The 56,813-nt window shown below is 69.9% G+C and carries 54 protein-coding genes (1 of these 54 running past the window's edge); 23 read left to right on the top strand and 31 right to left on the bottom strand.

Features of this window, described 5'->3' with window-relative positions:
* Positions 1-637 carry the 3' portion of a hypothetical protein gene (locus Ate02nite_RS34050; RefSeq protein WP_203811997.1) on the top strand. The gene continues 80 nt to the left of window position 1, outside the view, so 637 of the gene's 717 nt are visible here — the last part of the coding sequence; its start codon lies off the left edge, out of view; it ends in the stop codon at positions 635-637.
* Positions 638-716: 79 nt separating this feature from the next.
* Here the strand turns inward: Ate02nite_RS34050 and Ate02nite_RS34045 are convergent, their stop codons facing one another.
* Positions 717-1,016, bottom strand: coding sequence for a hypothetical protein (locus tag Ate02nite_RS34045; protein WP_203811996.1), 300 nt, complete (start codon positions 1,014-1,016; stop codon positions 717-719).
* An 807-nt stretch (positions 1,017-1,823) separates the two neighbouring features.
* On the opposite strand from Ate02nite_RS34045, the gene Ate02nite_RS34040 reads away from it, so the two are divergent.
* On the top strand, positions 1,824-2,405 hold the full coding sequence (locus Ate02nite_RS34040; protein WP_203811995.1) for a hypothetical protein: 582 nt from the start codon (positions 1,824-1,826) through the stop codon (positions 2,403-2,405).
* A gap of 154 nt (positions 2,406-2,559) precedes the next feature.
* Here the strand turns inward: Ate02nite_RS34040 and rlmB are convergent, their stop codons facing one another.
* From rlmB to Ate02nite_RS34020, 4 genes are read right to left on the bottom strand one after another with little or no spacing between them, the layout of a single operon-like run.
* Positions 2,560-3,684, bottom strand: coding sequence for a 23S rRNA (guanosine(2251)-2'-O)-methyltransferase RlmB (gene rlmB / locus Ate02nite_RS34035; protein WP_203811994.1), 1,125 nt, complete (start codon positions 3,682-3,684; stop codon positions 2,560-2,562).
* Complete coding sequence (gene cysS / locus Ate02nite_RS34030) at positions 3,684-5,096, bottom strand: cysteine--tRNA ligase (protein WP_203811993.1); 1,413 nt, start codon at positions 5,094-5,096, stop codon at positions 3,684-3,686. Before cysS ends, rlmB begins: the two co-directional genes overlap by 1 nt.
* Before the next feature lie 22 nt (positions 5,097-5,118).
* Complete coding sequence (locus Ate02nite_RS34025; RefSeq protein ID WP_203812047.1) at positions 5,119-6,474, bottom strand: class II fumarate hydratase; 1,356 nt, start codon at positions 6,472-6,474, stop codon at positions 5,119-5,121.
* Between the two features lie 53 nt (positions 6,475-6,527).
* Positions 6,528-9,452 (bottom strand): AfsR/SARP family transcriptional regulator, encoded by a 2,925-nt coding sequence (locus Ate02nite_RS34020; RefSeq protein WP_203811992.1) that lies wholly within the window; start codon positions 9,450-9,452, stop codon positions 6,528-6,530.
* 293 nt (positions 9,453-9,745) lie between these two features.
* On the opposite strand from Ate02nite_RS34020, the gene Ate02nite_RS34015 reads away from it, so the two are divergent.
* A complete protein-coding gene (locus Ate02nite_RS34015) occupies positions 9,746-10,258 on the top strand; it encodes a hypothetical protein (RefSeq protein WP_203811991.1) in 513 nt (170 codons plus the stop codon).
* Positions 10,259-10,265: 7 nt separating this feature from the next.
* On the opposite strand, the gene Ate02nite_RS34010 is transcribed toward Ate02nite_RS34015, so the two are convergent.
* On the bottom strand, positions 10,266-11,363 hold the full coding sequence (locus Ate02nite_RS34010; RefSeq protein ID WP_203811990.1) for an ROK family protein: 1,098 nt from the start codon (positions 11,361-11,363) through the stop codon (positions 10,266-10,268).
* Positions 11,364-11,410: 47 nt separating this feature from the next.
* Here Ate02nite_RS34010 and Ate02nite_RS34005 point away from each other — a divergent pair, with 47 nt between their 5' ends.
* Entirely contained in the window at positions 11,411-12,670 is a 1,260-nt protein-coding gene (locus Ate02nite_RS34005) for an MFS transporter (protein WP_239147921.1), read from the top strand.
* A gap of 1 nt (position 12,671) precedes the next feature.
* Here the strand turns inward: Ate02nite_RS34005 and hisC are convergent, their stop codons facing one another.
* The 4 genes from hisC to hppD are packed head-to-tail and all read right to left on the bottom strand — an operon-like array spanning position 12,672 to position 16,384.
* Entirely contained in the window at positions 12,672-13,760 is a 1,089-nt protein-coding gene (hisC, locus tag Ate02nite_RS34000; protein ID WP_203811989.1) for a histidinol-phosphate transaminase, read from the bottom strand.
* The gene (locus Ate02nite_RS33995; protein ID WP_203811988.1) at positions 13,738-14,676 is read right to left on the bottom strand and encodes an RDD family protein; all 939 of its coding nucleotides are present in this window, start codon (positions 14,674-14,676) and stop codon (positions 13,738-13,740) included. The genes hisC and Ate02nite_RS33995 overlap by 23 nt, the downstream gene beginning before the upstream one ends.
* Entirely contained in the window at positions 14,673-15,242 is a 570-nt protein-coding gene (locus Ate02nite_RS33990; protein WP_239147920.1) for an RDD family protein, read from the bottom strand. The genes Ate02nite_RS33995 and Ate02nite_RS33990 overlap by 4 nt, the downstream gene beginning before the upstream one ends.
* An 11-nt stretch (positions 15,243-15,253) precedes the next feature.
* Positions 15,254-16,384 (bottom strand): 4-hydroxyphenylpyruvate dioxygenase, encoded by a 1,131-nt coding sequence (gene hppD / locus Ate02nite_RS33985; protein WP_203811987.1) that lies wholly within the window; start codon positions 16,382-16,384, stop codon positions 15,254-15,256.
* Positions 16,385-16,472: 88 nt separating this feature from the next.
* On the opposite strand from hppD, the gene Ate02nite_RS33980 reads away from it, so the two are divergent.
* The 5 genes from Ate02nite_RS33980 to Ate02nite_RS33960 all read left to right on the top strand — a co-directional run bounded on the left by Ate02nite_RS33980 (position 16,473) and on the right by Ate02nite_RS33960 (position 21,106).
* Positions 16,473-16,958: an Lrp/AsnC family transcriptional regulator gene (locus Ate02nite_RS33980; protein WP_203811986.1), complete on the top strand. Its 486-nt coding sequence runs from the start codon at positions 16,473-16,475 to the stop codon at positions 16,956-16,958.
* A gap of 96 nt (positions 16,959-17,054) precedes the next feature.
* Positions 17,055-18,314, top strand: a complete 1,260-nt coding sequence (locus Ate02nite_RS33975; protein WP_239147919.1) for a PQQ-binding-like beta-propeller repeat protein — start codon at positions 17,055-17,057, stop codon at positions 18,312-18,314.
* A 70-nt stretch (positions 18,315-18,384) separates the two neighbouring features.
* Entirely contained in the window at positions 18,385-20,052 is a 1,668-nt protein-coding gene (locus Ate02nite_RS33970; RefSeq protein ID WP_203811984.1) for a fumarate hydratase, read from the top strand.
* 75 nt (positions 20,053-20,127) lie between these two features.
* Entirely contained in the window at positions 20,128-20,397 is a 270-nt protein-coding gene (locus tag Ate02nite_RS33965; RefSeq protein ID WP_203811983.1) for a type II toxin-antitoxin system TacA family antitoxin, read from the top strand.
* Position 20,398: 1 nt separating this feature from the next.
* Entirely contained in the window at positions 20,399-21,106 is a 708-nt protein-coding gene (locus Ate02nite_RS33960; RefSeq protein WP_203811982.1) for a GNAT family N-acetyltransferase, read from the top strand.
* Between the two features lie 12 nt (positions 21,107-21,118).
* Here the strand turns inward: Ate02nite_RS33960 and Ate02nite_RS33955 are convergent, their stop codons facing one another.
* Genes Ate02nite_RS33955 through Ate02nite_RS49575 form a run of 8 tightly spaced genes read right to left on the bottom strand, consistent with a single transcriptional unit; the run spans position 21,119 to position 28,911 of the window.
* Entirely contained in the window at positions 21,119-22,480 is a 1,362-nt protein-coding gene (locus Ate02nite_RS33955; RefSeq protein ID WP_203811981.1) for an FAD-binding oxidoreductase, read from the bottom strand.
* 57 nt (positions 22,481-22,537) lie between these two features.
* Complete coding sequence (locus Ate02nite_RS33950; protein ID WP_203811980.1) at positions 22,538-23,332, bottom strand: SMP-30/gluconolactonase/LRE family protein; 795 nt, start codon at positions 23,330-23,332, stop codon at positions 22,538-22,540.
* Positions 23,332-24,480 (bottom strand): outer membrane protein assembly factor BamB family protein, encoded by a 1,149-nt coding sequence (locus Ate02nite_RS33945; RefSeq protein WP_239147918.1) that lies wholly within the window; start codon positions 24,478-24,480, stop codon positions 23,332-23,334. The genes Ate02nite_RS33950 and Ate02nite_RS33945 overlap by 1 nt, the downstream gene beginning before the upstream one ends.
* A 14-nt stretch (positions 24,481-24,494) precedes the next feature.
* Positions 24,495-24,953 carry an SRPBCC family protein gene (locus Ate02nite_RS33940; RefSeq protein WP_203811979.1) on the bottom strand — a complete coding sequence of 153 codons (459 nt, stop codon included), beginning with the start codon at positions 24,951-24,953 and terminating at the stop codon, positions 24,495-24,497.
* Positions 24,954-24,999: 46 nt separating this feature from the next.
* Complete coding sequence (locus tag Ate02nite_RS33935; RefSeq protein ID WP_203811978.1) at positions 25,000-26,097, bottom strand: fumarylacetoacetate hydrolase family protein; 1,098 nt, start codon at positions 26,095-26,097, stop codon at positions 25,000-25,002.
* Complete coding sequence (locus Ate02nite_RS33930; RefSeq protein ID WP_203811977.1) at positions 26,094-26,939, bottom strand: hypothetical protein; 846 nt, start codon at positions 26,937-26,939, stop codon at positions 26,094-26,096. The genes Ate02nite_RS33935 and Ate02nite_RS33930 overlap by 4 nt, the downstream gene beginning before the upstream one ends.
* Positions 26,940-26,996: 57 nt before the next feature.
* A complete protein-coding gene (locus tag Ate02nite_RS33925; RefSeq protein ID WP_203811976.1) occupies positions 26,997-27,641 on the bottom strand; it encodes a hypothetical protein in 645 nt (214 codons plus the stop codon).
* A 46-nt stretch (positions 27,642-27,687) separates the two neighbouring features.
* On the bottom strand, positions 27,688-28,911 hold the full coding sequence (locus tag Ate02nite_RS49575) for a chitosanase (protein ID WP_203811975.1): 1,224 nt from the start codon (positions 28,909-28,911) through the stop codon (positions 27,688-27,690).
* A 192-nt stretch (positions 28,912-29,103) separates the two neighbouring features.
* On the opposite strand from Ate02nite_RS49575, the gene Ate02nite_RS33915 reads away from it, so the two are divergent.
* The 6 genes from Ate02nite_RS33915 to Ate02nite_RS33890 are packed head-to-tail and all read left to right on the top strand — an operon-like array spanning position 29,104 to position 35,900.
* A complete protein-coding gene (locus Ate02nite_RS33915; protein WP_203811974.1) occupies positions 29,104-30,276 on the top strand; it encodes an ROK family transcriptional regulator in 1,173 nt (390 codons plus the stop codon).
* A 60-nt stretch (positions 30,277-30,336) separates the two neighbouring features.
* On the top strand, positions 30,337-31,608 hold the full coding sequence (locus Ate02nite_RS33910; RefSeq protein ID WP_239147917.1) for an ABC transporter substrate-binding protein: 1,272 nt from the start codon (positions 30,337-30,339) through the stop codon (positions 31,606-31,608).
* Between the two features lie 2 nt (positions 31,609-31,610).
* Positions 31,611-32,537, top strand: coding sequence for a carbohydrate ABC transporter permease (locus tag Ate02nite_RS33905; protein ID WP_203811972.1), 927 nt, complete (start codon positions 31,611-31,613; stop codon positions 32,535-32,537).
* Positions 32,534-33,415: a carbohydrate ABC transporter permease gene (locus Ate02nite_RS33900; RefSeq protein WP_239147916.1), complete on the top strand. Its 882-nt coding sequence runs from the start codon at positions 32,534-32,536 to the stop codon at positions 33,413-33,415. Before Ate02nite_RS33905 ends, Ate02nite_RS33900 begins: the two co-directional genes overlap by 4 nt.
* Positions 33,412-34,668, top strand: coding sequence for a 6-phospho-beta-glucosidase (locus tag Ate02nite_RS33895; protein ID WP_203811971.1), 1,257 nt, complete (start codon positions 33,412-33,414; stop codon positions 34,666-34,668). The genes Ate02nite_RS33900 and Ate02nite_RS33895 overlap by 4 nt, the downstream gene beginning before the upstream one ends.
* Positions 34,665-35,900, top strand: coding sequence for an N-acetylglucosamine kinase (locus Ate02nite_RS33890; protein WP_239147915.1), 1,236 nt, complete (start codon positions 34,665-34,667; stop codon positions 35,898-35,900). Before Ate02nite_RS33895 ends, Ate02nite_RS33890 begins: the two co-directional genes overlap by 4 nt.
* Before the next feature lie 278 nt (positions 35,901-36,178).
* On the opposite strand, the gene Ate02nite_RS33885 is transcribed toward Ate02nite_RS33890, so the two are convergent.
* Genes Ate02nite_RS33885 through Ate02nite_RS33865 form a run of 5 tightly spaced genes read right to left on the bottom strand, consistent with a single transcriptional unit; the run spans position 36,179 to position 39,514 of the window.
* On the bottom strand, positions 36,179-37,357 hold the full coding sequence (locus tag Ate02nite_RS33885; protein WP_203811970.1) for a tetratricopeptide repeat protein: 1,179 nt from the start codon (positions 37,355-37,357) through the stop codon (positions 36,179-36,181).
* A 43-nt stretch (positions 37,358-37,400) separates the two neighbouring features.
* A complete protein-coding gene (locus Ate02nite_RS33880; protein ID WP_239147914.1) occupies positions 37,401-37,784 on the bottom strand; it encodes a PPOX class F420-dependent oxidoreductase in 384 nt (127 codons plus the stop codon).
* Positions 37,785-37,809: 25 nt separating this feature from the next.
* Positions 37,810-38,283: a 2-C-methyl-D-erythritol 2,4-cyclodiphosphate synthase gene (gene ispF, locus Ate02nite_RS33875; protein ID WP_203811969.1), complete on the bottom strand. Its 474-nt coding sequence runs from the start codon at positions 38,281-38,283 to the stop codon at positions 37,810-37,812.
* A gap of 4 nt (positions 38,284-38,287) precedes the next feature.
* A complete protein-coding gene (ispD, locus tag Ate02nite_RS33870) occupies positions 38,288-38,989 on the bottom strand; it encodes a 2-C-methyl-D-erythritol 4-phosphate cytidylyltransferase (protein ID WP_203811968.1) in 702 nt (233 codons plus the stop codon).
* Between the two features lie 39 nt (positions 38,990-39,028).
* Entirely contained in the window at positions 39,029-39,514 is a 486-nt protein-coding gene (locus Ate02nite_RS33865) for a CarD family transcriptional regulator (RefSeq protein WP_030443670.1), read from the bottom strand.
* A 410-nt stretch (positions 39,515-39,924) separates the two neighbouring features.
* Between Ate02nite_RS33865 and Ate02nite_RS33860 the strand changes: the two genes are divergently transcribed.
* Positions 39,925-40,608: a hypothetical protein gene (locus tag Ate02nite_RS33860; protein WP_239147913.1), complete on the top strand. Its 684-nt coding sequence runs from the start codon at positions 39,925-39,927 to the stop codon at positions 40,606-40,608.
* Here Ate02nite_RS33860 and Ate02nite_RS33855 read toward each other — a convergent pair.
* From Ate02nite_RS33855 to Ate02nite_RS33840, 4 genes are read right to left on the bottom strand one after another with little or no spacing between them, the layout of a single operon-like run.
* On the bottom strand, positions 40,605-41,063 hold the full coding sequence (locus Ate02nite_RS33855; protein ID WP_239147927.1) for a DUF6023 family protein: 459 nt from the start codon (positions 41,061-41,063) through the stop codon (positions 40,605-40,607). The genes Ate02nite_RS33860 and Ate02nite_RS33855 overlap by 4 nt on opposite strands.
* Positions 41,063-42,127 (bottom strand): type III polyketide synthase, encoded by a 1,065-nt coding sequence (locus Ate02nite_RS33850; protein ID WP_203811965.1) that lies wholly within the window; start codon positions 42,125-42,127, stop codon positions 41,063-41,065. Before Ate02nite_RS33850 ends, Ate02nite_RS33855 begins: the two co-directional genes overlap by 1 nt.
* Positions 42,128-42,148: 21 nt before the next feature.
* Positions 42,149-43,303, bottom strand: coding sequence for an acyl-CoA dehydrogenase family protein (locus tag Ate02nite_RS33845; RefSeq protein WP_203811964.1), 1,155 nt, complete (start codon positions 43,301-43,303; stop codon positions 42,149-42,151).
* The gene (locus tag Ate02nite_RS33840) at positions 43,300-44,013 is read right to left on the bottom strand and encodes a methyltransferase domain-containing protein (protein ID WP_203811963.1); all 714 of its coding nucleotides are present in this window, start codon (positions 44,011-44,013) and stop codon (positions 43,300-43,302) included. Before Ate02nite_RS33840 ends, Ate02nite_RS33845 begins: the two co-directional genes overlap by 4 nt.
* Before the next feature lie 46 nt (positions 44,014-44,059).
* Here Ate02nite_RS33840 and Ate02nite_RS33835 point away from each other — a divergent pair, with 46 nt between their 5' ends.
* The 4 genes from Ate02nite_RS33835 to disA all read left to right on the top strand — a co-directional run bounded on the left by Ate02nite_RS33835 (position 44,060) and on the right by disA (position 48,330).
* A complete protein-coding gene (locus Ate02nite_RS33835) occupies positions 44,060-44,887 on the top strand; it encodes a UbiA family prenyltransferase (RefSeq protein ID WP_203811962.1) in 828 nt (275 codons plus the stop codon).
* Between the two features lie 82 nt (positions 44,888-44,969).
* Complete coding sequence (locus Ate02nite_RS33830) at positions 44,970-45,620, top strand: hypothetical protein (protein WP_203811961.1); 651 nt, start codon at positions 44,970-44,972, stop codon at positions 45,618-45,620.
* A gap of 29 nt (positions 45,621-45,649) precedes the next feature.
* Positions 45,650-47,056: a DNA repair protein RadA gene (gene radA, locus Ate02nite_RS33825; protein WP_203811960.1), complete on the top strand. Its 1,407-nt coding sequence runs from the start codon at positions 45,650-45,652 to the stop codon at positions 47,054-47,056.
* An 83-nt stretch (positions 47,057-47,139) separates the two neighbouring features.
* Complete coding sequence (gene disA, locus Ate02nite_RS33820) at positions 47,140-48,330, top strand: DNA integrity scanning diadenylate cyclase DisA (RefSeq protein WP_203811959.1); 1,191 nt, start codon at positions 47,140-47,142, stop codon at positions 48,328-48,330.
* A 329-nt stretch (positions 48,331-48,659) separates the two neighbouring features.
* Here disA and Ate02nite_RS33815 read toward each other — a convergent pair whose 3' ends face one another.
* From Ate02nite_RS33815 to Ate02nite_RS33805, 3 genes are all read right to left on the bottom strand, one after another.
* Positions 48,660-49,409 (bottom strand): adhesin, encoded by a 750-nt coding sequence (locus tag Ate02nite_RS33815; RefSeq protein WP_203811958.1) that lies wholly within the window; start codon positions 49,407-49,409, stop codon positions 48,660-48,662.
* A gap of 81 nt (positions 49,410-49,490) precedes the next feature.
* Positions 49,491-50,018 (bottom strand): peptide deformylase, encoded by a 528-nt coding sequence (gene def / locus Ate02nite_RS33810; RefSeq protein ID WP_203811957.1) that lies wholly within the window; start codon positions 50,016-50,018, stop codon positions 49,491-49,493.
* Positions 50,015-50,518 carry a glycine cleavage system transcriptional repressor gene (locus Ate02nite_RS33805; RefSeq protein WP_203811956.1) on the bottom strand — a complete coding sequence of 168 codons (504 nt, stop codon included), beginning with the start codon at positions 50,516-50,518 and terminating at the stop codon, positions 50,015-50,017. Before Ate02nite_RS33805 ends, def begins: the two co-directional genes overlap by 4 nt.
* A gap of 158 nt (positions 50,519-50,676) precedes the next feature.
* Between Ate02nite_RS33805 and Ate02nite_RS33800 the strand changes: the two genes are divergently transcribed.
* Positions 50,677-51,573, top strand: coding sequence for an HhH-GPD family protein (locus Ate02nite_RS33800; RefSeq protein WP_203811955.1), 897 nt, complete (start codon positions 50,677-50,679; stop codon positions 51,571-51,573).
* Here the strand turns inward: Ate02nite_RS33800 and Ate02nite_RS33795 are convergent.
* On the bottom strand, positions 51,570-52,541 hold the full coding sequence (locus Ate02nite_RS33795) for an arabinan endo-1,5-alpha-L-arabinosidase (RefSeq protein WP_203811954.1): 972 nt from the start codon (positions 52,539-52,541) through the stop codon (positions 51,570-51,572). The genes Ate02nite_RS33800 and Ate02nite_RS33795 overlap by 4 nt on opposite strands.
* Before the next feature lie 173 nt (positions 52,542-52,714).
* On the opposite strand from Ate02nite_RS33795, the gene Ate02nite_RS33790 reads away from it, so the two are divergent.
* Positions 52,715-55,189: an alpha-L-arabinofuranosidase family protein gene (locus Ate02nite_RS33790; protein ID WP_203811953.1), complete on the top strand. Its 2,475-nt coding sequence runs from the start codon at positions 52,715-52,717 to the stop codon at positions 55,187-55,189.
* Positions 55,186-56,592 (top strand): family 43 glycosylhydrolase, encoded by a 1,407-nt coding sequence (locus tag Ate02nite_RS33785; RefSeq protein ID WP_203811952.1) that lies wholly within the window; start codon positions 55,186-55,188, stop codon positions 56,590-56,592. Before Ate02nite_RS33790 ends, Ate02nite_RS33785 begins: the two co-directional genes overlap by 4 nt.
* Positions 56,593-56,813: the final 221 nt, after the last annotated feature.

The raw sequence follows: 56,813 nt of genomic DNA, 5'->3' as shown, positions 1-56,813 counted from the left end.
GGTCGTGCTCCCGGTGTTCTCGGCGCCGGCGACATCGGCGCCACCGACCACTGCGGACGCCGGGTTGCCGCCCGATGAAGCCCTGCAGGTCCTGTCGCTGGCGCAGCGCACGGCCGAGAACCACATCACCGCCGCGAACCGGCACGCACAGACGGTTCGGGCCGAGGCCCAGGCCTCCGCCGAACAGATCAAGACCGAGGCTCGTTCGTACGCCGATCAGGTTCGCGCCGAGGCCGACCGGCTCCTGGACGACGCTCGGGCCACTTTCGAACAGCGCAGACGCGACGCCGACACGGAGGCCGAGGAAGTCCGGCAGCAGGCCGCGGCGGCACTCGCCGACGCGCGCGCGGCGGCCGCACAGATCGTCGCGGACGGACGGGAACGGGCTGAGCAGTCCGATCTCCGGGCGCGGCACCGTTACGAAGACGCGGTCGGCAGCCTGGAGATCAAGCGCGAGGCGCTGCAGAAACAGATCGAGACGCTTGTCGTCTTCGATGCCGACTACCGGCACCAACTTGCCTCGTTCATGCACACCCAACTGCGCGTGCTGTGGGGCGAGCGGTCCGAGGCGGCCGGGGAGCAACTGGCTCGCGCGCAGCTGCCCGGCGGGCCGGTCGGTGCCGCCGACCGGATCTGACCGACATCCCCATTTTTTAGCGTCTGAGCCGCGAGACCTCGCGGTTCAGACGCTTTCGCCGTTGACTAGCTCGTCGAGATCACATCCGCCGGCGGTGTCGCCGGCGTAGGTCGATCTCGCGCCAGTTGTCCGGGATCTGGGCGATGAAGAAGTTCTGGACCGGATCGAGAACGCCGACGGATGCGAGCGTCTTCTGGTCCCGAATCCATCTACGAGTGTCCGTACGCAGACGTTGCGCTCGAGCGCGGGCTACCGGGTCGGACGGATCGCTGTACGGCTGATCGCTCTCGAGCATCTCCACCGCTGCCCGGTAGGCCGCTCGCCACCGAGCGGGAAGGGCGGTATTGCTGCGTTCCAGGACGTTGTTGCTGTGTTCCATGGCGTTTGGTTCCTCGTCGCGTTTTTGCTTGCCCGGAGCTTCGGCCTACCCCGCCCGAGGCCAGCCTGTCCGGGATGCGCCTGAATAAGTAGATATCCCCCGATGCCCGTGGCCCCGAGCTTGTCGCCGAGGCCCTGATGCTCGACCGGCTAGACCCGGTTCGCCCCCGCCGGTAATGAGCGCCGGGGCACCACACAGTCCTTTCCGGCGAAGCTACGACTCCGATGGGCGCCGTAGGTGATCACCCGGCCGGCTCGCACCACAATTCGTTGGTCCACAATGTACAGATCCGACAACGCGGCAGCGTGGCCAAATGGCCATTCGTTTTTCGGCATTCCATAAACATGCCAGAACGGCCTGTGAACGTCACGAGGGACCATTCCGGTCCTCCGCGCACTGCTATCAGCGGACCGCGCGTAAAGCAATGGGGATCAAAAGCGGATCTGCCACCATTCGGGTTAGGAACGACGAACAAGACCACCGCCCGGCCAGCCGTTGCCGGGATTTCGGTGCCGCCGGCAGCCCGGACGGATGGCCCGATCGGGTGATCAGTCGACCGTCTCAACCATTCGCACTACATCGAACGAGTAGTCGCACCGTTACAGAGAGCAAGAAATCGTCGATATAGGCGCCTAATGCAAGGCGATCTCGCATCTGACGTGAAACCGACTTAATGTTCGCAATGCCACCAAAACTGTCATCCGAACGGTCATGCGGCAACAGTCATTCCGGCGACAACCGACGTAGTGCTAATTGTGTTTTCCCTTTCGAAATGCACCGCGGAAATACCGCATGAAAGGAAACGCGATGAAAAAGCTTACTCGAATCCTGACTATGGGTGGATTCGGTCTGCTCGCCGCCCTGGCAACCGCAGGGCCGGCTGCCGCGGCAACCCAGAGCGGTAACCACGAGCCCAGGCCGGCAGCGGCCCACCAGTTCTGGGGGTCGGGCGAGCAGGTCGTCGGCTACTACCGGACGCTGCAGGGCTGCGAGCTCGCCGGTAACTTCGGCGAGCGGGTCGGCAACTGGGACGACCACAACTGTGCCCCGGTCCGCGTCGGCCTCCGGAGCGGTGCCTGGGCGCTGCAGGTCGCCAGCAACGACGACTGGGACCGTATCGGCTTCGGTGTGCCGTTCCGGGCCATCGGCGGCTTCCCGTCCCGGTTCCGGCCGGTGTGGCCGGGCCAGTTCCGTCCCGGCCCGCACTGGGGTTTCCCGGGACGTCCCGGTGGTTTCGGCTTCCCGGGCCGGCCCGGCTTCCCGCGTCCGAACTTCCCGCGTGGGCAGCAGGGAAACCAGCAGCCTCCGACCGGCCAGCAGACTCCGACCGGCCAGCCGCCTCGCAACCCGAACCAGCCGCCTCGGAACCCCAACCAGCCGACTCGCTAAGGCTGACGTTCGCTGATTCTCGGGGTTCAGCTCGCAAAGAGTGGCTCGTCTAAATCGGGAGGGATATAGCCGGAAGCTCTGCGACAAAACTTCATGGGGTCAAAGCGGAACCGCCGGGCTGATTCAGCCCGGCGGTTCCGCTTTTGCGTAGTTCTTACTGGCCGTAAAGCCGGCGGCGGCTCACCTCGGCCAGCGTGACGGCGGCCGCGACGCTGGCGTTCAGCGACTCCATGTCGGAGTGCATCGGGATGTTCACCCGCAGGTCGCAGGTCTCGCCGACCAGGCGGGACAGCCCGCGGCCCTCGGAGCCCACCACCACCAGCAGCGGCCCGATCGCGGCCTCCAACTGGTAGAGGTCGGTCTCGCCGTCGGCGTCGAGGCCGATCGCGGTGAAGCCTTCCTTCTGCGCGTGCTTGATCGCCCGGGTCAGGTTGACCACCTGGGAGACCGGAACCCGAGCCGCGGCGCCGGCGCTGGTGCGCCAGGCGGTCGCGGTGATGCCGGCCGCACGACGCTCGGTCATGAACACGCCGTGCCCACCGAAGGCGGCCACCGAACGGATCACCGCACCGACGTTGCGCGGATCGGTCACGCCGTCGAGCGCGACCAGCAGCGGGGCGGTCTGCTCGAGCGAGGCCGTGACCAGGTCCTCGAAGTTCTCGTACGCGAACGGCGGCACCTGCAGGCCGATGCCCTGGTGCAGCACGCCGCCGGTCATCCGGTCGAGCTCGTGCCGGCCGATCTCCAGGATCGGGATGCCCCGGTCGCCGGCCGTCCGGACGATCTCGGTGACCCGCTCGTCGATGTCGATGCCCTGCGCTGTGTAGAGCGCCGTGGCCGGCACCAACGCCCGCAGCGCCTCGACCACCGGGTTGCGGCCGAGCAGCAGCTCCGGCCCTTCCTTGGTGGGGTTGGAGCGGCGGCCCGGAGCGATCCGGGGCCCGTTGCGGAACTGACCGCCCCGGCCACCGCGCTGCGGGGCGGGACGACCGGTGCCCCGGCCACCGCCGCGACCCCAGGTGGTGTCCTTGCTGCCGGGCAGACCGATCTTGGGCGCGCGGCCCTCGGCGGCCGCGGCGCGGCGCTCCTTGTCCTGCTTGCGCGCGGTCTTCTCGGGCAGTTTCTCGCTGCCCGAGTAGCCCTTGTGCCAGGGACGCTCGTCGGCCGGCAGGGTCTTGCCCCGGCCCTTCAGGGTGTCCCGGTTCTTACCGCCGGAACCTTTGACCGCGCCCTTCTTGGACACGACCCGTTTGCTTGCGTTGCGGGAGTTACCCGGCATCAGTGCTCTCCTACCGTCCAGCGCGGCCCGGCCGGAGTGTCCTCCACCTGAATTCCCGCGTTCTTGAGCTGATCACGGACCGAGTCGGCAGCCGACCAGTCCTTACGTGCCCGCGCCTGCGCTCGCTGTTCGAGCGCGAGCTTCACCAGGGAGTCGACCACGGGCTTGAGGTCGCTGGTGGTGATGCCGCCGGTCCACGCCGCATCGAGCGGGTCGAGGCCGAGGACGCCGAGCATCGCGCGGACCGCGGTGAGCGCGCCCCGGATGCCGGCTTCCTCGCCGGCCGCGAGAGCGGTGTTGCCCTCGCGGATCGTGTCGTGCACGACGGCCAAGGCGGCCGACGTGTTGAGATCGTCGTTCATAGCGGCCGCGAACTGCGGCGGAACGTCCTTGGGCCGGCCCGGCCCGACGATCTCGGCGGCCCGCTGCACGAATCCCTCGATCCGGCGATAGGCCACCGCGGCCTCGCGCAGCGCATCGTCGGAGTAGTCGATCCGGGAACGATAGTGCGGTGTGCCCAGGTAGTAACGCAACTCGACCAGGCGGATGCCCATGCCCTGGACCGCAGCCACATCGATCACGTTGCCCAGCGACTTGCTCATCTTGGCCTCGCCGAGGTTGAGCAGCGCATGGTGCACCCAGTAGCGGGCGAACGGCAGACCGGCCGAGCGGGACTGGGCGATCTCGTTCTCGTGGTGCGGGAAGGTCAGGTCGAGACCGCCGCCGTGGATGTCGAACTCGTCGCCGAGGTAGCGCCGGGCCATGGCCGAGCACTCGATGTGCCAGCCGGGCCGGCCCCGGCCCCACGGCGACGGCCAGGAGGCGTCGGTCGGCTCGTCGGCCTTGACACCCTTCCACAGGGCGAAGTCGCGATAGTCCCGTTTGTCGGGCTCGCCGCCATCGGTGGGCGGGCGCATGTCGTCCGGGTTCTGTCCGGACAGCTGACCGTATTCCCGATATGACGGCACATCGAAGTAGACGTCGCCGTTGCCACCGGCCGCCGGGTAGGCGTGCCCGGCCGAGATCAGCGCCGTGATCAGCTCGTGCATCTCCGGGATGTGCCCGGTCGCCAGCGGCTCGTAGGTGGGCGGGATGACGTTGAGGTCGCGGTAGTTGGCGTCGAGGACCAGCTTGTTCGCGTAGGCGATCGCCCAGTAGGGCCGGCCGGACGTCGTAGCCTTGTCGAGGATCTTGTCGTCGACGTCGGTGACGTTCCGGACGAAGGTGACCTCATGGTTGGTGTGCAGCAGCCATCGCCGCAGCACGTCGTAGTTCACCGCGGAGCGCAGATGCCCGATGTGCGGCGTGGACTGCACGGTGAGACCACACAGGTAGATCCCGACCTGACCGGGCGTCTTCGGGACGAAGTCCCGGACGGATCGGGTCGCAGTGTCGTACAAGCGCAGCGTCACCGTACAAGGGTAGCGACAACGGTCACGGACGGGTCATGCGGAGCACGTCGAGTGCCTCGTCGAGCTGCTTCTCGGTGAGCTTGCCGGAGTCGAGGTGGCCGCGTTCGATCACCACCGCGCGGATGCTGCGCCCGGTGGCCAGCGCCGACTTGGCGATGGCGGCGGCCTCGTCGTAACCGAGGTACCGGTTGAGCGGGGTGACGATCGACGGTGATCCCTCCGCGTACCCCAGCGCGACCTCGACGTTCGGCTCGAGGCCGGCCACGCACCGATCGGCCAGCAGCCGGGCCGCGTTGGCCAGCAGCCGGATCGACTCGAGCAGGTTGCGGGCCATCACCGGCAGCATCACGTTGAGCTCGAAGTCGCCCTGGGTGCCGGCGAACGCCACCGTCGCGTCGTTGCCGATCACCTGGGCGCAGACCTGGCGGACCGCCTCCGGCACGACCGGGTTCACCTTGCCCGGCATGATCGACGAGCCGGGCTGCAGGTCGGGCAGGCGCAGCTCGCGCAGGCCGGCCCGCGGCCCGGAGCCCATCCAGCGGATGTCGTTGACGATCTTGTAGAGGCCGACCGCGATCGTCCGGAGCTGCCCGGACGCCTCGACCAGGCCGTCCCGGGCGCCCTGCGCCTCGAAGTGGTTGCGGGACTCGGTCACCGGCAGGCCGGTGGTCTCCCGCAGCTTCTCGATCACCGCGGCCGCGAACCCGGGCGGGGTGTTCACGCCGGTGCCGACCGCGGTGCCGCCCAGCGGCAGCTCGGCCAGGCGGGGCAGCGAGGCGCGGAGCCGTTCGATGCCGTTGGTCACCTGTTGGGCGTACCCGGAGAATTCTTGACCGAGAGTGACCGGCGTGGCGTCCATCAGATGGGTGCGACCGCTCTTGACCACCGTCGCCCACTCCTCCGCCTTGGCGGAGAGGGCGGCGCCGAGATGCTCAAGGGCCGGGATCAGGGTCGAGACGACCGCCTCGGTGGCGGCCAGGTGGATCGACGAGGGGAACACGTCGTTGCTCGACTGCGACGCGTTGACGTGGTCGTTCGGGTGCACCGAACGACCCAGCGCACGCTCGGCGAGGGTGGCGATGACCTCGTTGGCGTTCATGTTCGACGAGGTGCCCGAGCCGGTCTGGAACACGTCGATCGGGAACTCGTCCTCAAAACCCCCGGCGGCGACCTGCGCCGCGGCCTTCGCTATCGCTTCGGCGATTTCCCCATCCAGTACGCCGAGGGCGGCGTTGACCTGGGCGGCCGCACCCTTGATCTGGGCGAGGGCGACGATGTGGGCGGGTTCCAGGCCACGCCCCGAGATCGGGAAGTTCTCCACCGCCCGCTGGGTCTGCGCCCGCCACAGGGCATCGGCCGGCACCAAGACCTCACCCATCGTGTCCCGCTCGACTCGCGTTGTTGCCCTTGATCCGGCACTCTGCTCGGTAGTCACGGAACCATCGTCTCTCGGCGCGGGCCGGACCGCAGATGATCCGCGCCACCCCGGTGCCGTCCGGCCCGTTCCGGCGACTGCATCTCGGCGAACATGCGGTCCGCTCGCTGCCAGTGCTCACCCGCCGCCACCGGGTCGGTGCGGATCAGGCAGTCGCCCAGTCCGGCGTGGGCACGGGCCTCGTCGGGGCGGCTGCCGACGGTACGGGCGATCTCCAGGGCACGGTGGTGTTCGACGAGCGCGGCGGCCGTGTCGCCGGATGCGAGCAGGGCCTGGCCCAGACTGTTGTGGGCGGTCGCCTCGGTGCGGTTCGCCCCGGTCACCTGCATTCCGGCCAGGCTGTCGGTGATCGTGGCGACGGCCTCGGCGTACCGACCCTGCACGCACAGTTGCTCGCCGAGCAGTCGTTGCGTCTCGTGTTTCCGGGTGGGCTCCTCGCTGTTCGCCAACGCCCGCAGCACCACCCGCAGGTTTCGCTCGGCGACGGCGGGCGCGATGTCGCCCCCCTGGATCCGCGCCATGATCAGGTGCTCCAGCACCTGTGCGACGCCGGAGCCCCCGTCCTCCAGAGCGACCATCAGCCGGCGCCGCTGGATGTGGATCGCCTCCGCGTGCCGGCCCAGCCCGGCCAGCGCCGTGGACAGCACGTCCAGACGCGTCGAGGTGTCCATCGTTTCCCGGCGCACCGGGCGCAGCGACTCCGCCATCAGGTCGACGGCCTCGGCGTAGTTGCCATTCAGGTTTTGCAGGGCGCCCAGGTTGGTGACCGCGATAACCACGCCGACCAGGTCGCCCATCTCCCGGCGCAGCCGGATGCACTCGTCCAGCAGCGCCCGGGCCACGTCGTTGGCGCCGCGCAGGTGATGGGCCGAGGCCAGATAGTTGGCGGTCATCGCCTGCGCCTCGACGTTGCCCTCGCGCCGGGCGACGTCCCGGGCCAGGGTGAACAGCAGGAGGATGTCGTCGTTGTACTCGTACTTCCAGAGGTAACGCCAGCTTGCCCGGGCAATCGACCAGACCAGGTCGGGCCGCCCGATCGCGAGCGCCGCGTCGGCGAAGGCCCCGAGAACCGGCCGGGTGCGTTCGAGCCGGGCCTCCGGGTCGGCCAGCTCGGCGACCAGGTCGGGCCGCTGCGGCACCGGATCGCCGAGGTCGTGCAGGGTCACCGTGAGCCGGAACGGGGTGGCCGCCACGGCCGCGTGCACCTCCAGGTCGAGCGCTCGTTCCACAGTGGCGGCCCGGGCGTCGGCGGGCAGCTCGGCGGCGAGCATCCCGGCGTACTCGCGCAGCAGGTCGTGCAGCCGGAACACCCTTGGTTCCGGCTCCTCCACCAGATGCGCGTCGACCAGATCGTCGAGCAGATCCTCGGCATCGTCCAACGGCAGGTCACTCACCGCGGCCGCGGTCAGCACGTCGAACGATCGGCCCGGGAACGTGCCCAGCTGCCGGAACAACCGCTGCGCCGGCTCAGCCAGCTGGCTGAAGGACAGAGCGAAGGCCCCCGCAACCGTACGACTCTCGGCCGCCAGTTCCGGCAGCGCGGCCGACCCGATCCGCCGCACCAGGTCGGCCACCTGCCAGCGCGGCCGGTGCGCCAGCCGAGCCCCGGCCAACCGCAACGCCAGCGGCAGCCCGCCGCACCGCCGGACCAGCTCAGCGGCCTCGGCCGGCTGCGCGGACACCCGGCCACCGGCGATCCGGGCCAGCAGCGCCACCGCCTCATCCTCGGTCAGCACCGGCAACGATTCGGGGTGCACGCCGTCCAGCCCGACCAGCCGCCGCCGGCTCGTCACCACGGCCAGCGCGCCGGGCGAGGTGGGCAGGAGGTCGGCGACCTGGGCACTGGAGGCGGCGTTGTCCAGCAGCACGAGGACCCGTCGTTTGGCGATCTCGGTGCGCCACATGTCGATCCGCCCGGCGGTCCCGGCCGGCATCCGGGAAACCGGGACGCCCAGTTGGCTCAGCAGAAGCAGCAGCGCGGCGGACGGTTCGAGCGGCTCGTGATCGCTGTGCCCGTGCAGGTCGACGAACAGGTGCGCATCCGGATAACGATCACCGACCAGCGCCGCCAGGTGCAGGGCCAGGGTGGTTTTGCCGCTGCCGGCCATCCCGTCCACGGCGAGCACGGCCGGCCCGTACGGTCCGGCCTGGTCGATCGCGCCGACCAGCCGGCGCACCACCGCTTCGCGGCCGGTGAAGTCGCCGACCGTACGCGGCAGGCACCGCGCCCTTCCCTCCGGCGTATCGCCGCCGAGTATCCGGTCATGCAGCTCCCGCAGCTCCCGGCCCGGTTCGATGCCCAGTTCGTCGCGCAGCACCCGGTCGCCCCGGCGGTACTCAGCCAGTGCATCGGCCTGCCGCCCGGACCGGTGAAGTGCGGTCATCAGCTGCCCGCGCAGCCGTTCCCGCAGCGGATACCGCTCGACCAGCCCGGCCAGTTCGCCGAGCAGGGCCCGCTCCCGGCCCGCCGACAGTTCCAGATCGGCCCAGTCCTCGATGGCCACCGCCCGCATCTCGTCCAGCACGGCCACCTGCCGGTGCACCGCCGGGCTGTCGATCTCGCCGAGGGCCGGGCCGCGCCACAGGTCGAGGGCTTCCCGCAGCCGCGCCGGATCCGACACCAGGCGGGTGAACACCGCCGCATCCAGGTCGTCCGGGTCGCAACACAGCCGATAGCCGGCCGGATCACTGACGATCGCGTCCGGTGGCAGTTGGCGCCGCAGCCGGGACACGCACGTCTGGAGCTGATTGCGGGCGGTCGACGGCGGTTCCTCCCAGATCGCGTCGATCAGGTCGCTCACGCCGACCACGCGATTGGCCTGCAACAGCAGCATGGCCAGCACGATCCGGTCCCGGCCGGCGGTGATCGCCGTGCCGGCCACGGTCAAGGGGCCGAGAATGCCGTACCGCACGGAAGCCACTCCCCTCCGTGTAGTGGCTCGTCGAGACTACTCAGCCGGCGACAGCGGATCGACAGTGATTCGAGAGCGCCATCCGTCAGTCTCTATTCGCGTTGCTCCACCGCGGATGTTCCCAAGGCATCGCCCCAGCGCGGTGGGGCCGCGCTCGTTGTTCCGAACGGGGGACCGGATCCCGCCCGGGCAGTCGCCCGGGCGGGCTGTTCGTATCACGATGATCACTCTCGGTTGGACGAGTCGCGAACCGGAACGTACCGTCGAGCGGGTTCGGACGTCCCCGACGAAGAGGATCCTGCATGCGACGCGCCATCCTGGCCGTGATCGCCGGCGCCGCGGTACTGGCCGGCTCCGCCTGCGACAGCGACGCACCCGCCGCTTCCGAGGCGGCCGCTCAGTCGGCCGCGCCGACCGCCGCCGCCAGCACGTCGGCCCCTGACTACTCGGCGAGCACCAAGCTGGTGTGCACCAAGCTGCAGACGCTCTATACCGCCGAACTGCGCAGTTTCGGGACGGCGATGGGCAAGATGGTCACCTACAAGGAGGCCAAGCAGACAGCCGAGGCGGACAAGGCCGAAACGGCGGCCGCGGCCCAGTTGAAGGCGGCGGCCACCAAGATTCGCAAGGAGACCGCGACGGCCGAGGACCCGGACTTCATCACGGCCGGCCGGGTCTCCGCCTCGAAGCTGGAGAGCAGCGCCATCGACCGCCGTTACTTCGACAAGGTCAAGACCCTCGCCGACCTGAACAAGACGGTCGAGGCCCAGTTCACCGAGTGGCTGAACCCGGTCGCCGGCTACTGCACGGCGTAACCCGCGGTCAGGCCAGTTCGGGGAGCAGGCGGGACCACGCCTCCTCGCCGGCGCCGGCGATCGGGCCGTCGTCGCCCAGCGCGGCCGGCCGGATCGGTGGCGGGGAAGCGCGGTGCACCTTCATCAGGCCCGCCTGGTAGGCGGCGTCCAACTCGCCGGGCACCGCCGCCAGCAGGTCCACGCCGATGCCGCCCAGCGTGACCAGGTCGGCGTCCAGGCCGTTGACCAGGCCGGCTATCCCACGACCCAGGGCGGCGGCCACCTCGGCGACGACCGGCGAGCCCGCCGCGATGATCCGCCGGGCGTAGGTGACCGGGTCGGGTGGTGCCGGTTTACCCAGCCGGCGGGCCATCGCGGTGCCGTCGACCGCGGTGCCCCAGCAGCCCCGGGCGCCGCACGGGCAGATGATCGCCGGGTCGCCGAACGGCATATGGCCGAACTCGCCGCCGGCGCCCCGCGCTCCCATCAGCACCCGGCCGTGGTCGACCACGGCGCCGCCCAAGCCGCCCTCGATGCGCAGGTGCAGGGCCATCGCGGCGCCCTGAGCCGCACCCCGGGCCGACTCGGCCGCGGCGGCGAGGGTCGCGTCGTTCCCGGCCACGAACACCGGTCCCGGCCACAGCGTGGTCAGATCGACGTCGTGCCAGCCCAGGCTGCTCGCGTCCAGGCGCAGGTCGGGCGAGACGGTGCCGGGCACCGAGACACCCAGGGCGCGCAGCCGTTCGCCATACGCCGGAAGCAGCGTGGAGATCGCGGCCGTGACGGCCGCGATCACCTCGGCCCAGTCCGAGCCGGCGTGCGAACCGCGCACCGAGGCCACCGCGTTCCCGCCCAGCTCGACCACGTCGATCCGCCAGGCCTCGTGGGTGATCGCGGCCGCCAGCACCAGCGGCCCGGTCGGGTGCGGCACCAGCAGCGTGGTCGGCCGGCCTCGGCTGCCGCTCGGCGCGGCCGGGGCCTCGGCCAGCAGTGACGCCTGGGCGAGCCGGGCCACGATCTCGGTGGCGGCGCCGGTGCCGACGCCGAGCAGGCGGGCGGCCTCGGCCCGGGTGACGCCCGGGCGGGCGTGGGCCACCCGGAGCAGCTCGGTTGAGCGCGTCGTCACAGCCGAACCTCCTCCTTTTACTCTGATCCAGAGCTTATTCTGCCGAAGTGACCCCGTCCGACCGCCCCGCCACCGCCCTTAATCTGCCTAAAGGCCGCCTGAATGGCTCAGCGCTGGCCGTTCTCGGGGCCTCCGCCTTCTGTTACGTCACCGCCGAGACCCTGCCGGTCGGGCTGCTGCCGCAGATCTCCGCGGGTCTCCACGTGGACGAGGCCGACGTCGGCCTGCTGCTGACCAGCTATGCGGTGGTGGCGGCGCTGAGCACGATCCCGCTGACCGCGCTCACCATGCGGATCCCGCGGCACGTGCTGATCGCGGTCACCATGGTGATCTTCGTGGTCTCCCAGGCCGCGGCCACGTTCGCGCCCAACTTCCTGGTGCTCGGCGGGACTCGGCTGATCTGCGCGCTGGCGCACGGCGTCTTCTGGTCGATAATCGGGCCGATCACCGCCCGGCTCGCGCCGCCCGGACAGGCCGGCCGGGCCACCGCCCTGGTCTTCGTCGGCAACTCGCTGGCCATCGTGGCCGGCGTACCGATCGGCACCGCGATCGGGCAGTGGCTCGGCTGGCGAGTGGCGGTCGGCACGATGGCCGTCGGCGCGGCCGTCTGCCTGGTGCTGCTGATGAAATTCCTGCCCAAGCTCGACCCGCTCCCGCACGACCGGGAGACCCGGCTCGGCACCCAGCTGCGCGCCTCGGTCGCGATCATCCGGGACCGGAAGGTGGCGCTGCTCTGCGCGATCACCGGCCTGCTGGTGATCGGCCACTTCGCGGCCTACACCTACATCGCCCCGCTGGCCCGCCGGGACGGCGGGCTGAAGGGCATCGGCCTGAGTGCGTTGCTGCTGGGGTACGGGGCGGCCGCGCTCGTCGCCGGATACGCGGTCGGCCGGTTCGTCGACCGGCGGCCCGGTCCCGCGATGACGGTGCTGCTCGCGGTCATGGCGGTGTCGGTGGCCGCGCTCGCGCCGGTGCTCGGGACGGTCCCGACCGTGCTGGCCACCCTGCTGTGGGGCGGGGCGTTCTGCGCCATCCCGGTCTGCCTGGCCGCGACCGTGCTGCGGATCGCGCCGCAGGCCCGAGACGCGGCCAGCGCCGTCTACGTGGTGTCGTTCCAGATCGGCATCGGCGGCGGCGCGTTCGTCGGCGAACGGCTCACCTCGGCCGGTTACCTGGGCGCGCTGCCGCTGCTCGCGGCGGGCTTCGCGGTGATCGCGCTGGCCCTGGTGGTGCCGGCCCGGGGACTGTTCCCGAGCCGGCTGGATGAGGCCGCCGAAATGGAACTCGCCGGCGGTCCGCGACACTGACCTAACCGAGCTGGTCGAGGGCGAACTCGGCGGCGGCCAGGAACGCGTCGTTCTCCTCCGGCGTGCCGATGGTCACCCGTACGCCATCGGGCTGGAACGGGCGCACGATGACGCCGCGCCCCTCGCAGGCCGCGCCGAAGGGCGCGGATTTGTCGCCCAGCGGCAGCCAGACGAAGTTGGCCTGGCTCTCCGGAACCTCCACGTTGAGCTTGCGCAACGCCTCGGTGACCCGGGCTCGCTCGGTGACCACGAGCGCGCACCGGCGCTTGACCTCGTCCTCCTGCTGGAGGGCGGCGAGCGCGGCGGCCTGCGCGACCAGGCTGGTGGAGAACGGGGTGAGCACCTTGCGGATGGCCGCGGCCACCTCGGGCTGTGCCACCAGATAGCCCATCCGCAGGCCGGCCAGGCCCCAGGCCTTGGACATGGTGCGCAGCACGACCACGTTGGGGCGGCCGGCGTACGTGTCGATCGCGTCCGGCACGTCCGGGTCGGTGACCAGTTCCCGGTACGCCTCGTCGAGCACCACCAGCACGTCGGACGGCACGTCGGCGAGGAAGCGGTCGAGCTCGGCCTTGCGCACCGCCGTACCCGTCGGGTTGTTGGGGTTGCAGACGACCACCAGGCGGGTGCGGTCGGTGATGGCGTCGGCCATGGCCGGCAGGTCATGGCCGTGCGCGGCGGTGTTCGGCACCCGCACGCTTGTCGCGCCCACCCCGGCCGAGATGATCGGGTACGCCTCGAACGAGCGCCACGAATAGACCATCTCGTCGCCGGGCAGGCAGGTCGCCTTCACCAGGATCTCGGCCAGGGCGACCGAACCACAGCCGGTGACGATCCGGTCGGCGCTGACTCCGAAGCGTGCGGCGAGCGCGTCACGCAGCGCCAGCACGCCCATGTCCGGGTAGCGGTGCGACTGCGTCATCGCCTCGGTGACGGCCTCGACCACACCGGGCAGCGGACCGTACGGAACCTCGTTGCTGGCGAGCTTGATCGCCTCGGCGATACCCAGCTCCCGGGTGAGGTCGGCGAGGCTGCGACCGGGCACATAGGCCGGGAGGCTGTCCAGGTCAGCGCGAGTGAGCCGAGTCATCGGTGTTGTCCTTCCGGGTAGCCGCTTGCTCGTAGTCGGGTGGCAGCGCGACCACGACCGTGCGCGCCGTCTTGTCGTGGAACGCCTGCCGCAACTTCTGGTCGAACAGCGGCGAGATCGAGTCGACGAACTGCATGACCAGGCCGAAGCCGGCACAGCCCCAGGCCGGGGTCCACAGCCCGAGCCGGGCCCACCGGCCGAAGGCCCGGCCGAAGCCGAGCGGCTCGGTGTTCTCGATCGCGACCACCTTGATCCGCATCACGCGTTTGCCGAGGGTCTGCCCGGTGGTCGCGGTGGAGGGCGCCTCGTAGACCAGCCAGAGCAGGGTCGCGACGATCAGCATGATCCAGAGCAGCGAGTCGGTGCGACCGGACGCGGCCGGCACGTCGAAGGGGCTGCCACCGTTCGCGATCGAGTCCTGGCTCGCCCGCCAGGCCGGCAGGAACTCCTGCCAGAACTGGTAGGCGAAGTAGCCGTTGACCACGATGTTGAGCAGCAGGACGGCGAGGATGTCGAGCAGCCGGGCGGCCAGCCGCGGACCGAGCCCGGCCAGCGCGAAGCCGTGCGGCCGAGCCTCAACCGGGTATGGGGTGTACTGCCAGCCAGCCGGCGGTGGTGGCGCGCCAGGAGGCGGCTGCCATCCTGGCGGCGGAGGCGGCATCGGACCCCAGCCCGGCGGCGCCTGCTGCTGCTGTGGCATCCAGGCCGGCGGCGGCGGTGGCGGGGTCGCGGCCGCCGGGGAGGCCGGCTCGGGCGCGGGGGCCGGTGGCGGCTCCTCCTCCTCGACCGGAGGCGGTCCGTCCGGCGGGACCGCGTCGGCCGGGATGGCCTTGCCGATCCAGCCCTCACCGTCCCAGTAGCGCTGGGTCACGGGGTCGGCCGGATCCTTGTACCAGCCGGCGGGCAACGAGCTCATGGGGAAACCTTAACCACCACGGTCTGTGCCACCTTGTCGTGCAGTGCCTGCTGGTAGGGCTTGTCCCAGAGTTGCCACAATCCGTCGACGTAGCTGAAGAACGGAACGAAGGTGCCGCAGCCGTACTCGATGAGGTACCGCTTGGCGGCCATGCCCCGGGTGAGGCGCTTGCCCGGATCGAGCGGGATGACCCGGATCTTCATCGCCTTCTTGCCGATCGTCTGGCCGCTGCGGTGCATGTACTCGACCACGTACAGGTAGTACAGGATCAGCACGGCGACGTAGAGGACCAGCTCGAACAGCAGGATGGGCACCAGAAACTCGGAGAACATCCGGCTCGGGCCGTCGTCGTACGCGAATTGCTCCGGGTCCGGCAGCGAGGTGAAGAGCACGAAGAACGCGGGTACGGCGAACACGACCGCGACCAGCGAGAGGACGGCCACGTCGATGATGTACGCGGCCAGCCGCGTACCGAAGTCGGCGAGCGGCAGCCCGCCGGGGCTGGTCGGCACCGGCGGGCGCACGGGAACGTAGAAGTAACCCGGCGGAAGGGGCGGGTAGGTCACGCGGAGCAGTGTTACAGATTCCCGCGCAGTTCTTGTTCCCGCTCGATCGCCTCGAAGAGCGCCTTGAAGTTGCCCTTGCCGAAGCCGAGCGACCCGTGCCGCTCGATCAGCTCGAAGAACACCGTCGGCCGGTCCTGCACCGGCTTCGTGAAGATCTGCAGCAGGTAACCGTCCTCGTCCCGGTCGACCAGGATCTTCCGCTTCTTCAGCTCCTCGATCGGCGCCCGCACCTCACCGATCCTGGCCCGCAACGAAGGGTCGTCGTAGTACGAGTCCGGCGTGTCCAGGAACTCGACGCCGGCTGCCCGCATGGCGTCCACGCTGCGGATGATGTCGTTGGTGGCGATCGCGATGTGCTGCGCGCCCGGGCCGCCGTAGAACTCCAGGTACTCGTCAATTTGGCTTTTGCGCTTGGCGGCGGCCGGCTCGTTCAGCGGGAACTTGACCTTGCGGTGACCGTCCGCCACGACCTTGGACATCAGCGCCGAGTAATCGGTGGCGATGTCGTCGCCGATGAACTCGGCCATGTTGGTGAAGCCCATGACCCGGCCGTAGAACTCGACCCACTCGTCCATCTTGCCGAGCTCGACGTTGCCGACCACGTGGTCGACGGCCTGGAAGTAACGCTTCGCGGGCGGGGTGCCGATCGGCTCGCGGGACACGAAGCCGGGCAGGAACGGGCCGTCGTACTTCGACCGGTCGACAAGCGAGTGGATGGTGTCGCCGTAGGTGGCGATGGCCGCGATCCGGACCGTGCCGTGCGTGTCGGTGACGTCGTGCGGCTCGGTGACACCGCGGGCGCCGGCGCCGATCGCGTGCCGGTAGGCGGCGTCGACGTCGGGCACCTCGAGGGCGATGTCGTAGATGCCGTCGCTGTGCTTGGTGACGTGGTCGGCGCCGGGCGCCCCGACGTGCACCGCACCGGTGATCAGGAACCGGGCCGAGCCGCTGACCAGCACATATTCCGCGTGGTCGCGATAGCCGTTCTCCGGGCCCCGGTAGGCGACACAGGTCATCCCGAAGGCGGTGGAGTAGTAGTGGGCGGCCTGCTTGGCGTTGCCCACCAGGAACTGCAGGTAGTCGACGCCCTTGACGGGGAAGACGTCGGCTTGGCGGGTCTCACTTTCCATCATCTGCGTCATGAAGTGAGGCTGCCCTCGCGCCAAAGAGTGGGCAACTGTCGAGATTTACGCTGAGCAGTCTGCGCAACTCGTACGGTAGCTTCCGGTTATGACTATGCAATCTGTCCAGCTCGACGCTCTCGACGCGCGGCTGGTGGAAATGCTTGCGGTCGAGCCGCGCATCGGCGTACTCGAATTGTCTCGGCGGTTGGTCGTCGCGCGCGGGACCGTCCAGGCCCGGCTGGACAAACTGATCGCGCGCGGCGCGATCAAAAGCTTCGGGCCCGAGGTCATTCCCGAAGCCATCGGCTTCGGGGTGATGAGCTTCGTGACCTTGGAAATCAGCCAGCGGTACGGGCATACCGCGGTCGCCGCCCACCTGGCCGACATCCCCGAGGTCCTGGAAGCGCACACGATCACCGGCAGCGGCGACGTGCTGTGCCGGATCGTGGCCCGGTCCAACGCCGACCTGCAGCGGGTGATCGACCAGATCGTCGGCTACGAGGGCATCGTCCGGGCGCATACGATCATCGCCCTGGCCGAGCTGATCCATTACCGCACCCTCCCACTGGTGAAGGCCGCATCTCTCGCATAAGCCATCGACACGGGCAAATCGTGATCCCTCGTTCGAGGGATTGATCTAGTTAGCGTGTCGCCCATGGCGTCGGGTGGTGGCTCCCGCGGGGGGTACATGCTGATCTCCGTCGTCGTGGTCCTGGTCGTGCTGGCCACCACCCACACCTGGAACCCCTGGCCCAAGTGGTGGGCCTGGTTCAACACCACCGCGCCGATCGCCGAGGGCGTGGCCCGCTGGCAGAGCACCATCGGCGGCAGCCCGCAGAGCGTCACCATCGCCGGCGACGCGGTGATCGTCGAATACCGCACCTCGATCGAGGCGTACGGCCTCACCGCCGGCATCAAGCTGTGGGGCAGCGACGCCGACTGGGCCGCGGTGGCCGGCGACGGCAACGACGCGGTGGTGGTCACCGGCCGCCTGCTCACCAAGGGTTACCAGGTCCTCGACCCGCGCAGCGGGGCCGTCCGGCGGGCCGACACCGAGGCCACCGCGGTCTGGACCTACCGCACCGGCATCCTCGACCTGCGCTGCGGCAAGGGCAGCGACTGCGAACTGACCGCCTGGGACACCCGCGGCAACGTCCGCTGGCGGGTCGGCACCGGCGGCATCGGGTTCGTGCTCGACGCCGCCAACCCCGACCTGCCCGACACCAAGCCGATGACCGCGAACGGCATCGACGACGACGTGGCCGGCCCCCGCCAGATGCCGTCGCTGATCGGGCTGCCCGACGACGGCAAGATCCGGATCATCGACACCGCCACCGGCAAACTCGTGCAGACCGCCGAACCGGCCGCCGACCAGCGGGTGGCCGTCGCCGGTGGCCGGGTCCTCACCGTCACCGCCACGTCCGCCGACGGCACCTGCTATTTCGGCGTGGTCGCCAGCGATCCGCCCGGCGGCGGCACGGTCTGGAAGCGCGACGGGCTCAACCTGCGGACCGCAGGCAACGGGTCCGGCTGCAAGCAGGACCGCGATCCGGCCGGCGGCGAGGACGTGGTGCTCGGCGTCGACCCGGTCGGCCGGCAGGAGCTCATCGCCGCCCACGACGGCCGGATCCTCTGGCACGGCGCGAAGGGCGAGGAGGTGCAGGCGGTGAACGACTCGTACGCGGTGATCCGCGCCGGCTCCTCGTTGCGCGGCCTGGCCCTGTCCCGCGGATCGGTGTCCTGGACCCGGGCCGGCACCGGCTCGGTGGCCATCACCCCGAACGCTGTGGTGATCGCCACCCCGAAGCCCAGCCGGGTCGCCGCACTGTCCCCGTCCAGCGGCCGAGTCCTGGTCGAGGTTCGGACGAATGCCAAGATTTTCGCCACCGGAACAGGCGGAATGATCGTCGTCGACGGCCGCGACATGGCCTACCTGCCGTTTGCTTGACCGAACTGGTATGTGGGCACGGCGGGAGCGGTTCGCATCTCCCTATGCCGCTGTCCTAGGCTTGCCCGTCATGAGCAGAGGCGCCGCATTCTCGTACTCGCCGCTGTTGCCGATCGGCGACGACCTGACCGAGTACCGACTGGTCACGGACGAGGGCGTGGACGTGGTGCACGGTCCCGGCGGCCGGCGGTTCCTGACCGTCGAGCCGTCCGCGTTGACCCAGCTCACCGCCGAGGCCATGCACGACATCGCGCACTACCTGCGCCCGGCCCACCTCTCCCAGCTCCGCTCGATCATCGACGACCCGAAAGCGTCGCCGAACGACCGGTTCGTGGCGATGGACCTGCTGCGCAACGCGAACATCGCGGCCGGCGGCGTGCTGCCGATGTGCCAGGACACCGGCACCGCGATCGTGATGGGCAAGCGCGGCCGGCACGTGCTGACCGACGGCACCGACGAGGAAGCCATCGCCCAGGGCGTCTACCAGGCGTACACCCGGCTCAACCTGCGTTACTCGCAGCTGGCCCCGCTGACCATGTGGGACGAGCGCAACACCGGCTCCAACCTGCCGGCCCAGATCGAGCTGTACGCGGAAGACCCGGGCGGCCAGCCCGACGCCTACAAGTTCCTGTTCATGGCCAAGGGCGGCGGTTCGGCCAACAAGAGCTACCTCTACCAGGAGACCAAGGCGCTGCTGAATCCCGCGCGGATGATGGAGTTCCTGGACGAGAAACTGCGGTTGATCGGCACCTCGGCCTGCCCGCCCTACCACCTGGCCGTGGTGATCGGCGGCACCAGTGGCGAGTTCGCGCTGAAGACGGCCAAGCTGGCCAGCGCGAAGTACCTGGACAACCTTCCCCGGCACGGCACCATGTCGGCGCACGGCTTCCGCGACGTCGAGCTGGAGGCCGCGGTCCTGGAGCTGACCCGCGACTTCGGCATCGGCGCCCAGTTCGGCGGCCGCTACTTCTGCCACGACGTACGCGTGATCCGCCTCCCCCGGCACGGCGCCTCCTGCCCGGTGGCGATCGCGGTCTCCTGCTCGGCCGACCGCCAGGCCACCGCGAAGATCACCCCGTCCGGCGTCTGGCTGGAACGCCTGGAAACCGACCCGGCTCGCTACCTCCCGGACGTAGAGCTGGACGAGGGCCCGGTGGTCCGGGTAGACCTCAACCGCCCGATGGCCGAGATCCGAGCCGAGCTGTCGCAGTACCCGGTGAAGACCCGCCTGTCCCTGTCCGGCCCGCTGGTGGTGGCCCGAGACATCGCGCACGCGAAGATCGCCGAACTCCTGGCGGCCGGCAAGCCGATGCCGCAGTACATGCGCGACCACGCGGTCTACTACGCCGGCCCGGCGAAGACCCCCGAGGGTTACGCCTCAGGCTCGTTCGGCCCGACCACAGCCGGCCGGATGGATTCATACGTCGAGCAGTTCCAGGCGGCCGGCGGCAGCCTGGTAATGCTGGCCAAGGGCAACCGCTCAGCCCAGGTGACCCGAGCATGCCAGTCCTACGGCGGCTTCTACCTGGGCTCGATCGGCGGCCCAGCGGCCCGCCTGGCCCAGGACTGCATCCGCCACGTTGAGGTCCTGGAGTACCCCGAACTGGGCATGGAAGCAGTCTGGAAGATCGAGGTAGAGGATTTCCCAGCCTTCATAGTCGTAGACGACAAGGGCAACGACTTCTTCGCCGAGGTAACCCGCCCGAAGAGCGTTCTCCGGATCGGCAACAAGCCTTAGGCCCCGTATTCAGTTGGCGGTGCCGTACATTCGCCGTACGGTGGACCGGCACACCGCTGACGGATGGAGTCTCAGATGAGCCCCAAGACTGAGCGCATCGAGGTGCGAGCCGACGAGGCGAGCAAGTCACGCATCTCGGAAGCGGCGGAGCTCCTGGGCGAGCCCGTGTCCGCATTTGTCGTGCGGTCAGCTCGCGCCGAGGCAGACAAGGTCCTGGCCAGAGCCCATCGGACGATCATGCCCGCGGAGCAATTCGATCTACTCATCGCATCGCTCGACGAGCCGGACGAGGCGCCGATGCTCACCGAGATCGCAAACCGACCCAGGCGTTTCCGGCGGGTGTGAAGTGTTTCTCTCCAGTCGACTGGAAGATCATCACGAGCTCGCCCGATTCGACTGCGGTGAGCCCTCTCTGAACGTGTGGCTCACCGGGCACGCCCGCCGCGCCCAACTCGCGGGCACCTCCCGCACCTACGTCTGGACAGAGGAGGACAGCGACGATGTGGTCGCCTACTACTCGATCGCACCGACCCAGGTTGAGCGGGCGGAGCTGACCGGCGGCCAAGCGGGTGGCTTCAGCATTGTTCCCGCCTACCTGCTGACCCGATTCGCGCTGGACCGGTCCATCCAGGGGCAGCACCTCAGCGACGATCTTCTGCTCGACGCCATGGAAATCATCACCAAAGCCGCGGTCCGGGCCGGCGGCCGGCTGATCGTCGTGGATGCGATCAACAGCCAGGTGGCAGCGTATTACCATCGACGAGGCTTCCAGCCGATCAAGGGCGACCCGCTGCGGCTGGTCATGAAAGTTGAGACGGCCAAGCGGGCGCTCAACACGGCCATGCTGACGGTGAGCAGCCAGGGTCCGCTGGCCGGCCTGGTCCTGTCCACACCTCGCGGGGAGGCAACTTCAGTCGTAGCCTCCGCCGACGAACTGCGGGCGATCGCCCGCGAACTCGAAACCCAGGCGGACACGGCAACTCCGGCCACGTTGATTTCGCTCCGGGAAGCGATCAAGACGGCCCTTGGCCGTGACCCGTTCGACGTCGACTGACCCGCCAGGCCTTCAGCCGACGACCTTGCCGGGGTTGAAGAGGTTCAGCGGGTCCAGGGTCTGCTTGACCGCTACCTGCATGGCCAGCACCCCCGGCGACAGCTCCTGCTTCATGCCGGCCCGTTTCAGCAAGCCCACGCCGTGCTCGCCGGTGACTGTGCCGCCCATCGCGATGGCCGCGCTCAGCATGTCCTCGAACGCGCCCTGGGCCGCCCGCTTCGCGACGTCGTCGCCGGCCGGGGCCAGGATCAGCGGGTGCAGGTTGCCGTCGCCGGCATGCGCGATCACCGCGATGGTCGCGCCATGCCGGGCGGCGATCTCTTCAATCAAAGACAACATCTCCGGTACGCGTGACCGCGGCACACAGACATCCTCGGTCAGCACCGGGCTGAGCCGCTCCAGCGCCGGGTAAGCCAGCCGCCGCGCGGCGAACAGCGCCTCGGCCTCGATCTCATCGGTGGACTGCTCGGCCCAGAGCGCGCCCGCCGCCCGGAACACCTCGGCCACCGCGGTCGCTTCGGCGTCACCCGGCGTGTCGAGCTGGGCCAGCAGCAACGCGGCCGCGTCCGACTCCAGGCCCAGGTGCTTCCACTCCTCGACCGCCCGCAAGCAGGTGCGATCCAGCAGTTCCAGGGCGGCCGGCAGCAGCCCGGCCCGGGTCACCGCCGCGACCGCCTCACCCGCCGCGACCACGCTGCCGAACGCCCCCACCACGGTCTTGGGCGCCTCCCGGCGAGCCGGCCGCAGCCGTACGGTGATCTCAGTGATCACCCCGAACGTGCCCTCCGACCCGGTGAACAGCCCGGCCAGGTCATAGCCGCTAACGCCTTTGGTGGTGCGGCGCCCAAGGCGCACGACCGTGCCGTACTCCCCGGCCGGCCCGCCGACCACGACCTCCATGCCGAGCACGTAGTCCCGGGTCACGCCGTACTTCAAACAGCACAGCCCACCGGCGTTCGTAGACACGTTCCCGCCGATCGTGGACCAGGGCGCGCTGGCCGGATCGGGCGGATACCAGAGACCGTGCTCGGCGACCGCCCGCTTCAGATCGTCGTTGACCACACCGGGTTGCACGGTGGCGGTCATGTTCTCGACGTCGATCTCCACAATCCGGTTCATCTTGGACAGGTCGATGATCATCGCGCCGTCAACGGCATTGGCCCCACCGGACAGCCCGGTCCCCGCCCCACGCGGCACGATCGGAACCAGTCGCTCAGCGCAGGCCGCCACCACCCGCCGAACATCCTCGGTGCTCCGAGGCCGCACCGCCGCAACAGCCTTCCCATACGGCGCCCACTCCGCGTCGTCGTGGCTGAGGCTCTCCAGCACATCCGCGTCGTCAACCACGTCCAGGCCGTCGAGCAGTTCCTTCATACCAGCGACCCTACGCGCGGCCCACCCTCGCGATCAGCGCGACGGGAGAGGCCGGGATCAGGGCAGCGGGATGGCGAACAAGCGGCCGGTGCGGCCGCCGAACATCGCGGCTGGGTTTGAGTAGTCGGCGGTCAGGGCGTACAGCGTCTTCTCGTCGTCCGTCAGGGCGCAGTCGAAGGCGCCGTCCGGCAGCGGGATCGTCGTCAGGACCTCGCCGCCCTCGCGGACCCGGGCGCAATGCTGGTTGGGAACGGCCGCGTACCAAACCGCGCCCGACTGGTCTACGCAGATGCCGTCGGGGGCCACGCCGGGGAGGTCGGCCCACACCCGACGGTTGGTCAGCGAGCCGTCGTCGGCGATGTCAAAAGCGGTCAGCCGGGAAGCGTGCGACTCGGCGACGATCAGCGTGCGGTCGTCCGGGGTCACGGCCATGCCGTTGGGGAATTCCAGGCCGTCGGCCACCTGGCGGACGGCGCCGGACGGGGTCACCACGGCGATCAGCCCAGGCGCGGGCGGGCCGCTGGGGAAGTCGTAGCCGATGTTGTTGACGAAGGCGTTGCCGCGGGAGTCGACGGTGATGTCGTTCCACGGATGGCTGCCGTCTATGCCCGACAAATCGGCATAGAGGTTGCCAGCCCGCAACAGCCGCGCCCGCGGCCCGTCCAGCAGGAGCAGGTCACCGCCGGGCAGCCAGTCGATGCAGAACGGCATGCCATTCACGCCAAAAACCACCGACGGCGACGAATCGTCGACCCGGATCACCTCGCCGGCACCCCAGTCACAGAACCAGAGCTGCCCCTCATGCCAGCGAGCCGACTCGCCCATCACGATCCCGGTCAATACTTCAAGCATCAGATCGCCGCCATCAGCACGGTGTCCACGGAGTAGTAGTAACCGGGAGTATCCGGGTCGGCCGGCCGGGAAACAGCCAGTCGTTCGACCGCGAGGTACCGCGAGGTCACCTGCACGCCGCCGACGTCAAAATTCGGCAGCTCGGTCCCGAAGGCCGCCGTGAAGGTCGCCCGCACCGTGCCGTCCCGTGGCGACACCACCATCACCTGCCGGTCCGCGGTCAGCAACACCACCTGCTGACCGGCCACCCCGAGCACCTGCGCGCCCGCCGGATAGCGCCGCACCGCAGCGCCACTGACCGGATCGACGGCGACCAGCGCGTCGGCCGCGGGCTGGAAGACCAGGCCGAGAGCGACAGTGCTGCCCGCGGCATCCAGGGCGGGCGCGCGCACCGGCGTCGAGCCGTCGGTGAGCCAGCCCCGCCCGGAACCGTCGCGAAGCCCTGCGCAGCCGGAGGCGGCCACGTCACAGCCGAGCGGCGTGTAAGGCCCGGCCGGGAAGGATCCGACGGCGCCGCCGGTCGCCGTGTCGAAGGCACCGGACGGGCAGATATACCGGCCGCCCCCGGCGGTGAAGCCGTCGGCGCAGAGACCGGCCGCGCTCCAGAGGCGTGTTCCGGTGCTCGCCACGTATGCGTCGGCCTGAGAAGGGCCAGAAACCAGCACGACGTCGCCGGCCACGTGCAGGCCGGCCGGTCGCCAGACCGAGCCGGCGCCGGTGCGGTGTCCGGAGTATCCGGGAGCGGGCGGCCCGGAAGCCCGCCAGGCGATGGTGCCGGTGCGGCCGTCGATGGCTACCAACTCGCCGTCGGACCAGCGACTGATCACGGTGGGTCCGACCGCAACCACTCCGGAGAGTTGCTGCGGCCAGCGCCGGAACGACCAGATCGCGGTGTAGACGGTCTTCGCGTCGACCGGCGCGTCCGCCCGGATCTGCCGTTTCGAGGCATAGACCCGGATCCGGTCGTCGACGATCAGCGGGGCGATCGGAAGGTGGCCGGTGACGCCGGGATTCGCCTGGTGGACGGCCGGTTCGGGCGACTTGACCACGGCCAGCACCTCGGCGGGAGCGAGCACCCGCCAACCGACAAGTACCGCCGCGGCGGCCACGACCAGCGCGACCAGCGCCCGCAGAAGTACCTTTTGCACCAGCCGAGACTATGTCAGGCCACGGCGGCCAGGTCGTCCAGGTCGCGGCGCATCGCCACCTCGGCGGTGCCGGCGGCCAGGCCGCCGAAGATCAGGGCGAGGAAGCGGCCGGCCGGCGCGGTGGCACCACCGTCCTGGACGATCGTGACCATCGTGCCGCCGCGATGCCGACCGGCGACGACCGGCACGAACGAGTACGTCATCTTGTAGTCGGCGCCGATGCCCGGCGAGGTGACCACGAACCGATCCGGAATCACGCACTCGAGCACGTGGAACTCCTCGGTGATCTCGCCACCGTCGGACATCGGCCGGGTCTCGCGCCACGCCGCGCCGGCCCCGAACGGCCCGCCGGTGAGCACCTCGACCCTCGTTACGGCCGACAACCAGTCGCGCCTTCGGGACAGGTCGGTGAACACCTGCCAGACCGAGGCGACCGGGGCCTCGATCAGGCGTGTCACCGCGACCGTCGACATAGAGTGACCTCCCGCATACACGCTACGAGGGTAAGGTCCGCGCGGTCTAGGGCACTACGGTTCCGGTTACCTCGCCCAGACCGATTTCCACGCCGGCCGCTCCGATGGCCGTACCGGAGATGGTGACCTTGTCTCCGTCCTCGAGGAAACCGCGCACACTTCCATCGGCGAGCTTCACCGGCTCGGCGCCGTTGCGGGTGAGTTCGAGGAACGAGCCGACCTCGTCGCGGGCGGGCCCGGAGACGGTGCCGGAGGCGAACAGATCACCGGTGCGCACCGAGGCGCCGTTGCTGGTCAGGTGGGCCAACTGCTGGGCCGCGGTCCAGTACATCGAGGCGAACGGCGGCGCCGACACCCGGGTGTCGTTCCATTCGACCGAGAGCCGCAGGTCGAAGCCCGGCCCGGCCGGCAATAAGTAATCGAGCGGCTGTGGATCTTGCAAGGGGGAAGAAGACCCAACCAGCGCCGACAGCGGCACCACCCACGGCGACACCGAGGTCGCGAACGACTTGGCCAGAAACGGGCCGAGCGGACGGTATTCCCAAGCCTGGATGTCCCGGGCCGACCAGTCGTTGACCAGCGTGATCCCGAAGACGTGGCCGGCGAAGTCGGTGGTGCGCAGCCGCCGCCCGGGCACCCCCACCACGAACCCGACCTCGGCCTCGACGTCGAGCCGCCGGGACGGCCCGAACACCCCCTCGCCGAGTTGCCCGTGCGGCCGCCGGATCGGAGTGCCGGACACCACCACCGTGCTGGACCGGCCGTGATAGCCGATCGGCAGGTGCTTCCAGTGCGGCGGCAGGCCGGCCTCGCCGGGCCGCAGGATCGCCGACACGTTCCGCGCATGGTGCTCGGACGAGTAGAAGTCGGTGTAGTCGGCCACCTCGAACGGCAGGTGCAGGGTCACCTCGCTGAGCGGGATGCGCTCCGGCGACCCGGCCGCGAGCTCGGTGACCGCGGCCCGGGCCGCGGCCCATCCGGCCGGACCCGCCGCGAGCAGGGCATTGAGCGACGGCGCGGCCAACTGCCCACCCAACACCGAAAGATCAACAACCGAGGACCCCAGGCGTACGCCGAGACGGCGCTCGCCGCGCGGCCGGCTGAACACGCCGTAGGGAAGGTTTTCGCTGCCGTACCGGCTCATTCAGGACCACCGTTGATCAGGCCGAGCCGGATCAGCTCGGTCAGGGGTTCGACAACGCTTGCCGCTCCGAAGCCGACGAACAGCGGACGGGTCTCGTCGCGCCGCCGCCGGCACGGCTCGACCAGGGGCAAGGGATGGGTCGCGGCCAGCACCTCGGCCACCTCGGCCACCTCAGCACCCTCGGCCGCGAGGATGCCGGCCGCCACCACGTTGAGGAAGCCGTGGTGGGTGAAGCCGGTCTCCGGGTCGGTGTGCCGGATCGCATGGCGCAGGCCGGCGGCCAGCCGGAACGGCAACTCCCGGTCGCGGCAGGCGCAGATCACCGCGGCCAGCTCGACGGGAGTGGGGAACAGCTCGGCGGCGAGTCCGCCGACCCGGAATTTGGGGGCGATGCGCAGGCTCGCGGCCCGGCACTCGGCCACCGTGTCGAGCGCGCCGAGCAGGCCCCAACTGAGCGGGATCTCGGCGTACACCTGGAGGTCTTTGTCCTGTTCGGTCAGCGTGCGCAGATCGGCCAGGCCGGGTTGTGGGTCTTCGCCGCGCCGGGCCACCGGCGCCTCGAGGTGGAAGATCACCGCGCCGGTCGCCCGCAGTTTCTCGACGACGATCGGCATCGCGCTCAGCGCGACGTCGCCGACCAGCGCGACCGGCAGATCCCGTTGAGGGACTTCGACGCTTATCAATGAGGCGGGGATCAGTAGCGGACCGAGCAGCCCGGCGAACCAGGCCTCGCGATGCTCGACGTGCTTGGCGACGGCATCGGACAGGCTGATGAGGCTGGGCGGAAGCAAAGAGGCGTCATCGACCAGCCCGGAGAACAGCGTAGGCACCATCGTTGACACCATCTGAACCTAATGGACGCTTGAGAGGCCGGACAACCAGGCCCGCTATGTCGGTTTTCACCCTAGGACCGCGACCTCGGCGTTCAGCGCCCTCGGCAGCGGCTGATCGACCGGAAAATCCGGGATCCGCAACGCGAAGATCCGATCGGCGATGCGCGCGCAATACCCCTTACCGGCGACGAGCTCCAGATAGCCCACCTGATAGCTGAGGTTGCCCTCGGCGCAGGCCGCCGGGTCGGCGAACGGATCACCGGTGGCCGGGCTGACCAGGGCCCGCTTCTCGAGCGGCTCGACGGTCCACACCCGCTTGTCGCCGCCGGTGCAGTTCTGATCATGATCGGTCTTGCCGGGCGTCGAGCAGAGCAGCGAGAGATCGCCGGTGTAGGCGTTGGTGCCGGCCCGCGGCGGGTCGAGCCAGATCGCCCCCTGCGGATATTTGTCCCCGGCCCCCATCGGCACCTCGACGTGCAGGGTCGCCGTCCCGAGGCCCTGGGCGGCCGGGCTGGACGCCGCGATCGGCAGGTCCGGAAGGACGACATCAGGCGCGGACGCATGGTGATAGATCGCCACCGTGAACGTGCCGGCCGCCAGCACCAGCAACGCCACCAGGCCGACCAGCCCGCGGCGCTCGCCCCGGACCAGCACCACGGTCACCGCGACGAGAACCACCACGGCCGCGCCGGCGAGCAGAAGATCGACCATGTCCGACAAGGTACCCGGGGCGCCGAAGCGCCCCGGGTGCCCGGACTCAGCCGATGTGGAAGTTCTCGCCGTAGACCGCGAAGTCCAGCGGCGTGTTCAGGTCGAAGTTGCTGTTGTTGAGGAAGACGCGCTGGGCCGTGTCGACCCGGGAGGTGTCCGAGTGCGCCTCCTCCTTCTTCATCTCGACGACCCGCTCGTTGAGGAAGACGTTGAGCCAGGCGCGCTCGTCCCCGCCCTGCGACGGCGGCTTGGCCTTGGTCAGAGCGCGGCTGCGGATGGACCGGAAGCCCTCGTAACCGTGCATGACCGAGGCGTCGTAGTAGGCGAACTGGCCGAGAGCCCGCACGCCGTCGCTCTTGCCGTCCCGCACCGAGGGGTTGAAGTAGACCCGGTCCCGCTCGGCTTCCTGGGCGGCCTGGAACACGGTGTCGGCCGCCGCGGTCTTCCAGTCCTTGGTGAAGTTGGGGTCGAGGCCCGAGTGCGAGTCGGTGCCGTCGACGTTGCGCAGCGCCGGGAGGTACTTGGCGAGCACATTGGACGGCTTGGTGGCGGTGTACGCCTGCACCAGTTCCAGCATGTCGCCGGTCCCGGAGCAGAACCCGATGATGCCGGCCGTGTAACCGCGCCCGTCACCGATGTCCTCGATGTAGGCGAACTGGGCCCGCCAGTTCAGCGACGAGTTCTCCGCCGCCGAGACGATCTGCATGGCGACGTCCTTCTTCGCCGGATCGTCCAGGCTCTTGCCTGAAGGGGCAGAGGTGGGTGACGAGGTGGGCGGTGTTGTGGGAGTGGTTCCGCCGGGCATGACCCAAGTCTGGTTCGTGGTGTTCGAGCACGTCCAGATCTGCAGCCGAGCGCCGTTCGCCGTGCTCTTGTCGGTCACGTCGAGGCACTTGCCCGACCCGCTGTTGACCAGCGCGCCGTTGGACACGGTCCACTTCTGCGCGCCGGTGGCGTTGCAGTCGTAGAGCTGGATCTTCGCTCCGTTCGCGGTCGAGGCGGAGGTGACGTCGAGGCACTTACCGAGCGCCCGGATGGTGTTGTCGGTGTTCCCGACGGTCCACTGCTGGGCGGCGCTGCCGTTGCAGTCGTAGAGCTGCACGGCGGAGCCGTTGGCGCTCGAACCGCCGGCGACGTCGATGCACTTGCTGCCGAGACCCTTGATCGGGCCGGCTACCGCGGCGCTGGCCGGAAGCAGTCCATAAGCGATGGCTGCAGCGGGGATGACCAGGCCAAGTGAGGCATACGCAACTGCCCGCACGCGTTTCATGGCACTCCTGTGGGGAGGGGGGATGAAGGGGATCACGCGCGTGATGGGCAGTGACGCTAGAACAGTTAACCAGGTTTATCAATAGCCATCTATGAGGTGGTCTAGCCTGCTTGGTGGGCCTTGACACGGGGGAGGGCTCTGTCTACCGTCCGAGCAACTGTTAGTCAGTTTGCCTATCCGCAGGGAGCCCCGTTGACGCGTCTGGCCGGCTCGTCCAAGCTGCTCCGCGCCATGAACGAGAGCGCCGCTCTAGCGCACCTGCTCGACCCAGGGATGCTCACCCGCTCCGACTTGCGCAAGCTCACCGCCCTGTCCACCCCGACCATTTCCGAAGTGCTGCGCCGGCTCACCGAGGCCGGCCTGGTCAACGTGGTGGGCCACAACAGTGGCCGCCCGGGGCCGAACGCCGAGATCTACGCGGCGAACCCCGATGCGGCGTACGCGGTCGCGGTATCCGTCCGCGACATCGGCACCAGCGGCACCCCCTCGGTGACCGCCGCGCTCTGCGACCTGACCGGTGCGGTCCGCGTCCGGTTCGAGTCGCGCATCGACTTCCTCGGCACCGAACCGGCCGTCGCGCTCGTCGACGTGGTCGCCCGGCTACGCGCGGAGGCCGACGTCCCGGCCGACCGGATCGGGCACGTGCAGCTCGGCGTACCCGGCTCCTGGGATGCCCGCACCGAGACCATCCGGCACGTGGACGTGCCCGGCTTCGGCCGGGCCGGCCTGGTGCCGGAGATCGCGGCCGCCCTCGGCACCCACGTCGGCGTCGACAACGACGTCAACCTGGCCGCGGTGGCCGAGCGCAAACGCGGCACCGCCCGCGACGCGGAGGGATTCGCGCTGCTCTGGATGGGCCAGGACGGTCTCGGTCTGGCCATCGACATCGCCGGCAAGCTGATCCGCGGCGCTCGCGGCGGCGCCGGCGAGATCGGTTACATGCCGCTCTACTCGCCGGACTCCACCGATCGCAAGCTCGACCTGCAGGATCTCTTCGGCGGCGCGGCGATCATGGAACTGGCCCGGGACAACGGCATCGCCGGGGACACCCCGGCGGCGGTCGTCCGGGCCGCCGCGGGGACCTCCGGCGAGTTCCTCACCACGCTGGCCGATCGCGTCGCGGTCGGCCTGGCCGCCGTGATCGCCGTTCTCGACCCCTATCTGGTGGTACTGGCCGGCCCGATCGCGCAGGCCGGCGGCGAAACCCTGCTGGCCGCGGTGAACGCCGCGGTACGCCGGGCCGCGCCGCTGGAGAGCTCGATCGCGGTCACCACCATCGCAGACGACGCGGTGCTGCTCGGCGCGCTCGACGCCGGTCTCGCCGCGGTCCGGGAAGCCCTCATCACTGCTATCCGCGACAGCTAACTGTTCTTTGAGAGGCCCAAAGTGAACAAACGGCTACCCTCTGCCCTTTTTGCCCTTACCTTGCTCACCACCGCCGCCTGCACCCCCGCGCCCAAGGAGAACAAGGTCGCCGCGCCCGGCGCCTCGGTCTCCGGCACCGTCGAGCTCTGGCACTTCTTCACCGAGCGTGAGGCCGACGCGATCGACCAGGTGATCAAGGACTTCGAGTCCACTCACCCGAACATCAAGGTCACCGTCAAGTCCGGGCAGGACGACTCCAAGGTCACCCAGGCGATCGGGGCCGGCAACGGGCCGGACATCGGCCTCTCCTACTCCACCGACATCGTCGGCAAGTTCTGCTCGTCCGGCGCGTGGGTGGATCTCACCCCGTACATCACCCGGGACAAAGTGGACCTCAACCAGCTGAACGCGACCACCCGGTCGTACACCGAGTTCGGCGGCAAGCGCTGCGCGATGCCCTTCCTCGCCGACGCGTACGGGATGTTCTACAACAAAGACCTCTTCGCCAAGGCCGGCATCGCCGGCCCGCCGAAGACTCTGGACGAGCTGACCGAAGACGCCAAGAAGCTGACCGTACGCAACCCGGACGGCTCGCTGAAGACGGTCGGCTTCCTCCCGCTCTACGACTTCTACGAGAACGCCGCCGCACACCTCGCCCCGGCCGTCGGCGCCAAGTGGCTGACCGACGACGGCAAGTCCGCGGTCGGCTCCGACCCGGCCTGGAAGACCCTGCTGACCTGGCAGAAGAACCTCGTCGACTGGTACGGCTACGACAAGCTCACCAAGTTCAAGGCCGGCCTGGGTGACGAGTTCAGCGCGGACAACGCGTTCCAGAAGGGCCAGGTCGCGATCAACATCGACGCCGAGTACCGACTGGCCTTCCTCAAGGACCAAAGCCCCAATCTGAAGTACGGCGTAGCACCGCTCCCGGCCGCCGACCCCGCCCGCTACGGCGGCGGCTACGTGACCGGCAACATCATGGGCATCTCCAAGAACGCCAAGAACCCCGAGGCGGCCTGGGAACTGATCAAGTACCTGACCACGGATGACGCGGCCGTCACCAAGCTGGCCGGGCTGATCAAGAACGTGCCGACCACCACCAAGTCGATCGCCGACCCGACGCTGAACGCCGATGCCGACTTCAAGGCGTTCATCGACATCTTCAACAACCCGAACTCGTCGACCACGCCGCCGTCCGCGTCCGGTCCGGCCTACCAGGAGACCTTCGGCCAGTTCCTGGTGAACTACCAGGCCGGCAAGGTCAAGGACCTGGACGCCGGGCTCGCCGATGCCGACAAGAAGGTCAACAGCGTCATGCAGCTGGGCGGCTGACCATGTCCGCCATTCGCCTTCGCCGCAGTCTGACGACGCTGTCGTTCCTGGCCCCGGCGCTGATCGGCATCGCCGTGTTCTTCGTCTACCCCCTGATCTCGGCGGTCTACTTCTCCTTCACGAAGTTCGACCTGCTCTCCGTGCCCCAGTGGGTGGGACTGGACAACTACAAGCGGATGGCGGACGACCCGTTCCTGCTCCAATCCGTACGTAACACGCTGTGGATGGTGGTGGTCTTCGTCCCGGCCCGGATCGTCGGGGCGATCGGCCTGTCGATGCTGCTCACCCAGCTGCGACGGGGGGCCGGCTTCTTCCGCACGGTGTTCTACCTGCCGGCCCTGGTGCCGCCGGTGGCCGCCACCATCGCGTTCGTCTACCTGCTGAAGCCGGGCACCGGCCCGGTCGACCACTTCCTGGAGAAGATCGGCATCAGTGGGCCGCTCTGGTTCAACTCACCGACCTGGGCCAAACCCTCGCTGGTCCTGCTCGGCCTGTGGGCCATCGGCGACCTGATGGTGATCTTCCTGGCCGCGGTGCTGGGCGTTCCGGAGAGCCTCTACGAGGCCGCGTCGCTGGACGGCGCGAACGCCTGGCACAAGTTCCGGTCGATCACCCTGCCGTCGATCCAGCCGGTGATCCTGTTCGCCGCGGTCACCGGCGTGATCTACACGTTGCAGTACTTCGACCAGGCGGCGGTGGCCGGCTCGATCGCCAGCGGGCAGGCCACCGTCGGGGCCGGGATCTCCCAATCCTTCGGCTATCCCGAGGGCTCGACCTTCACCTATCCACTGTGGCTCTACACGGTCGGGTTCCGGTACAACGCGCTCGGTTACGCCAACGCCCTCGCGATCGCGCTGTTCGTGGTCGCGCTCTCGGTCACCGTGATCCTGATGCGCCGGGCCAAGGCCTTCTCCGGGGAGGAATCGTGACCGCTCTTCTGGAGACCCCGCCGGCCATCGCCGATCTTCCGGCCCGCAAGATCAAAAGGCAGAACCGGCTCGCCTGGATCGCCAAGCACAGCATCGCGATCGTGCTGGTGATCATGTTCCTGACGCCGGTGATCTACCTCGTGCTGCTCTCGCTGATGACCAGCAACCAGGCGCTGACAAGCGATTACTGGCCGAACACCTGGCACCCCGAGAACTACGTCAAGGTGTTCCGGTCCACGCCGCTGCCGCACTATCTGCTCAACACCGTCATCTACGCAGTGAGCTCCACGGTCCTCACCCTGGCATCGAGCGTTCCCGCCGCGTACGCCCTGGCGAAGTTGAAGTTTCGCGGCCGCAACGCTCTGTTCCTCACCATCATCTGCGTGATGATGTTGCCACCGCAGGTGGTGACCGTCCCGCTCTACCTGATGTGGGCCCGCTACGGCCTGACCGGCTCGCTCGCGCCGCTGATCATCCCGGCCCTGTTCGGCGACGCGTTCTGCATCTTCCTGCTGCGTCAGTTCCTGCTGACCATCCCGTCCGAGTACCTCGACGCGGCCCGGGTCGACGGCTGCGGCGAGTGGCGCACGCTGCTGCGGGTGGTGCTGCCGATGGCCCGGCCGGGCATCGCGGCGGCCGGCCTGTTCCAGTTCTTCTTCTGCTGGAACGACTACTACGGCCCGCTGCTCTACACCAGCGAGAACGAGAGCTCGTGGACGCTGACGCTGGGCCTGGCGTCGTTCCGGACCGTCCATCACGTCGACTGGAACCTGGTCACGGCAGCAACGGTGCTGGCCATGGCCCCGCTCATCGTCATCTTCTTCTTCGCCCAGCGCGCGTTCGTGCAGGGCATCACACTAACGGGGTTCAAAGGGTGAAAATTGCGGTTATCGGCGGTGGATCCACCTACACGCCGGAACTCGTGGACGGTTTCGCACGGCTCGGCTCGATGGTCGACGAACTCGTCCTGATCGACCCGGCAGCTGAGCGGTTGGAGATCGTCGGCGCGTTCGCAGCTCGCATCTTCGCTGCCCAGGGCCACCCGGGCAAGGTGAGTTGGACGACCGACCTGGACGCCGGGGTCACCGACGCCGACGCCGCGGTGATCCAGCTGCGGGTCGGCGGCCAGCAGGCGCGGATCACCGACGAGACGTTCCCGCTCGAGTGCGGTTGCGTCGGTCAGGAGACGACCGGCGCCGGCGGCTTGGCCAAGGCGCTGCGCACCGTCCCGGTCGTGCTCGACGTGGCCGACCGGATCCGGCGGCGGGCCAAGCCCGGCGCCTGGATCGTCGACTTCACCAACCCGGTCGGCATCGTCACCCGAGCCCTGCTCGACGCCGGCCACCGCGCCGTCGGCCTGTGCAACGTGGCGATCGGCTTCCAGCGCCGCTTCGCCGGTTACCTGGGCGTAGACCCGTCGGCGGTGGTCCTCGACCACGTCGGCCTGAACCACCTGACCTGGGAGCGAGCGGCCTATGTGGACGGCGTCGACCGCCTGCCCGCACTGCTCGCCGCCCACCTGCCGGAGATTTCCGACGAGGTGGACATCGCCCCCGAGGTCCTCACCACCCTGGGTAACGTCCCGTCCTACTACCTGTCCTATTTCTACAGTCACGACAAGCACGTCCGGGAGTCACTCGGCCAGCCCACCCGCGGCCAGCGCGTAGCCGAGATCGAGGCCGTCCTCCTCGACATGTACCGCGACGTGAACCTCGTCGAGAAGCCCGCCCTCCTCGGCGAACGCGGCGGCGCCTACTACTCCGAGGCCGCGGTCGGCCTGCTGGCCTCGCTGCACGGTTACGACGACAGTGCGGTCCACTCGGTCAACGTGCGCAACAACGGCACCCTGCCCTTCCTCCCGGCCGAGGCGGTCATCGAGGTCTCGGCCCGGGCGGGCCTCGAGGGCCCGGCCACGCTGCCGGTCACCCCCCTGCCGCCAGACATGTCCGGACTCATCACCCACGTCTGGGCGTACGAGGAACTCGCGATCGACGCCGCACTACGGGGCGGCCGCCAACGGGTCTATCGCGCCCTCCTGGCCCACCCCCTGATCGGCCAGCACGAGTACGCCGACGCCCTGGCCGACAAGCTCATCGCGGCCGGCCGCCAGCACCTCGCGTGGGCCTCATGAGAGCGCTCTATCTGGCGGCCGACGGCGGCAACTCAAAGACCGACGTGGTGCTCGGCGACGACTCGGGCCGGGTCCTGGGCTTCGTCCGGGGCGGCACGTCGTCGCCGCACAACATCGGCCTGACCGGCACGGTAGAGGTGCTGGGCCGGCTGATCGAGGCCGTGCACGCCGACGCCGGCCTGCCGCTCGGCACCCCGATCGACACCATCGCCGTCTACCTGGCCGGCGCCGACCTGCCGATCGAGGTGACCCGCCTGCACCAGGTCATCGCAGCCGAGGCGTGGGCCGGCCAGACGATCGTGGACAACGACTGCTTCGCCCTGCTGCGAGCCGGCACCGCCATGCCGGACGCGGTAACGGTCGTCTGCGGCGCGGGCACGAACTGCGTGGGCCGCGCCGCAGACGGCCGGACCGCCCGTTTCCCGGCCCTGGGCCCGATCTCCGGCGACTGGGGCGGCGGCCACGACCTGGCCGACCACGCCCTGCGCGAGGCCGTCCGCGGCGAGGACGGCCGAGGCCGCCCCACGGCTCTGTCGGCCGCGGTGGCAGCACATTTCAACCTGCCCACGGTGGAAGCGGTAAGCATCGCCCTGCACCTGGGCGACCTGCCGATGGAACGCATCCACGAGCTGTCGCCCTTGCTGTTCGAGGTGGCGGCAACAGGCGACGAGGTGGCCACCGCCCTGATCAACCGCCAGGCCGAGGAAATCCTGGCCCAGCACCGAGTTGCGGCCACCCGCCTGAACCTGCTGAACCACCCACACGCCTTGGTCCTGGGCGGCGGCGTAATGCGAGCCCGCCACCCCCAGCTGAACGACCAAATCACCGCAGGCGCCCACCGCCAGGCCCCGTTGGTAGAGGTCTCCGTCCTATCCACCCCACCAGTAACCGGCGCCGCCCTACTGGCCCTGGACGCCATGGCCCACGCCCCAACCGCCGAGCCGGCCCTACGCGCCGCCCTGGCCGACCGCCACCCAACCCCAGCCCCCCGCTCCCCAAACCTCAACCCCGCCAACCGCGACCCCGTCCCCCCAGTCACGAATCTCGACCTCGCAGACCTCGACCCCGGCACGACAGCCACGGACCTCAGGCCCAGCGCGGCGGTCGCAGACCTCGCCCCCGGCACGGCAGTCGCGGACCTCAGGTCCGGCGCGGCGGTCGCGGACCTCGGGCCCGGCGCGGCGGTCGCGGACCTCGAACCGGCCGCCGACCTCAAGGCGGTCGCGGACTGAGACGTCGGGGCGCATGACCTGCGCCCCGCGAACGACGGCGCCGGTCCGGAGGTCCACCCCTCCGAGCCGGCGCCATCCTCGTCTCAGCCGACAGGCAACCGCGCGCCGCGCTGCGTCGTGAACGCGAACGTGTTGACGGTCAACACGACATCAACACGTCAACATGCAATGCAGTCGTCAATGTTGATTCAGTCAACACGAGACGGGCCTCAGCGGCGGTCGCCTGCGCGAAGTCCGACGCCGCCCTCGCTTCAGGCGAGCGATTACGCCCCGGCCGGTCAGCGCCTCGTCAAGATCAGCATGCTGGCCGCAGCCGCCAGGACCATTCCGGCGATCAGCGGGATCACGCCGCCGACCAGGGCGTAGACCGGCAGCAGCAGGGGTGCGGCGAAGCTCAGGTAGGCCGCTGCGGCCAACGGCCGGTTGCCCGCGCGCAGCCCGGCCAGCGCCGGCACCAACCGGCCCGGCACCAGCCGGTTGAGCCAGACGAGCACGCCGCCCAAGATGATCAGCCCGATCAAGCCGGCCCACATCCGCGAGATGCCTTCGCTGACCATCATCATCCCGGCCGCCACCACGGACGCGATCAGCGTGGCGTTGGCGCCGGTCTGCGCGCCGCGCCGGACCGCGTCGGCCGCGTCCGACGACATGTCGAGCACCGGCCGGCTGGGCCGGCTGACCTGCCCGGTCCAGCTGGCCGAGGTGTGCGCCGGCGGCCCCTCCGGATCGGGCCGGTCGGGAGCGGGGTAGGGCCGCGGGAACGGCGAAGGGTAGGCCCCAGTGTCGTCGGCCGGTCCGGGCTGTCCGCTGTCCTCGGCCGGCACCGCCAGCGAGGCATCCTCGGCCAGCTCCTCGAGCGCGGCGGCCCAGCGGCGCCGCTCGAACCGGACGATGCCGACGTCGTTCTGCGCCTCCCCGATCGCCGGGTCGAGGTCGAGTGCTTCCGCGTAGGCGCGCTGGGCCAGGTCGAACAGCCGCAACCGGGCCGCGACGACGGCCAGCACCAGGTGCGCCTCGCCCTCGGCCGGCGCCACCCGCACCCCGTTCCAGGCGGCGTTCAGCGCTTCCTGCCCGTTGCGCGACTCGCTGAGCAGCGCCGCCCCGGTGCGTTGCGCGTAGGCGTCGGCCGGCCAGTTGCGCAGGATGTCGGCGGCGACCCGGGCGGCCTCGGCATAGCGCCGGGAGTCGGTGAGCGCCATGGCCCGCACGACCAGCGTCGGAAGCGTGCCGGGCGCCGAGGAGACGGCCCGCTCGGCCGCCGCGAGCGCCTCGGCCGGCTGCTCGGCGGCCAGATGGATCCGGGCCAGGGTGGCCAGCAGGCCGGGCTCGCCGGGCGCGGCGGTCAGCCCGGCCGCGATCTCCTCGGTCGCCTCGTCGTAGCGGCCGAGATCGGCGAGCAGCAACGCCCGCTGCCGGTACTCCTCCGGCGAGGTCTCGGGATCCAGTGGAGCGGCCACGGGTCGAGCGTAGGCGCTCCCCGCACCCCGCGCCGGTTCGGGGCTACCGCGAGATCACCCGAGTGGGGGTGACCCGGCTGACCACCCGCACCGCACCCGGCGTGGGCGTCCACGGCTTCCCGTCGTACTTCCGGCTCAGCTCGTCGATGAGCGCGTCCCCACCCTCCTCGACGAGCGTGACGGTCCCGTCCACGGTGAAGTAGAAGTACGGATTCGCCGGGTCGTAGGCGCAGAGCGACACCCGGGGATCGCGTTCCATGTTGCGTGTCTTGACCCGTCCCCGAATGGTCGAGAACAGCACGTCGTCGCCGTCCCGTTTGACCCACACCACGGTCGATTGCGGGCTTCCATCCGCGTTGATCGTGCTCAACACCGCGAAGGTGTTCCCGTCAATCAGCCGCCGCACCGGCTCCGGCAATCCAGTCATGCCGATGATCCTGCCGGACCGCGGCTCAGGGTGCGATGACGAGGGCGACCGCGACGGCGGCCAGGCCCTCACCGCGGCCGGTGAGACCGAGGCCGTCGGCGGTGGTGCCGGAGACGGTGACCGGGGCGCCGACCGCGTCGGAGAGGACCCGCTGGGCCTCGGCGCGCCGGGTGCCGATCTTCGGGTGGTTGCCGATCACCTGGATGGAGACGTTGACGATCTCGAACGACGCGGCCCGCAGGATCCGCACGGTCTCGGTCAGCAGGGCCACCCCGGAGGCGCCGGCCCACTCCGGCCGGCTGGTGCCGAAGTTGCTGCCCAGGTCGCCGAGCCCGGCCGCGCCGAAGAGCGCGTCGCAGGCGGCGTGCGCGGCCACGTCGGCATCCGAGTGCCCGGCCAGCCCGACCTCATCGGGCCAGAGGAGCCCGGCCACCCAGCAGGGTTGCCCCGGCGCGAACGCGTGCACATCGGTGCCGATGCCGACCCGCTGATTGATCACCCGATCACGATACGTGCAGCAGCGCCTCCGCCAGGATCAGGTCGAGCGGCCGGGTGATCTTCAGGGCCAGCTCGGACCCGGGCACGCAGGTCACCGGCACGCCCGCCTTCTCGACCAGCCCGGCGTCGTCGGTCAGCGAGTCGGCCGCCGTCGCGTGCGCGGCCGCCAGCACGTCGTGCCGGAACCCCTGCGGTGTCTGCACGCTGCGCAGAACCGCCCGGTCCACGGTCCCGAGAACCACCTCGAGCTCCGGCCCCGGGCCAACCTCTTTGATCGTGTCGACCACCGGGAGGACCGGGATCACCGCGGGGTGGCCGGCCCGGACCGCGGCGGCTACCGCCTCGATCAGCTGCGGCGGCGTGAGCGCGCGGGCCGCGTCGTGCACCAGCACGATGTCGACGCCGGCCGGCACGGCGGCCAGCGCCAGCGCGACGGACTCCTGCCGCTCGGCTCCGCCGGCCACGACGGTCACCGGAGCCACCGGGGCAAGCAGCTCCTGAACGGCCTCGACCTCGGCGGCCGGGGCGGCGACCACGATCACGCGCACCGATCCGGCGGCGGCGATGCGCCGGATCGCGTGCACGAGAAGAGGCTCGCCGGCCAGCAGACGGAGCGCTTTCGGGCCCCCCGGCCCGAGTCGCAGCCCCGCACCAGCCGCTGGAACAAGGACCGCGACGTCACCCCGAGCATTAAGCTGCGCGGTCACGTCGCGGTCCTGTGCAGAGATGGTGTTGTCGAGGCGCTATCAGGCCTCGGTGAGGACCTTGTCGAGGAGAACCTCGGCCTCGTCCTTGGTGCTCTTCTCCGCGAGAGCAACCTCGCCGACCAGAATGTCGCGGGCCTTCGCAAGCATGCGCTTCTCTCCGGCCGAGAGACCACGCTCGCGCTCGCGACGCCAAAGGTCACGAACAACTTCGGCAACCTTGAGGGGGTTACCCGAGGCCAGCTTCTCGAGATTGGCCTTGTAACGCCGCGACCAGTTGGTCGGCTCCTCGGTGTGCGGAGCGCGGAGGACGTCGAAGACCTTCCCCAGGCCTTCCTCGCCAACCACTTCGCGCACGCCGACGATTTCGGCGTTCTCAGCGGGCACCCGAACGGTCAGATCACCCTGGGCGACGCGCAGAACGAGATACTGCTTTTCCTCGCCCTTGATGACCCGAGTCTCGATTGCCTCGATGAGTGCGGCCCCGTGGTGGGGGTAAACAACGGTCTCGCCGACACTGAAAACCATAGGTTCGAAGCCCCTTTCGCTGTGTCTAGGGTAACACGCTCAGGCAGCTATGTCCCGCCCAGCCGGTGACTGTTAGTGCAGCTCAGGGGCCTTGTGACGGGCCTTTCTACGGCTTGACAGAAGCGGCGGGAGCTGCCTCGGTAACGCTATGTGACGATTGCGTGACCGCTTTGCCCAGCGAGTCGGATATTTCGCACCTACGGCGTTTGTGAGGTCAAGCTTATCGCTAAGGTCCGGAAGCGCGCACTACTGGCGTCCCGGCCGAGGTTAAGGGAGGCTGGGCAGTAGGTCCCCGACCGAAGAACCACTGGGTCGGCCAGGGGGGAGGGTGAGTCATGGCTGGTCCGAGCGATAACGGCGGATGGTCGTCGAATGGCGGTGATCTGCCCGACCTCCCTGAGGAGTGGGGCGTGATCGTCATTCCCGACGATCTGTCCGAGCTTTCCGATGAGGTCGAGGCCGTCCGCGCCGAGCTGCGCGCCACCCGGAGCCCCTCCCGCTGGCAGCGCTTCGCCGATCGACCGGTCATGCGCGGTGTTCGCAAGCTCGCCTCCGGCGCCGTCCGCGCCCCCGTTCTGATCATCTCGATGGCCGTGCTGGTGACCGTGGCGAGCCTCTTCGCATCGGCCTGGCCTGGGCCGGTGCTGCAGCCGGCCACCCAGCGCACGGCGAGCACCACCAACGTCCGCACCAGCGCGCTGCCCGCTCTCGAGCTGATCAACGCCGACGGTCAGGCCGTCTCGCTGCGCCACGATCTGCCGGCGGTCATCCTGCTGATCGAGGGCTGCGAGTGCGCCGCGCTGGTCGCCGACACCGTCGACGCGGTCCGCCCGGAGATCACCGTGATCGCCGTCGGCGGCACGATCACCGCCTCGACCGGCACCGTCCCGCCGACCGGCGCCACCCCGCAGGCGCAGGGCAAGACCGTGCGGGTGCTGCACGACCCGTCCGGCAGTCTGCGCACCCAGCTCAAGCTCGGCTCGCCCGACGGCACCGCGGCGGCCCTCCTGGTCAGCCGGGACGGCGAGATCATCCGGACCGACGCGCGCACCGCTTCGATCGAGACATTCCGCCCCGATCTGGCGCGCCTCTAGGAACCGGCCTGCCGCAGCAGGGAGTAACGGAAAATGACCGGCCCCGCATCGTTGACGGACACATTCATCCGGAACTGTCCGGCCGTGCCCACCGTGAAATCGGTGCTCTGCCGATCTTTGCCGCACAGCAGCCCGCGCCCGGTGTCGGTGCCCGCCTCGCCGAGACTCACCCGCACCTGACTCTCCTCGCCGCCCACGCAGATCACCGTCACCAGGTACTCCCCGTTGCTGACGTTGGCCGTCACCTCGCGGTCACCGTTGGGTGCGAGGGCCAGCGTGCTGGCCTCCTCCTGCTGGTCGATGTCCGGCACGAGTTTCTCAGCCGTCGCGCGCCACTGCTCGATCTGCGGATCGACCTCCGTCTGCGGCGCGGCGCGGAACCACCAGGCTCCGCCGCCGATCAGCACCAGTGCGGCGCACGCGTACAGCACGACACCCCGCGTCTGCTCCCCCATCACGCTGTGACTGTAGAGGTCTCGAGCAGCGTTCCGTAGAGCGTGAGACCCGGCCCGAAGGCCAGCATGAGAACGCGACGCGGCGGCGCCGCACGGCGGCGCAGCGCGTCCAGCACCAGCAGCACGGTCGGCGAGGAGCAGTTGCCGTACGCCGTGAGCACCTCGCGGGAGGGTGCCAGCGCCGCCTCGTCGAGGCCGAGCTGCTCGCCGACCACGTCGAGGATCTTCGGGCCGCCCGGGTGCACAGCCCAGCCGTCCACGTCGCCGATGGTCAGCCCGTGCCGGGCCAACAGATCAACGACAAGACCGCGGACGTGTACGGCGAGCACGTCCGGCACCCGCGGCGACAACCCCATCCGGAAGCCACGGTCGGTCACCTCCCAGGTCATGTGGTCGGCGGTCGTACTGTCGGTCACCGCGGCGACCTCGCGTACCGCGTACCCACCGCCGTCTCCTGGAATGAGCACGACGGCGGCCGCCGCGTCGCTGAAAAGCGCGTGCGAAACGATCTGTTGCACGTCCGCCCGCACCGCGGGCGGCTGCAGGTGCAGGCTGGTCAGCTCGGCGCAGAGCAGCAGCGCGGGCCGGCCGCGGGCGACCACGAAGTCGGCGGCCGTGCCCAGGCCGGGCAGGGCCGCGTAACAGCCCATATGGCCGACGAACAGGCGTTGCAGGTCGGGGGCCATGCCCAGGTCGCGGGCGAGCAGGATGTCCAGGCCGGGAGTGGCGTAGCCGGTGCAGGAGCAGACCGCGAACAGACCGATCTGGTCGGCGGTCAGGCCGGCCTCGGCGATCGCCCGGGCGGCCGCCTCCTTCCCCAGCGGAATGGCCTCGACCTGGTAGCGGCGCATCCGCTGCTCGGTCGACCAGTTGGCCACGTCTTCGAGCAGCGGGCTCACCGCGGCCTGCCGGGTGCGCACCCCGGCGTTCTCGAAGATCCGCTTGGCCAGGGCGCGGCGGGGACCCGAGTATTGGTGCTGGAAGTAGCCGTCCCAGACCTCGCGCTGATCCACCGAGGTTGGCAGTGCGATGCCGAGCCCCGCGATGGTCGCGTAGCGCTCCACGTCGTCCTCTCCTGTTGCCGATTACCAGCGTGGGGCGAACCCCTCCGAGTCGGGATCACCGCCGAGCGCGTCGACGCCCAGCCAGTCAGCGCAGACGTCACTGGTGGCCGGTTGCAGCGAACCGGCGCGGGCGTCGCGGTAGAGGCGTTCCAGCGGGTGGCCACGGCGCATCGCCGAGGTGCCGGCCGCCTCCAGCATCGACGCCGCCACCTCGGCCGCAGTCGTGCCGGCCAGCAGCTTGGCCCGCCACACCCAGCGGTTCGTCTCAGCGTCGCCGGGTGCCGTGTCGACCCGGCGGGCCGCCTCCAGCACCGTCAGGTGGGCGGCCGCGACCGCGGCGTCGGCCCGGCCGATCCGGGCCCGGATCGCCGGCAGGTGGCCCAGCTTGCGCTCGTTGACGTGCTCGATCGCGGCGTCCACGGCGGCCCGGGCGACCCCCACGTAGACGGCCGCGTAGCTGGCCACCATCCAGTGCGGGGCCAGCTGGGCGACCACCAGGGCGAGGCCCTCGACCCCGCCGAGCAGGGCGCCGGCCGGGACCGTGACGTCGACGTGCAGGTCGTGCGAGGAGGTGGCGCGCATGCCGAGGGCGTCCCAGGTCTCCTCGACCCGCAGGCCGTCGCCCGGCGGCACCAGGAACTGCGACACCTGGGCCGGGTCGGCGCTGCTGCGGGCCGCGACCAGGTAGGCGTCGGCGTGCCCGGCGCCGGAGCAGAACGTCTTGGCGCCCTCGATCCGGTAGCCGTCGTCCACCGCGGTGTAGCGGGTGGACATCTGCGACAGCCGGGAGCCGGCGCCGCGTTCGCTCATCGCCACCGCGTACCAGGAGCCCTCGGCCGCCGCCCGCAGGTAGGCGTCCCGGGCCGCCAGCGCCGACGGTGGCAGGCCGAGCGCCTCGGCCAGCTCGTCGGTGACCCCGCTGAGCGCGCCGGTGACCGACGCGTGCATGTTGAAGACCAGGGCGGTGGCGCCGTTGCCCCGGGCCAGCTCGTAGGCGATCGCCGCGTAGTCGGCGAAGCCGGCCCCGGCCCCGCCCAGCCGCGCGGGCACCAGCAGCCCGAACAGCCCGGCCCGGCGCAGGTCGGCGAAGTCGTCGACCGGGAACGTGCCGTCCCGGTCGTGTGCGGCGGCCCGGGCCGCGAACCGGGGCACCAGCCGCCGCGCCTCGTCGATCATGAGGCCTCCCCCAGCTTGCGGCCGGTCCCCTGATAGAGCACCGCGGTCAGTCCGGTCGGCACGATCCGCCCGCGGGTCGGGCGGCGGCGCAGGCGCCAGCGCACCACGCCGCCCAGCGTCGGCCGGGCCCCGCGCACGGTCAGGTGCACGCCGTGCCGGGCGAACTCGGCGATCAGCCGGCGCGGCCGCACGAACAGTGACGCATCGTGAATCCCGGGCGGGGCGAGGCCCAGCCACTCACCCGCGGTGACCGTGATGAAGCGACTCAGCGCGTTGTCGTTCACCGTGTCGATCACCACGAGGCCGCCCGGCCGGAGCACCCGGGACAGCTCGGCGACCGTCCCGGGCAGATCGGTGACGTGCTCGAGGATCTCGCCGGCCGCCACCACGTCGGCCGTCCCGGACGCCACCGGCAGCGCCGTGACATCGCCGTTGACCGGCTGCACGCCGTGTGAGGCGGCCAGCCGCAGCCCGGGGCGGCCGAGATCGACTCCGATGTGCCGGTAGCCCTTACCGGCCACGTGCGGCGCCAGCAGGCCGCCGCCGCAACCGGCGTCGAGCAGCACCGCGCCGGGCCGGCCGGCCGCGGGTATCAGCGCCGCCCGGGCCTCGGCCAGCCAGTGCAGCATTTCGAACCCGCCGCCCGGGTGCCACCACTGGTCGGCGAGCTCGTCGTATTGGAGCGGATCGTTACGGGACATCGACCGCATGTGATCGAGACTGGCACGCATCCGGCACGCCCGCCACACTGGCCGCATGAAACGTGCGCTCGCCCTGATCAAGGCGTCGCATCCGGAGCCGGGCGGGGCGGTCACCGTCGCGATGACCCTGCTGGCGGTCGGCGCGGGCCACCGTGGCTGGGCCATCGCCGGGATCTTCCTGGCGGTGGGGGCCACGCAACTGTCGGTGGGCTGGGTCAACGACTGGCTGGACGCGCCGCGCGACCGGGTCGCCGGGCGGGGGGACAAGCCGATCGCGACGGGGGCGGTCGGTCGCCGTACGGTCGGGATCGCCGGATTGCTCGCGTCGGTCGCCGTACCCTTTGTGGCCTTGCCCTTCGGCCTCGGGCCGATGTTGATCCTTTCGGTGGCCGGCGTGTCCGCCCTGCTCTACGACTGGCCGCTGAAGTCCACGGTGTTCTCGGTGGTGCCCTACCTGGTCACGTTCGGGCTGCTCCCGGCGTTTGTGATCAACGCGCTGCCGGGCCATCCGGCGCCGCCGGCCTGGCTGGTCGCGGCGGGCGCGCTGCTCGGTGGGGGCGCCCATTTCGCCAACGTGCTGCCCGACCTGGACGACGACGCGGCCACCGGGGTACACGGCCTGCCGCATCGGCTGGGCGCCGCCGGCTCCGCCGTCGCAGCCGCGTTTCTCCTGCTCAGCGCGACTCTCACGCTGGTCTTCGGACCGCCCGGGCCACCGTCGTGGTCAGGCTGGGCAGCGGCCGCGGCCGCCGTCGTGGTCCTTCCCCTCGGCTGGTACGCGGCCCGGCGCGCCACCGGACGCCGGGTCGCGATGTTCCGGGCGGTGATCGTGGTGGCCCTGATCGACGTCCTTTTACTGATCTTCTCGGGCCCGGTGGTGTGAATGGCCGGGTCGCCGCACGAGCCCGATCTCGGACCGATAGCCTGAGTCTCACGCCATTGGTGTCTTTACTTGGAGGATCGTGATGCGCTCGCTGGGAACCCGCCGCGTCGCACAGGCCGCGGGTGCCGCGATGGCCGCCGTGATCGCCCTGGCCGGCTGCTCTGCCGGGCAGGTCGCGGAGACCGCGATCCTGAAGGCGCCGGTCGCCGGCCTCAACACCCAGAGCCCCGACGGCGGTCTGCTCGTCCGCAACCTCCAGGTGATCTACAACGGCACCGAGGGCTACGAGGCCAACGGCACCGCACCGATCCAGCTCAGCCTGTTCAACCAGACCGAGCAGCCACTGACCGTGACGATCACCAGCAAGCCGCAGCAGACGGTCACCGCAGGCATCGTCTCGGCCCAGCAGGTCGGCCTCAGCGGCGGCGAGCCGACGACCGCGCCGACCGCTCTGCCCTCGGCGGACGCGTCCGCGCCGACCGAGCCGGCGGAGGCTCCGCTCAAGCCGGCCAAGGTCACCATCCCGGGCCTGGGCAGCGCCACCTTCCTGCCGCAGGATGACGAGCTGCTGGTGGCCTCGGGCCTGTCCGGCGAGCTCCGCCCGGGCTACTCGCTGGCCCTCACCATCCAGGTCGACAACGGGCAGTCCCTCGACGTGGTGGCGCCGTTCGGCATCCCGACCTCGCCGGCCTCGCGCGCTCCCGGCATCGAGAACGAGAACCACGAGGAGTAATTGTCGTACCCCCGGGCTAACTTGACCGGGTGACAACCTCCCGCTCGACCACCAAGGCCGCTCGACCGGCCTACGTCTGCGACGCCTGCGGGCACCAGCCACCGAAATGGCTCGGCCGGTGCCCCGAGTGCAGCGAGTGGGGCTCGGTGATCGAGTCCACGGTGACCAGCCCGCTCGGCGCCGGCCGGGTGGTCAGCTCGCGCATGCCGGCCGAGCCGGCCCGCCCGATCGCCACGATCAGCGCGGCTCCCGCCAAGGCGGTCCCGACCAACGTCAGCGAGCTCGACCGGGTGCTCGGCGGCGGCCTGGTGCCCGGCGCCGTGGTGCTGCTGGCCGGCGAGCCCGGTGTGGGCAAGTCCACACTGCTGCTCGACGTCGCCCAGCAGTGGGCGGCCGGCGCCGGCACCCCGTCGCTGGTGGTCAGCGGCGAAGAGTCGGTGAGCCAGGTCCGGTTGCGGGCCGAGCGCCTCGGCGCCCTGCACGACCACCTCTACCTGGCCGCCGAGAGCGACCTCGGCGCGGTGCTCGGCCATCTCGACGCGGTCAAGCCCGGCCTGCTGATCCTCGACTCGGTGCAGACCATCTCGGCCCCCGGCACCGAGGGCGTCCCCGGCGGCGTCACCCAGGTCCGCGCGGTGACCTCGGCCCTGGTCGGGGTGGCGAAGGAGCGCGGCATCGCCACCGTCCTGGTCGGTCACGTCACCAAGGACGGCCAGGTGGCCGGCCCCCGAGTCCTCGAGCACCTGGTCGACGTGGTGCTGCACTTCGAGGGCGACAAGCACTCGTCGCTGCGCCTGGTCCGCGGCGTGAAGAACCGCTACGGCGCGGCCGACGAGGTGGGTTGCTTCGAGATGCACGAGGGCGGCATCACCAGCCTCGCCGACCCGTCCGGCCTGTTCCTCACCCGCTACCAGGAGCCGGTCCCCGGCACCTGCGTCACGGTCGCCATGGAGGGCCGGCGCGCCCTGGTCACCGAGGTGCAGGCACTGATCGGCGCCGAGGTGCAGGGCAGCCCGAGGCGCACGGTGTCGGGCCTGGACAGCGCCCGCCTGGCGATGGTCCTGGCGGTCCTGGAACGCCGCACCAAGCAGCTGAAGCTTTACAACCGCGAGGTCTTCGCCGCCACGGTCGGCGGCATCCGGCTGACCGAGCCCTCGGCCGACCTGGCGATGGCCCTGGCGGTGGCGTCCGGCGGTCTAGACCTGGCGATGGCCCCACATCTGGTGGCGATCGGCGAGGTCGGCCTGACCGGCGAGATCCGGCGGGTCGGAGCGGTGGGCCGCCGGCTGGCCGAGGCTGCCCGCCTGGGCTTCAAGGAGGCTCTGGTGCCGCCCGGCTGCGACCCCGAGGGCACCGCCCCGAAGGGCATGCGCGTCACCGAGGTCTCCGACCTGCGCGGCGCCCTGCAGGCCGCGGCACGAGCCTCAGCCGGGTGACACAGCGTGATGTTTCATCACGCTACGGAGCATTCATCGAACCACGGCTCGTTGGCCTGGATGACATTCCGTAGAATGTACAGGTGCCGCTCGACCGCGATGGTTCCAAGCCCGCTGCCGCCACCCCGACGCCGCGTCCCGGCGTCAACGGTTCGGCGCACCGCGCCGCGTCGACGACGTCCACCCCCGGCCTCTCCGGCGGCGGCGTGACCGCCGATCCACTACGCGCCAATCTGGCCCTGATGGCCCCCGGAACAGCCCTGCGCGACGGCCTGGAACGCATCCTGCGCGGCCGCACCGGCGCCCTGATCGTCCTGGGCCACGACACGGTCGTGGAGAGCATCTGCACCGGCGGCTTCCCGCTCGATGTCGAGTTCTCGGCCACCCGCCTGCGAGAGCTGTGCAAGATGGACGGCGCGGTGGTGATGAGCAGCGACGGCACCCGCATAGTCCGGGCCGCCGTCCACCTGATGCCTGACCCGTCCATCCCGTCGGAGGAGTCCGGCACCAGGCACCGCACCGCCGAGCGCGTCGCCAAGCAGTCCGGCTTCCCGGTGATCTCGGTAAGCCAGTCGATGCGCATCATCGGCCTCTACGTGAACGGCCAGCGCCACGTCCTGGACGACTCGGCCGCCATCCTCTCCCGAGCCAACCAGGCCCTGGCCACGCTGGAACGCTACAAACTCCGCCTGGACGAGGTCTCCGGCACCCTGTCGGCCCTGGAGATCGAAGACTTGGTCACGGTCCGTGACGCTGTCGCGGTGGTCCAGCGCCTGGAAATGGTCCGCCGCATCGCCGACGAAATCTCCGGCTACGTGGTCGAACTGGGCACCGACGGCCGCCTGCTGGCCCTACAGCTTGACGAGCTGATGGCCGGCGTGGACGCCGACCGCACCCTGGTGATCCGCGACTACCTGCCAACCGGCCGCAAGGCCAGGACCCTGGACGAGGCCCTGGTAGAACTCGACCTGCTGTCCGCCACCGAAATGATCGACCTGGTAGCGGTAGCCAAAGCCATCGGCTACCCCGGCGCGTCAGACGCGCTGGACGCAGCGGTCTCCCCCAGAGGTTTCCGCCTGCTGGCCAAGGTCCCCCGCCTGCCGTCCCAGATCGTAGACCGCCTGGTAGACCACTTCGGCAGCCTGCAGCGCCTGCTGGGCGCCACGGTAGAAGACCTGCAGGCGGTAGACGGCGTAGGCGACGCGAGGGCAAGGGGAGTCCGAGAGGGCTTGTCCCGCCTGGCCGAAGCCTCAATCCTGGAACGCTACGTCTAGGCAGGCCAGGACGGGCGCGGCAGGAGCAGGCTGAGGAGGACGCCCACCAGCCCATACCCATACCTGGTTTGGGCTTGGGTGATCTCCTTGCGGCGGCACGCCCCAGAGATCGCGCCGGTGGGTGGCGCGCAAGCGGGGTTTGCTTGCGGGCCGCCCACCGGTGTGATCGCCTCAAGTGCCGCCGCAAGGAGATCACCCAAGCCTGCCCCGCACCAAGCCCAGCCACGACGAGCCAGAAGCCACCCGCCAGAGTGATCTCCGCAGCGCGTGGCCGGGGTCTGGGGCAGCGCCCCAGGGGGTTAAGGCCACAGAAAGACAGCGGCCCCCACTCAGGACGCGAGAATCGTCAATACCATCGGCTCGCTGCGCAACGTCCCCAACCGCGCCCGCAAATCGAACTGCCCCTGAGGCGGAGTAGGCCCAGCCGCCGCATTAGCCGCACAACTGCTCGACTGCCGCCCATTCCAGCTGACCTTGTAGGTGCGCGCATCCCCCGGCGCGAACTGCCGGACATCGCTGCCCTTCTGGTCGCTGCACTTGTCCGAAGACCAGTACTGCCGCCCGCCCTGATCGATATAGAGCTCCTGCGGCCCAGCGCCCACATCACGACTACAGGTCCGGGTGCCCGTGTTCTTCACGGTAAGCGACAACTCCACCGTGGCCCCACGCTTGAACGTGGTCGGATTGGCGGCCGGGACGACCGTCATCTCGGTGTCGGCGCAGGATCCGTCGGCCGGAACCGTGACATTGGTGTTCTGCCCGGTGTCGCCGGTAGTAGTAGTGCCATCATCGGCGCCCGGCGTCTTGGACTCCAGGTCGCCAAGCGCGGGCAAGGAAGGCCCATTCCCACCGGGGACCCCGTCCAGGAAGGACGGCTCGGTCGTCGGCGACGCGGAGTTGGCCGGGGCCGGGGTGGGCAGTTGCGACGACGGCGACGCGCCCTTGCCGCGCTGGTCGTCCTTGTCGTCACCGGAGCAGGAAACGAACAGCACGATGATGCCGAGCAGCACAGCACCCAGCACGACCGCACGACGCCGCCAGTAGACGGCGGGAGGGAGGGAACCAACCGTCGTTCGCATGATGGGGCCACCGTAAACCCGGAGGAGCGGGACCACGGGCGCGACGCGCCGGGTATGCGACACGTACTCGGATAACGCTCGTTAAAGATAGACCTTGCGCTGGTATATCGCATGCGCGCCGGCGACCTTGTCGAGGAACAGATTGCCTGCGCAGTGGTCGATCTCGTGTTGCAGCGCGCGGGCTTCGAAGGCGTCGGTGGTGATGGTGACGGCCTCGCCGGTGCCGGGCAGGACGGCTTCGACGACGATGCGGCCGGCCCGTTTCACGTCGCCGGTCAGGTCGGGCACGGACATGCAGCCCTCGCGGCCGGCCTTCCAGCGCGACGCCTCAATGATCTTGGCGTTGCAGAGGGCGAACGTGCCGTGCACGGTGGCCGCCTTGGGGTGGCCGACCACGTTCACGCAGAAGACCTGGACGCCGACGCCGACCTGTGGTGCGGCCAGGCCGACGCAGCCGGCCGAGACTTTCATGGTGGCGACCAGGTCGGCGGCGAGCTGGAGCACGGCCGGGTCGGTGGGGTCGACCTCGTCGCCGACGGTGCTGAGGACGGTGGCCGGCGCGGTGACGACCGGGAGCACCCGGCCTTCCGGCAGTTCCGGAAAAGTCACAGGATCTCCGGCTCGGCGCGGCGCAGCGTCACCTCGACGCCCAGCTCGGAGGCGGCTACGGCCAGATGCTGGGCCAGCTCGTCACCGGCCCCGGCGGGCAGGTCGGCCTCCGCGATCAGGACGTAGAGGCTGCCGACCAGGCGGGTGCTCAGGTCGGTGATGTTGCCGCCGGCCCCGGCCACCTCACGGGTCACGGCCGCGACGATGCCGAGCCGGTCGGCGCCGTGCACGCTCACCACCCAAGCCTCCCCGTCGCCGCCGCCGGACGCCTCGGGCGAGACCTGACGCACCGCCGTGGTCACCCCGGCGAGTGATTCCAGGGCCTTCTCGGCCTCGGCCGCGGTGGGGCCGGTGCAGATCAGGGTCATCGCGAAGTGGCCGCGGAGGCGGGTCATCGTCGAGTCGGTGAGGTTGGCGCCGACTCCGGCGAGGGCTTCGGCCACGTCGGCGACGATGCCGGTCCGGTCCGGACCGATGACGGTGATGGCAAGCTCATGCACCTGCCTACAGTAAGTGGTGCCAGGCCTGCGGGCGCCGCTCGGCGCGCATGGCTAAGGTGACACCCGCCATGACCGCCTGCACCGAGCGGCACCCAGCCGCACCGAACGACGGCGGCCGCAGGCGAGGGCCAGAAGGGCATGGCTAAAGTGGCTCTGCCATGACTCTCGCTGACGATGCCATCGCCTGGTATGAGACGAACGCCCGTGACCTCCCCTGGCGGCAGCCCACCACGAGCGCGTGGGGGGTGCTGGTCAGCGAGGTGATGCTGCAGCAGACCCCGGTGGTCCGGGTGGAACCGGCCTGGCGTTCCTGGATGACCCGCTGGCCCACCCCGGCCGATCTGGCCGCCGATCCGCCGGCCGAGGCGATCCGGATGTGGGGCCGCCTCGGCTACCCCCGCCGGGCGATGCGCCTGCACGCCTGCGCCGTCGCGATGGTCGAGCGGCACGACGGTGAGGTGCCGTCCGACCTCGACCAGCTGCTGGCCCTTCCGGGCGTCGGCACCTACACCGGCCGGGCGGTCGCGACCTTCGCCTACGGGCAGCGGCACCCGGTGGTGGACACCAACGTGCGGCGGGTGGTGTCGCGCGCGGTCGAGGGCAAGCCGGACGCGGGAGCGGCGACCACCGCGGCCGACCTGGTGGCGGTGGAGGAACTCCTGCCGCCGGACGAGGCGACGGCGGCGAAGGCCAGCATCGCGTTCATGGAGTTGGGCGCGATCGTCTGCACGGCTCGGGCGCCGCGCTGCCTGAGCTGTCCGTTCGAGACGGCCTGTGCGTGGCACGCGACCGGTGAGAACCTGCCCGAAGGGCCGAGCCGCAAGCCGCAGCGGTACGCGGGCACCGACCGGCAGGTGCGTGGCCTGCTGCTGGAGGTGCTGCGGCACGCCAGTGGCCCGGTGCCGCGGCAACGCCTCGACGTGGTGTGGTCCGACGAGGTGCAGCGGGCCCGGGCCCTGGCCGGCCTGGTGGACGACGGCCTGGTGGAGCCGCTGGGTGCCGACGATTTCGTGCTGGCCGGCGACAACCAACGACCCCAACCCCAAGACCTCTAGTAGACGTACGGCCACCCGCTCGAGTCGTAGGCAAGCAGGTTGATGCCGAGCTTGGCCGTGCCGTTGTCGGCGTAGTAGTGGTAAACCAGCACGTCGGCGTCGGAGTCGGTGAAGACGGACTGTCCGCCCGGTCCGTGGATGCTGCCGTGCCCGGCGAGGATCTCGGTCCCGCCGCTGCTGGTCATCGCGGTTCCGTTCTTGTCGACGAACGGCCCGGTGACGCTGGTGGAGCGGCCCACCATGATCCGGTAGGTGCTGGACGCGCCCGCGCAGCACTTGTCGAACGAGACGAACAGGTAGTAGTACGACCCGTGCCGGAACAGGAACGGCGCCTCGATCGCGCCACCGCCCCGGCCGGCCAGCGAGCGGATGGTGGTGTTCAGCCGCTTGCCGGTGGACGCGTTGAGCTGGACCTGCTTGATCCCGGTCCAGAACGAGCCGAGGCTGAGCCACCAGTTGCCGGACGGATCGACGTACAGGTTCGGGTCGATCGCGTTGAAGTTGTCGCTGGTGTTCGACTCGATGACCAGGCCCTGGTTGCTCCAGCTGCCGGCGGCGCCGGTGGTGCTGGTGGCCAGGAAGATCGCCGAGTGGTTCGACCCGAAGGTGGATGCCGAGTAGTACATCCAATACTTCCCGCTACGGTAGGAAATATCGGGTGCCCACAGGTTCGCACTGCCGCCGGTGTACGCGGTCGTCCACGACGCGCCGCTCGGGAAGGCCACCCCGGCATCCTTGAACGCGGTGCGATCGGTCGAGGTCTTCAGGGTGATGTTGTTGCCGGTGTGCGCGATCAGGTAGGTCCCGTCCGGCTTCTTCACGATGCCGGGGTCGTGCACGTTGATGCTGCCGGTGACCGCGCCGGGGTTCGGGTAGGTGGCCGCCTCGGCCGACCCGACGCCGACCGCCACGGCGCCGGTCACCACCAGGGCGACTGCTCCGGCAAGCGCTTTCCTGCGAAACGACATGAGACTCCTCTCGCCGCTGACATTTCCGGGGTGTTACGGCTAGAGTGAACGTTCACATCGATGAACGTCAAGGGATTGCAGCCGCCTTCAGCAGTACTGATCCGCCGCGAGGCGGGTCCGATGGCGGCTACCTGATGTTGACGTGCACATGGACATCTCGGGAGGACCCCGTCATGCCCCGACTCCGAACACGGATAGCCGGCACGGCCGTCGCCCTGGCGGCTCTGCCGCTCGCGGTGGCACCACCGGCAGCCGCGTCCGCGAACCCCGACTACACGATCACTGTTCATCCGAACAGTGCCGGCGCCGCCATCGACGACTCGATGTACGGCGTCTTCTTCGAGGACATCAACTTCGCGGCGGACGGCGGGCTCTACGCCGAGCTCGTCCGCAACCGTTCCTTCGAGTTCCTGCCGGCCGACCGCAGTGGATACAACGGCCTGACCGGCTGGACCGTCGACGCGGGCACCGCCACCACGGCCAACGACGACGCCCGGCTCAACGCCACCAACCGCACCTATCTGCGGGTGACCGACGGCGCCGCACTCACCAACGCCGGCTACAACAGCGGCATCGCCACCAAAAAGGGCGATATTTACGACTTCTCAATTTGGGCACGGGCCGACGCGGGCGCCACGCTGACGGTCACCCTCGGCGGCGCGACGCTGACCAAGGCGATCGCCACCGACAGCTGGACCAAGTACACCGGCACGCTGCGGGCCACCGCCACCACGGATGCCGGCCGGTTGACCGTCCGGACCGACAAATCGTCCAGACTGGACATGGTCTCGCTCCTCCCCCGCGACACCTACAAGGGCCACGGCCTTCGTAGGGATCTCGCCGAGAAGGTCGCGGCGCTGAAGCCCGGCTTCGTCCGCTTCCCCGGCGGCTGCCTGGTCAACACCGGCAGCATGTACGGCTACGACGCCGCCAACAGCTACCCGCGAGCCCGCTCCTACCAGTGGAAGGACACGGTCGGACCGGTCGAGACCCGGGCCACCAACACCAACTTCTGGGGCTACAACCAGAGCTACGGCCTCGGCTACTACGAGTACTTCCAGTTCTCCGAGGACATCGGCGCCCAGCCGCTCCCGGTGCTGCCGGCCCTGGTCACCGGCTGTGGCCAGAACCGGGCCACCAATGACCCGGCGCTGCTGCAGAAGTACATTCAGGACACGCTCGACCTGATCGAGTTCGCCAACGGGCCGACCACCTCGACCTGGGGCAAGGTGCGGGCGCAGATGGGTCACCCGAAGCCGTTCGGGCTGTCCAAGGTGGCGATCGGCAACGAGGAGAACCTGCCGAACGAGTACTTCGCGAACTACCTGCAGTTCCGCGACGCGATCAAGGCGAAGTACCCGAACGTCACGGTGATCAGCAACTCCGGGCCGGACGACACCGGTGCCACGTTCGACAATCTGTGGGCCAAGAACAAGGCGGCCGGCAGCGACATGGTCGACGAGCACTACTACAACAGCCCGTCCTGGTTCCTGCAGAACAATGCGCGCTACGACTCGTACGATCGCAATGGTCCGAAGGTTTTCCTGGGTGAATACGCCTCGCTGGATGCGAAGTTCGCGAACTCGCTGGCCGAGGCGGCCTACATGACCGGGCTCGAGCGCAACGCCGACGTGGTGAAGATGGCGTCCTACGCGCCGCTGTACGCCAACATCGACAACGTGCAGTGGCGGCCGGACCTGATCTGGTTCGACAACGACGAGTCGTGGGGCACGACGAGTTACCAGATGCAGAAGCTGTTCATGACCAACGTCGGCGACCGGGTCGTCCCGAGCACGACGACCGGGGCGGTCGTCCAGCCGCAGCCGATCACCGGCCGGGTGGGCCTGTCCACCTGGGCCACCGCGGCCCGCTACGACGACGTCCAGGTCACCACGCCGGACGGCACCGTGCTGGCCTCGGACGACTTCAACGACGGCAACGCGGACGGCTGGACCTCACTGTCCAACCGGGGCACCTGGTCGGTGCAGGACGGCGCCTACGTGCAGTCCGACACCGGGGCGACGAACACCATGGTCGCGGCGGCCACCAACATCACCGCCACCGACTACGACGTCACGCTGAAGGCCACCAAGACGGCCGGCGCCGAGGGCTTCCTCATCCCGTTCGGGATCAAGAACTCGGACAGTTGGTACTGGTGGAACCTGGGCGGCTGGAACAACACCCAGGGCGCGGTCGAGAAGGCATCCGGCTCCGCCGACGCCAAGGAGCAGATCCTCACTCGCCCGGACTCGGTGGTGACAGGCCAGACCTACAACCTCAAGATCCAGGTACGGGGTACGAAGGTCACGCTGTTCAAGGACGGCGTCGAGTGGGGCGGTTTCGACGACAACAAGGTGTCCGAGCCGTTCGCGCAGGTGGTCACGCACGACAATCGCACCGGTGAGTTGATCGTCAAGGTGGTCAACGCCCAGGACAAGGCGGCGCTGACCAAGGTCGACCTCGGCGGGCTCAAGGTGGCGCGGAGCGCGAAGATCACCGTGCTGGCCGGCGACCCGGGCGAGCAGAACACCCGCTCGGCGGAGCCGATCCAGCCAGTTACCAGCACGGTCAACGGGATCGGGTCGACGTTCACCCGGACGTTCCCGGCCAACTCGGTTACCTTCCTCCGCATCAAGGAGCGGTCATGATCAGTCGACGCACGCTCCTCCGAGGGTCCCTAGGGGTGGCCGCCGGCGCCGGGGTCGCCGGGCTCGCCTCGGCCGGCACTGCTTCGGCGGCCATTCCGAAGACCGACGCCGAGATCTACGGCGTCCCGACCGCGCAGCCGCTGATCAGTCAGCGGGCCGACCCGTTCATCACGCCCCGCACGAACGGGAAGTACTACTTCACCGGCTCGGTCCCGGAGTACGACCGGCTCGTCGTGCGCGGTGCCACCACGATCGCCGGGCTTCCGGCGGCCACCGAGACGGTGGTCTGGCGACGGCCGGCCACCGGCAAGATGGCCGGCCACATCTGGGCGCCGGAGCTGCACCGGATCGACGGCCGCTGGTACATCTACTTCGCGGCCGGCGACTCGGATGACGTGTTCCGGATCCGCACCTACGTGCTGGAGTCGGCGCTGGCCGACCCGACCGACGCGAGCGGCTGGACCCTGAAGGGCCAGCTGCTGACCGAGTGGGACGGCTTCACGCTGGACTCCACGACGTTCGCGCACCGCGGCCACCGTTACCTGGTGTGGGCGCAGAGCGAGCCGGAGATCGCGGTCAACACCAGCCTCTACATCGCGCGGCTCGCCAACCCGTGGACGCTGGCCACCAAGCCGACCCGGATCACCACGCCGACCAAGAACTGGGAGATCCAGGGCTACAAGGTCAACGAGGGGCCGGCCGTGCTGATCCGCAACGGGCGGGTGTTCCTGACCTTCTCGGCCAGCGCCACCGATGCCCGGTACTGCATGGGCCTGCTCACCGCGGACGCGGACGCCGACCTGCTGGACCGGGACTCGTGGGTGAAGACTCCCGACCCGATCTTCGTGACCAACACCGAGACGTCCCGGTTCGGGCCGGGGCACAACTCGTTCACGGTGGCCGAGGACGGGGTGACCGACGTGCTGGTCTTCCACGCCCGCGACTACCGGGACATCACCGGCGACCCGCTGTACGACCCGAACCGGCACACCCGGGTGCAGAAGGTCTACTGGCATCCGGACGGCACCCCGCTGTTCGGCATCCCGGTCGGCGACGGCGGCCCGATCGTGCGGGTCTCCCCCGTGGACCGGCCGAAGGACTTCGTCCGGCACGCCGACGACGGGCTGATCGTGCTGGAGCGGGCGCCGCGCGACCTGGCGGCCACCCAGTTCCGGTTCGAGGCCCGGGATGACGGCACCGAGTTGGTTCGCTCGGTCGACCACCCGAGCCAGTTCCTGCACGTGGACGGTGGAGTGGTCAAGCTGGACGGCGCGGGCACGCCGGTCCGCCGGGAGATCGTCCGCAATGGCGTCAAGATCGCGGTGGTCGGCGGTGGTTACCTGAAGCAGAGCGGCGGGGCGATCTCCGTCGCGCCGTCGGGGACGGTTTTCCGCCTCTCGTGACATGAAAAACGGCCCGGCTGCGTCGCAGCCGGGCCGTTTCCGTCAGTCTTACTCCTCGGTGGCGGTCGCCTCGAGGTCGGCCGGAACGGCGTCCGGGACCGTGACCCCGCGGTCGGCGCCGCGGAAGGTCAGCTTCGACTTCTCGATGTTCTCCGGGTCACCCTCGCAGTCAACAACCACGATCTGGCCGGGGCGCAGCTCGTTGAACAGGATCTGCTCGG

Origin of the sequence: Paractinoplanes tereljensis, from assembly GCF_016862435.1 — a bacterium.
Lineage (GTDB): Bacteria > Actinomycetota > Actinomycetes > Mycobacteriales > Micromonosporaceae > Actinoplanes > Actinoplanes tereljensis.
Note: the sequence above shows the minus strand (reverse complement) of the source record. Positions and strands in the feature narration are given on the sequence as shown.

Coding starts and splice junctions, on each gene's coding strand:
- Ate02nite_RS34045 (WP_203811996.1), bottom strand. CDS start 1,016: ATGGAACACAGCAACAACGTCCTGGAACGCAGCAATACCGCCCTTCCC.
- Ate02nite_RS34040 (WP_203811995.1), top strand. CDS start 1,824: ATGAAAAAGCTTACTCGAATCCTGACTATGGGTGGATTCGGTCTGCTC.
- rlmB (WP_203811994.1), bottom strand. CDS start 3,684: ATGCCGGGTAACTCCCGCAACGCAAGCAAACGGGTCGTGTCCAAGAAG.
- Ate02nite_RS34025 (WP_203812047.1), bottom strand. CDS start 6,474: ATGGGTGAGGTCTTGGTGCCGGCCGATGCCCTGTGGCGGGCGCAGACC.
- Ate02nite_RS34015 (WP_203811991.1), top strand. CDS start 9,746: ATGCGACGCGCCATCCTGGCCGTGATCGCCGGCGCCGCGGTACTGGCC.
- hisC (WP_203811989.1), bottom strand. CDS start 13,760: ATGACTCGGCTCACTCGCGCTGACCTGGACAGCCTCCCGGCCTATGTG.
- Ate02nite_RS33995 (WP_203811988.1), bottom strand. CDS start 14,676: ATGAGCTCGTTGCCCGCCGGCTGGTACAAGGATCCGGCCGACCCCGTG.
- hppD (WP_203811987.1), bottom strand. CDS start 16,384: ATGACGCAGATGATGGAAAGTGAGACCCGCCAAGCCGACGTCTTCCCC.
- Ate02nite_RS33980 (WP_203811986.1), top strand. CDS start 16,473: ATGACTATGCAATCTGTCCAGCTCGACGCTCTCGACGCGCGGCTGGTG.
- Ate02nite_RS33975 (WP_239147919.1), top strand. CDS start 17,055: ATGCTGATCTCCGTCGTCGTGGTCCTGGTCGTGCTGGCCACCACCCAC.
- Ate02nite_RS33970 (WP_203811984.1), top strand. CDS start 18,385: ATGAGCAGAGGCGCCGCATTCTCGTACTCGCCGCTGTTGCCGATCGGC.
- Ate02nite_RS33965 (WP_203811983.1), top strand. CDS start 20,128: ATGAGCCCCAAGACTGAGCGCATCGAGGTGCGAGCCGACGAGGCGAGC.
- Ate02nite_RS33955 (WP_203811981.1), bottom strand. CDS start 22,480: ATGAAGGAACTGCTCGACGGCCTGGACGTGGTTGACGACGCGGATGTG.
- Ate02nite_RS33950 (WP_203811980.1), bottom strand. CDS start 23,332: ATGCTTGAAGTATTGACCGGGATCGTGATGGGCGAGTCGGCTCGCTGG.
- Ate02nite_RS33940 (WP_203811979.1), bottom strand. CDS start 24,953: ATGTCGACGGTCGCGGTGACACGCCTGATCGAGGCCCCGGTCGCCTCG.
- Ate02nite_RS33935 (WP_203811978.1), bottom strand. CDS start 26,097: ATGAGCCGGTACGGCAGCGAAAACCTTCCCTACGGCGTGTTCAGCCGG.
- Ate02nite_RS33925 (WP_203811976.1), bottom strand. CDS start 27,641: ATGGTCGATCTTCTGCTCGCCGGCGCGGCCGTGGTGGTTCTCGTCGCG.
- Ate02nite_RS49575 (WP_203811975.1), bottom strand. CDS start 28,911: ATGAAACGCGTGCGGGCAGTTGCGTATGCCTCACTTGGCCTGGTCATC.
- Ate02nite_RS33905 (WP_203811972.1), top strand. CDS start 31,611: ATGTCCGCCATTCGCCTTCGCCGCAGTCTGACGACGCTGTCGTTCCTG.
- Ate02nite_RS33890 (WP_239147915.1), top strand. CDS start 34,665: ATGAGAGCGCTCTATCTGGCGGCCGACGGCGGCAACTCAAAGACCGAC.
- Ate02nite_RS33880 (WP_239147914.1), bottom strand. CDS start 37,784: ATGACTGGATTGCCGGAGCCGGTGCGGCGGCTGATTGACGGGAACACC.
- Ate02nite_RS33865 (WP_030443670.1), bottom strand. CDS start 39,514: ATGGTTTTCAGTGTCGGCGAGACCGTTGTTTACCCCCACCACGGGGCC.
- Ate02nite_RS33855 (WP_239147927.1), bottom strand. CDS start 41,063: ATGGGGGAGCAGACGCGGGGTGTCGTGCTGTACGCGTGCGCCGCACTG.
- Ate02nite_RS33845 (WP_203811964.1), bottom strand. CDS start 43,303: ATGATCGACGAGGCGCGGCGGCTGGTGCCCCGGTTCGCGGCCCGGGCC.
- Ate02nite_RS33840 (WP_203811963.1), bottom strand. CDS start 44,013: ATGCGGTCGATGTCCCGTAACGATCCGCTCCAATACGACGAGCTCGCC.
- Ate02nite_RS33835 (WP_203811962.1), top strand. CDS start 44,060: ATGAAACGTGCGCTCGCCCTGATCAAGGCGTCGCATCCGGAGCCGGGC.
- Ate02nite_RS33830 (WP_203811961.1), top strand. CDS start 44,970: ATGCGCTCGCTGGGAACCCGCCGCGTCGCACAGGCCGCGGGTGCCGCG.
- Ate02nite_RS33815 (WP_203811958.1), bottom strand. CDS start 49,409: ATGCGAACGACGGTTGGTTCCCTCCCTCCCGCCGTCTACTGGCGGCGT.
- Ate02nite_RS33800 (WP_203811955.1), top strand. CDS start 50,677: ATGACTCTCGCTGACGATGCCATCGCCTGGTATGAGACGAACGCCCGT.
- Ate02nite_RS33795 (WP_203811954.1), bottom strand. CDS start 52,541: ATGTCGTTTCGCAGGAAAGCGCTTGCCGGAGCAGTCGCCCTGGTGGTG.
- Ate02nite_RS33790 (WP_203811953.1), top strand. CDS start 52,715: ATGCCCCGACTCCGAACACGGATAGCCGGCACGGCCGTCGCCCTGGCG.
- Ate02nite_RS33785 (WP_203811952.1), top strand. CDS start 55,186: ATGATCAGTCGACGCACGCTCCTCCGAGGGTCCCTAGGGGTGGCCGCC.